Origin of the sequence: Methylobacillus caricis (genome assembly GCF_020532705.1) — a bacterium.
GTDB classification, from domain to species: domain Bacteria; phylum Pseudomonadota; class Gammaproteobacteria; order Burkholderiales; family Methylophilaceae; genus Methylobacillus; species Methylobacillus caricis.
Genome location: NZ_JAJAVD010000001.1, coordinates 975,129 through 1,032,799, shown reverse-complemented (window position 1 = coordinate 1,032,799; position 57,671 = coordinate 975,129). Strand labels below are relative to the sequence as shown.

Below are 57,671 nucleotides of genomic sequence, written 5' to 3'. Positions count from 1 at the left end.
CGACGCGGATGCTATATTGCGTGCCCTGCACGTTCACCTCGGCTTCAAACATTTCCCACTCCGCAGGGATGCAAGGCGTCAACAGCAGCATGTTGCCTGCCCGTTTGATGCCTAAAATCCCTTCTATCCCTGCCCTGTACATCCATCCCGCAGAGCCTGTGTACCAGGTCCAGCCACCACGTCCGACATGGGGCGACACTGAATATACGTCAGCCGCGATCACGTAGGGCTCTACCTTGTAGCGCTCGACTTCTGCCAGGCTGCGCGCATGGTTGATCGGGTTGAGCAGCGCGAAGAGCTCGGCCGCTTTAGCGCCCTCGCCCAGTTTGGCGAAGGCAAGAATCGTCCACATCGCGGCATGGCTGTATTGCCCGCCGTTTTCCCGCAAGCCGGGGGGATAGCCCTTGATGTAGCCGGGATCATGATGCGTCTGGTCAAAAGGCGGTGCAAACAACAAGGCCAGCCCGTCGCTCTTCCGGATCAGGTGTTGCTCCAGCGACGCCATGGCCACTGCGGCACGTCCGGGCTCAGCCGCACCTGACAGCACCGCCCATGATTGCGCAATCGAGTCAATCTGGCACTCCCTGCTCTCGCTCGACCCCAGCCATGCCCCATCATCAAACGTGGCGCGGCGATACCACTTGCCGTCCCAGGCTTTCCGCTCGATCGCCTGCCTGACGGATTCGGCATGCGCCTGCCAGCGCTTGGCGCGCTCATTATCAAGCGGTGTTTGACGTGCCAATGCAATGGGCGCAAATAACGCGATGGTGCGTATCAGCAACCAGCCAAGCCACACGCTCTCCCCACGACCGGCTTCGCCCACCCGGTTCATGCCGTCGTTCCAGTCGCCGGTGCCCATCAGTGGCAAGCCATGCTCCCCTGTCAGCCGCATGCTGTGCTCCAGGCCTCTCACGCAGTGCTCATAGAGAGAGGCGCTCTCGTCCGCGAGCATCGGCTGGAAAAAGCTGTCGTGCTCGCCTTCATGCAAGGCAGGGCCTTCGAGGAAAGGCACATTTTCGTCCAGCACCGCTGTATCCCCCGCACAAGCCACATAGTGCGCGGTGGCATAAGCCAGCCAGACGCAGTCATCGGAAATGCGGGTGCGCACCCCTTGCCCGGATTGAGGCTGCCACCAGTGCTGCATATCGCCCTTGGCAAATTGCCGTCCAGCAGCGCGTAACAAATGCGTACGGCTGGTTTCCGGCGAGGCAAACACCAACGCCATGCAGTCCTGCAGTTGATCGCGGAAGCCATAAGCGCCGCTGGCTTGATAAAACGCCGATCTCGCCCGGATACGGCAAGCCATGGTTTGATAGAGCAGCCAGCCATTGAGCATGATGTCCATCGCACGATCTGGTGTTTTCACCTGGATGCTGCCCAGCAAGCCCTGCCAGTAATCGCTGACCTGGTTGAATACGGCATCCAGGTCCAGTTCACGATATCGTGTTATGAGTGCCCTGCTGCCTTCTACAGAAGTGCATTGGCCGATCAGGGAGACGATCTCGATGGATTCGCCCGCCTCCAGCTGCACCGTGCGTTGCAGCGCGGCGCAAGGGTCCATGCCCGCGCCGGCCTTGCCGGACAACGGCAGGTCGGCAGTCAGGGCTTCAGGCACGGAAAGGTCGCCACAGCGCCCGATAAACTCCGTGCGGTCAGCCGTCCAATGCGTTTGCTTGCCGGCAAGGTCGGCAAACGCAATACGGTTGGCGTAAGAAAGGCTCCAGGGATTTTTCGCCAGCATGGCCCCCGTGACGGCATCAAGCTCGGTCATGACAAAGGGAGCGGAGGCGCCGCGGGAGGTGCCTAGCACCCATTCCGTGTACGCGGTCACCGACAAGCTGCGAGCGCGCCCGGAAAGATTGCGGATCACCAGGCGCGAAATCTTGACCGGGTCATCCAGCGGCACATATTGCAGCAATGCCAGTTCAAGCTCATTCGCGCTATGTTCAAACTGGCTGTAGCCATAGCCGTGCCGCGCAATATAGGTGCCCTCGTCGCGCAGGGGCTGCGCGGTTGGGCTGCATAGCTCGCCGGTGGCGTCATCGCGCACATAGAACACCTCCCCGGCAGGATCCATGACGGCATCATTCGACCATGAGGTGAGCTGGTTCTCCCGGCTGTTGTCGGCCCAGGTATAGCCGCTGCCTGAAGCCGACACCTGGAAACCGAAATAGGGGTTTGCAACGACGTTGATCCAGGGAGCCGGGGTTGTTACACCGGCTTGCAAAACGGTGACATATTCCCTGCCGTCCTTGGCGAAGCCGCCCAGGCCATTGAAAAACTCAAGATCGGGAATGGCGGCCAAGTGTGGCGGCGATACTTTTCCAGTATTGGCTGTTCTGGTCATCGGTGTTGTGACTGCTAACTGCGCCAGGCGCGCCAATTGCTCGGCAATCAAGCCATGCCTGGCCAGGAAGGAAACCCGTGCAACCGCATGCAGCAAAGCCCGGGACTCGGTGCTCATCAAATCGGCCCGCAATGTATACACAATGCCTTTTGCCAGGTCCTCGCCCGCCCGCCGCCTTGCCTGGCAAGTACGCACGGCGGTTTCTATGGCGATTTGCAGATCCTGGACATAGGAGGATGCGCGCTCATTGATGATTACCAGGTCGACAAACAACTGTTTCATGCGCCAATACTGGTGGGCACGCAGCAACTCGTGCACCTGGGGCATATCTTCGACTTCATCGATACGCAACACGACGATAGGCAGGTCGCCGGAAATGGATTGCGACCACAGCGCAGACTGGGGGCCTGCGCCGCGAACGATCGCGTCGGCATGCGACCTGAAACGCTGGTCTGCATACAGAACAGGGGCTGCCAGCCGCTGGAAATCCGCGGCCTCTTCCGGTGCCACGTCAAGATACCTCAGTTGCACCTGCGCCTGGGTCCAGGCCAGCGTCCGCGCACGATCAAATGCGCTGCGGTCATGGTGCTTGTCTATGATGTCGAGCAGCGCTTCCCGCGAGGAGGCGACCACGGTCCAGTAGGCCACCCGCGCCACTTTCCCCGGGGCAAGCATCAGGCGGCTTCGCAACGAGAATATGGGGTCCAGCACCGTACCCACGGTATTGGAGAGGTTTTCTCCATCGACGATTACCGCCGCTGATTTCAGCGTGTTTTCACGCCCGATGAAGCGCGACCTGTCTGACTCATATTGCGGTTGCGCTGTCGTTTCGCCCTCAACCACGGCAAAGTGCGCAGCCCATACCTGCGGTTCGTTGGCTGAACGCAGACGGCGCGTGGCCAGCAGCGCCCCAAATTCGGCAAGGTACTCGGTGACGACAAACATCTTGGCAAACGCGGGGTGGGCCTTGTCGCTCGCCGGCGTGGTCAACACCAACTCCGCATACGAAGTCAGTTCCAGCTCATACGGACGACGGCTGTTATTGGTGAGTGAAACCCGGCGCACCTCCGCATCATCCTCCCCGGACACCACCACATCCATATGCGTGATCAGATTGTTGCCATGCTGGATGAACTCTGCGTGATCCTCGCTGAAAACGATGTCGCTGGTTTTCGGTCGCTGATGCGCGGTTGTATGGATATCCTGCCCAGCCGCTGTCCATATATCCCCGCTGCCTATATCCTTGATGAAGATGAAGTAGCCGTCATTTTCACGCGTCGCATCTTCATTCCATCGCGTTACAGCGATATCGTGCCAACGGCTATAGCCCGCGCCTGTGGCGGTGAGCATGACGGAGTAGGCGCCATTGGAAAGCAGGTGGGTAATCGGATGTTCCGAGGGCTTGGCAGTCAACCGGCGCACAATGGGGATGCTGTCCCTGGCCTCCGCAGCCGCAGCATTCACCTCTTCGGCGCGCGGACGGGAAATCGCAATATCCCTGGGCATGCGCTCCTGCAGCAAAAGCTCGCAACCCTGAATCATCGGTTCACGATGAAACCGGTTCCGCATCTCGCCATCATGCAGGCTATTGGCAATCGCAACGATGGTCATGCCCTGATGGTGCGCCATATAGTTGTGCACGATGGCAACCTTTTGATCCTCGCGCAGCCTGGACCGAGTGAAATCCAGTGCCTCGTAAAAACCATAGCGCCCCGCCGCGCCTATGCTGGCAAGGTAAGCAAAGTTTGCCTGCGCACCCTTGGGATCCACCATGGCGGCCAGACCGGTAGCATAAGGGGCAATCACCAGGTTTTCAGACAGCCCGCGCTTCAGGCCCAGGCCGGGCACGCCAAAGTTGGAATATTGGTAAGTGAACTCGATGTCACGGGCGTTATACGCGGATTCGGAGACTCCCCAAGGGATCCCCAGCGACCGGCCATAATCCTGTTGCCTGGCGACAATCAGCTTGTTGGTCTGTTCCAGCAAACTGCCTACCGGTGCCCGCATGACCAATGATGGCATCAGGTACTCGAACATGGAGCCCGACCACGAGATCAGCGCCGATCCATTGCCGAGAGGCGTCGCGGTGCGGCCAAGACGGAACCAGTGCTTGGTGGAGACATCTCCCTTGGCAATGGCGAACAGGCTTGCCAGGCGGGCCTCGGACGCCAGCAAGTCATAGCAACTCTGGTCCAGGCTGTTATCGACCAGGCTATACCCTATGGATAATAGCTTGCGCTCCGGTTCGATCAGGAAGGCAAAATCCATTGCCACTGCCATTTCACGCGCAGCGGCGGCAATGGCCCGCAGCCTGTCATTGATAGCACCAGGGGATTGTTGAATCAGTATTTGATCATGGTAGTGCGCTGCCACTGACTGCGCCAGGGCATCGACCCAGAAGATCACATCGGGCGGATTATCATAATCACCGACAGGAATCACCCCGCGAATGACCACCGCCACCTTGTCAGTCAAACGCTTCAATGCCGGCAGCATGCTCATCAGTTGAGCATCGTCCAAATGGACAGCGATTTCCTCAAGCCGGGACAAAAGCAGCTTTCCCGTTTCATCATTGGCAATCGGAGAGACAATGAGTGCTTCCCGTGCCAGCGTCAAATGGTCCAGCATGCCGGACCTGGCATGGGCGACTTTGGATGTATCTGTCCACTCCTCGCAGGCATTGGCCAGTGCAATCAGGTGGCCAGCGAGGTTGCCGCTATCGACAGACGAGACATAAGGCGGCTCGAGCACCCTGAGGTCGAGCGTGCCGTACCAATTGAACAAATGGCCCCTGTGCTTCGGCAATTGGCGCATCACGGCCAGCGTCGCTTCCAGGCGCTCTATCGCTTCCATGGTGCCGGACCAGCCAAAATCCCTTGCCGCGACAGTAGAGAGAAGATAAAGGCCGATATTGGTGGGCGAAGTCCTGTGTGCAATCGCCGGGGCAGGCTCTTCCTGAAAATTGTCAGGAGGCAGCATATTGTCCAATGGCGTGACAAACCGCTCGAAAAAACGCCAGGTACGCCGCGCAGTCAGCCTTAACGCCTCCGCGGTTGTATCGGGGATATCCTCGGTATTTTCAGCAACGGGTGGATAACTCGCGCAAAAACCCAGCAATGGCGCCATGGCCCATAGCATGGCAAACGGCAATACCAACGGCCATGAAGCGGGTGAGAATGCCAGTGTGCCGGCGCAAAGCATCATCGCAAATGCCGTACTGCCCGCCATTTCACGGTAAAAGCCGCCCAGGGTTAAGCGGGGGTTGCTTTTGGACTGGGCTGCGGTGGTCCACTCCAGCAAATACTTGCGGGTAATGAACAACCTCCCCAGCGTTCGGATAATAGCGTCGCCCATCCTCCAGGCTTGGTCCACCAGCAATGCAATGGACAGAAAATGATAGGACGCCGCTTGCCCCAGGTCATTACCCAGGTTGCTGACATGCTTGCGCAGGTGAATGTCCCGGCGGCGCGGCAACACGGATAACAGGATAGGCAGGTAACTCGGCAGCGCATACAGGACCAGGACGATGGCAATCGCCTTTATACCCAAGGCGAAAGGCAGCCACCAGCATAAAACCAAGACAGCCAGGAAACTCGGGGCCACCAATGAGCGCCGCAGGTTGTCCAGCATTTTCCAGCGGCCGATGATCGGCACCGCGCCCGCATGCGCCAAACCTGATATCCACGGCAATAATTGCCAGTCCCCCCTGGTCCAGCGGTGGTGGCGCTTTGAGGCCACGTCATAGCGGCTGGGCGACTCCTCGACAACCTCGATATCCGAGGCCAGGCCGGCACGGGCAAATATTCCCTCGAACAGGTCATGGCTCAGCATGGCGTTCTCCGGCACGCGACCGGCCAAAGCCGCCTCGAACGCATCGATATCGTAAATGCCCTTGCCGGTATAGGAGCCTTCGCCGAACATATCCTGATAGATATCGGAACTGGCGGCCGCATAAGGGTCCATGCCGCCAGGCGCTGAAAATACGCGCTGGTAAAACGAGCCTTCATGATCCAACGGCAATGATGGCGTGACGCGCGGCTGGAGGATGGCGTAGCCCCTGACAACGCGTTGCTCCATCTCGCTGAAGATGGCCTGGTTAAGCGGATGCGCCATCTTGCCCACCAGCTTGCCTACCGTGTCGCGCGGCAACCGGGTGTCAGCATCCAGCGTGATGACATAGCGCGCGCCTTGAGGCACCTGGGGCCAATCGCCATCCGTCGTGACGAATGTTGTATCAGTAGCGCCGCGCAACAAGCGGTTCAACTCATGCAGCTTGCCCCGCTTACGCTCCCAGCCCATCCATTTGCCTTCGGCGCCATTGAATACCCTGCGGCGATGCAGGAATAAAAAACGCGGCGTATCCTGGATGATCCCGCCATCCCCTTCATACTTCTGGTTCAGCTTTTCGATGGATATCCTGGCCTGTGCCAGTAAGGCGCTATCCGAGATCAAATCCTCCTGATCCGCATCGACACCGTCAGACAGCAAGGCAAAATAAATATCGCCGCCAAGCCCTGACAGATAATGCACTTCCAGCCGCTCTATATGCTTGAGCAGCTCGGCTTCATCGGTAAGCAGGATGGGAACGGCCACCACGGTGCGCAGCGAAGATGGAATCCCCGACTTCAATTCCAGTCCCGGCAAAGGCATGGCGGAGACGCTCCACACAACAAAGCGGTTGACCAGGCTGGTCGCGGCTTCACTTGCCGGGATAAAGCCGACCAGTGCAATAGCCAGGAATATCCCAGGCTCCAGGCCGGGCATGTCCATCCAATCCAATGCCAGCAGCAATAATGCAATGGTGGCCAATACAATCGCGCTGATATAACCGCCAATGCCCATGCGCAGATTAAACCGGCTAATCAACAACCTGGCGGCAGGGCGGAAACGGATGGCTTTTTCGAGCGTACCCCTGCCTTCCGCAATCAGATAATAGCCAGGCTCGCCAGTCCGTGCCGCATCGGCTGCATCCCCGTCTAATCGCGCCTGATTGCATAACCGGAGCGTCGCTTCTGCAATCTCAAGTTCTGAACAGGATGAACCACGTGCCAATTGCTCAATCGCACTTCTGTACAGATTGCGAGTGGGGAAGTCCATGGCGGAAAAACCGCTTGCATGGTTCAAACGGGCATCCACCAGGCTCACGCTTTCAAATAATGCTGCCCAGTCGATATCGGAAATCAGCCGCATGCTGGTGATCACATTGCGCACGCTGACATTGGAGGCGCCCTCGCGCTGCTGGGTTTTTTGCACCAGCTCATCGACGGAAAGCCCCTGCCTCATGGACAATTCTTCCAGCCAGGCCATGGCAGGCATGGTACGGGGATCCTGGTCGCGCAAGCGCTTGGACAAATGGACAATGAACGTGTCAGGCAAAGATTCTGCAGAACGTGAGGCAATATCCTTGTCCAGTTCTATCCGCGTCCGGCCGGGCTGCAGCAATGTTTCTGCCAACTCTTCAGCATCAGCGCGCGCCACACGCCCTGCATTGATCTGTTCTGCAAGGCGCCGTAAATTTTCAATCAGGACAATACGCAGGGTGATCGCAATTGCCCATAGCTCACCTATCGTGAGCGGCTGTATGCGTTGATAGGCCTGGATAAACCGACGTAATGTCTCAGGATCAAAATGACTGTCATTGTGAGCAACGAACGCCCATGCAAGCCCCAATACCCTGGGATAACCTGCAAAAGGGCCGTCTGATAGCTTGGGTAACTGGCGATAATACCCCGGTGGCAAATCCTCGCGGATTTCGCGAACCTGGGCTTCGACGATATGGTAATTATCCAGCAGCCATTCCGCTGCATGCGCTACGCTATGGCCGCTTTCCAGTTCAGCCGCAATGGTGTGATAGGCATCAAGCAGGACTGCAGCGTTGCTATTCAGGCGTTTTTGTAACGATACAACAGAGATTGGTGTTGTGGTGATCAGTTGTGCTGCAGCCAAACTTTCAGCATGCTGTTCCAACCGTTCGATCCCGAAAAGTTCCTCACGAATTGGAGCGAGGTCACTCCAGGGAGAAACTTTGCAATAACTCCTAGTCACATAGCGGAGTAGCAAGTTCATAATGCCTTTAAGGCTGAAGCAGCCAAAATTAAAGCCTAATGCTTGAGAAATGCAGAGTGGATAATCACATGATCCAAGCAATTAAGCTAAGAGATTCAGTCTAGGCTTATTTCATGTGAACTGCTATGTATTAATTAATGGTTATTTCAGTGACAGCAATGCCGCTAGCAGCATTTCTGTATTTCGGATAGAGACTGTACAAATTTCGTTTCAGGAGAATCTAAGCAATTAGATCTGGTGAGAGTTTTTGGTAATCAGAACTACTGAATTTGTATGTTGCAGCCACAAATTCGCAAGTGAAACCTAGAGGTCTAGCATAACTTGGGACTTCTTAGATACTGGCGGAAGCGGTGAGATTCGAACTCACGAACCCTTTCGGGTCGCCAGTTTTCAAGACTGGTGCCTTCAACCACTCGGCCACACTTCCGTTCAGACTTTCGGCTTCAGATCACCGAAAGGACGGTATTCTAGCATAAGAAATTAGTCATCTTCCACTACCATGCCAGGAAATAATACATCCGTGAAACCAAATTGGGCCAAGTCGCGTATGCGCATGGGATAAAGTATGCCATCCAGGTGATCACATTCGTGCTGTACAACTCTTGCATGGAAGCCGCTGACTAATCTATCGATCGGCTGGCCGTATTGGTCAAACCCCGTATAGTGCAGCCGCTCATATCGTGGCACTACTCCCCGCATGCCTGGCACGGATAGGCAACCCTCCCAGCCATCCTCCAGGTTTTCGCCTACAGGGGTAAGAGTAGGATTGATCAATACGGTATAAGGCACCTGCTCTGCGTCTGGATAACGCGGATTTTTGCCTACGCCAAAGATGACTACTCTCTGGCTGACACCAATTTGCGGTGCAGCAATGCCTGCACCGTTCATATGAGCCATGGTGTCTTCCATGTCCTTGATCAGTGCATGCAACTCAGGGCTATCAAATTGCGTTACGGGCTCTGCCTTTTGCAGCAATACAGGATCACCCATTTTTAGAACCGGTTTAACAGGCATGTCCCACCACCACCCTTTCTATCAGGTTGCGTACGCGTTGCATGGTTTCATTGAGCACTTCCCCCATCTCTTCATAGCGTATGCCATGCAGGCTGGAGCCACGCCCGGCAGCATGGTTGGCAACCGGGCAAAGGGCTGCATAGCTCAGGTCCAGCTCCCTTGCCAGTGCGGCTTCCGGCATGCCGGTCATTCCCACTATCGTGGCACCGTCACGCTCCAAGCGGTTGATCTCAGCGGCTGTTTCCAGCCTGGGACCCTGTACACAGGCATATACGCCGCCATCAAACAATTGATCGCCGGTCTGCTTTCCCGCATCAAGACATAAAGAACGTAATTTGGCGCTATACGGTTCAGTGAAATCTACATGTTTGACCGGCAAGTCGCCACCATCGTAAAAAGTATTTTTTCTAGCCTGTGTGTAATCAATGATTTGATCCGGGACTACGATGGTTCCTGGACCAAGATCAGCATGGATACCCCCCACAGTGGCCACTGACACAATGTCTCGTACGCCTTCAGAGTGTAAGGCCCAGATATTGGCACGATAGTTCACCACATGCGGAGGAATGGTATGTCCGTTACCATGCCTTGGCAGAAAAATGATTTCATGCCCGCAAATATCACCAAATATGAGCGGGCCCGAAGGCTCGCCATAAGGAGTGCGGATAATCTGCCTGCGCTTGATCTTGAGATTGGCCAGCTTGGTCAGTCCTGTACCACCGATAATGCCTAGCATGAAAACTCCATTATTTCTAACCGCCACATTGTAGCGCAACAATCTTCACTTGCCACAAAGCACGGCTACAAGCATTTTATGGCATACTTTAGGCCGCCTATGACTACTTCAAATTCCCAAGCCGCCATTGATGCAAGTATGGCCCTGGCCAAATCGCATTATGAAAACTTTCCGGTGGCCTCCATTTTGCTACCCAAGCACCTGCGTGAGCCTATCGGGCTGATTTACGCATTTGCCCGCCAGGCAGATGACTTTGCTGATGAAGGTGACTTTAGCCCAGAACAGCGGCTTGAAATGTTGCAAGAGTTTCGTCTGCAACTGGACAAGATTAAGAGTGGGCAATCCCCTGATACTGAGCTTTTCAAGGCCTTGCAGGCCATGATAAAAAAGCGCCAGCTACCCTTGGAGCCATTTTATGACCTGCTTTCCGCCTTCAGTCAGGATGTAGTCAAAGCGCGTTACGCCGACTTTGGCGAGGTGATCGACTACTGCCGGCGTTCTGCAAACCCGGTGGGTAGGCTCCTTTTACATCTATACAAGGCAGCCACTCCCAGAAACCTAGGCCTGTCTGATGCGATTTGCACATCATTGCAACTCATTAACTTTTTGCAGGATGTGGAAATAGACTATCGCAAAGACAGGATTTATTTCCCGCAAGATGAAATGCTGAAATACAAAATCACTGAAGAACAAATAGCGCGGCAGGTTGCAGAGAAGAAGAGTAATGGCACCTGGAGCCTATTCATGGAATTCCAAATCAATCGCACCCGGCGACTACTACAATCAGGCGCCCCTCTCGGCTTGGCCCTGCCTGGCCGCATCGGGCTGGAAATGCGCTCCATTATTGCCGGAGGCGAACGCATCCTGCATAAACTTCACCGTCAGCATGGTGATGTATTCAATCAGCGCCCTGTGCTCACTCCAAGAGACTGGGCCTATATGCTTTATCGGGCAGTGAGCAAAAAATGACTCCACAAGAATATTGCCAGAAAAAAGCCGCTGCGAGCGGCTCAAGCTTTTATTATAGTTTCCTGTTTCTTCCCAAGCCCAAACGTGAGGCGATTACTGCACTGTATGCTTTTTGCCGTGAGGTGGATGATATTGCAGATGAAGTACAAGACTTCAATGTAGCTCGTACAAAACTGGAGTGGTGGCGCACCGAAATTGCAAAACTCTATGCTGGGCAACCACAACATCCTGTCAGCAAGGCCTTGCAAGAACCCATCAAGCAATATGCGCTGCAACAGCAACATTTGCTCGAAATTATTGACGGCATGCAGATGGATCTGGAGCAAAATCGCTACCGGGATTTTGCTGAACTTGAACTCTACTGCTACCGTGTGGCCAGTGTGGTAGGCCTGCTGTCTGCCTCAATATTTGGTTACAGCAACCCCCAGACACTACAGTATGCGCTTGACCTGGGCATGGCTTTCCAATTGACCAACATTACCCGTGATGTGGGAGAGGATGCCAGGCGTGGACGTATTTACTTACCCATAGAGGAGCTGGAAAAATTTGGCGTCACGGAAGATGACATCCTGCAGGGCCGTGAATCCGACAACATGCGACAATTGCTTGAGTTTCAGGCCAGCCGTGCTGAACGCTACTATGACAAGGCATTGGCCGAGCTGCCCAATGAAGATCGCAGGCCACAACGCACCGGGCTCATCATGTCCGCAATTTACCGTACCCTGCTCAAGGAAATCAGGGCGGATAACATACAAGTCGTACTGAATGCGCGCGTATCATTGACCCCTTTGCGCAAGCTTTGGCTCGCCTGGATAACATGGGTACGCAATTAGCTGCTGATGTCGCCATTATAGGCGGAGGATGTGCCGGGCTGGCAGCGGGAGTTGCACTCAGCAAAGCCGGCATCAGGGTCAACCTGTTCGAATCCAGTCATCAACTCGGCGGACGGGCTCGTGCTATACAATGGCAAAGCCAAACACTGGATAATGGGCAGCACATCCTGCTTGGCGCATACAGCGCCACGCTTCAGCTACTTGAGACCAGTGGTGTAAACCTTGATCATGCCCTGCTGCGATTGCCGCTGGAACTGGTCATGCAGGATGAGTTTTCTTTATACGCCAGCCCACACCTGCCTGCCCCACTGCATATCCTCGCGGGATTATTGCAAGCACAAGGCCTGAGCTTTCCAGAGAGGCTAGCAGCGGTAAAACTGATGGTGAGGCTACGCCTGCGTAACTTCGCCCTTGAACAGGATATGCCGCTCCAGGTTTTGCTGGCAGGCCAGCCACAACGGCTAATATCCATGCTATGGGAACCGCTTTGCCTGGCTGCCCTTAATACTCCGCTAGCGACTGCCAGCGCGCAGGTTTTCCTGAACGTGTTACGAGATAGCTTTGCGCGTGCAAAATCAGATAGCGACATGCTGCTGCCCAGGCAAGACCTGAGCGTCCTGCTGGCAGATCCGGCTGCAAACTATATTCAGGCACGTGGCGGCAATGTCAGCCTGAACACCGCCGTAGAACGGATCAGCCAGGCCGGTGACAAGCTGTATATCCATACCCAGGCGACCAGCCAGCAATACAGCCACATCATAGTGGCTACATCTCCCTTCCGGGTGGCGCCGTTGCTGGCTGAAGTTCCCGATGCTGCTGACAGTATTGAAAGATGCCATTCACTACAATACCAGCCTATCTACACCGTCTATCTGCAATACCCTACCAGCACCAGACTGGATAGACCCATGAAAGGACTCAGCAACCGGCTTGGGCAGTGGATATTTGACCGTGGCCTGCTTTACGGACAGCATGGATTAATGGCCGTCGTCATCAGCGCAGAAGGACGCCATCAGGGATTAACACAGGAACAGTTGGCAACCGGAGTCGCCCAGGAAATAGAACAGCTCTATCCACAACTGCAAAATCCTTTGTGGCACAAGGTGATCGCCGAGAAGCGCGCAACGTTTGCCTGTACTGCAAAGCTGCAACGACCAGAGCAATTAACTGCCATCCGGGGGCTGTTATTAGCAGGTGATTATGTCAGCAGCGGGAGTACGTTGCAGGACTACCCTGCCACCATAGAAGGTGCTGTACGCAGTGGATTCTCAGCTGCGGAAAATATTATCAACTCACTTTAGATATAATGGATATATCCATGATTTCAGGCGATATTTATGATTTCTTTTTACACTGGGCCATCATGAGTCTTTCACTCTGGCTCACCAGCCTGTTATTCAGCGGCATTAAATTTTCATCGCGCCTCTCGCTATTGATTTCCGCCCTGGTACTAGGTTTTGTGAATGCCATCATCAGGCCATTGCTGCTGATACTTACCTTCCCGTTAACATTGGTGACATTCGGATTTTTTGCGTTAGTCATCAATGCCTTGATGATTATGCTCGTCGCCAAGCTGATCAGGGGGTTTGAACTTTCCGGTTTCTGGACGGCATTTTTTGCCAGCATATTGATTGCTGTCATTGGCTTCCTAATTGAATGGATGTTGCCAAGCCAGGGCATAGCGCTTCAATTTTTGCCGCTCAATAGCAATCCCAATACCATTTCCATCTAGCCACGAAAATACTGTACGGTCAGGACGCCCATCCAGGTCAATAGCAATGAGCCAAGCAGGTGCGTCAGGATATGAGTAGCTGCCCACCCGTACTCACCACGGAACAATAAATCTGTGGCTTCGGCCGAGAATGTCGAGAAAGTGGTCAAGCCACCAAGAAATCCTGTCACCATGAAAAGCCGGGCTTCTGGCGATAGCACTGTGCCGGTCAACACTACGCCCATCACCAAGCCGATCAGGTAACCGCCCACCAGGTTGGCCAGCAAGGTGCCCAATGGTAGCAATGGAAACGCCGCATTCATGAGGATGCCCAACCCCCAGCGCACCCAAGCACCTATTGCCGCCCCCAGTCCTACTGCAAGAAATCCGCCCAGCGCCATGTCATACTCCGTATCACCGTTATTTGATATGCTTGAATGCTGTGAGTATGATTTAGTAGCGAAGCAGAGGCAAATTTTGGCGGCTGTTTGGATGGCATGCGATTTGCAGAGCCTTGAACTGAGATCAATACTCGATTGACTAATACTAACGAATAAAGACCGCCAACCTTGCGTATCCTTTTTGTCAGCTCTGAAGCTTACCCTTTGATCAAGACCGGCGGCCTGGCCGATGTCAGCGGCTCCTTGCCCGCTGCACTGCGCGACCTGGGCGTGGACATTCGCATCCTGCTACCCGGTTATCCGTCTGTATTGCAGAAACTGCAGGAAAAACGCTTTCTCACCACCTTGCAATATCTGCCAGAAGTGGGCACGGCAAACCTCATTCTAGGCATCATGCCTGATACGGGTGTAGAAGTAATCGCCATAGAGTGCCCACAACTGTATGACCGTCAAGGTGGTCCATACAGCAATAGCAGTGGCCAGGAATGGGAAGACAATCCCCTTCGCTTCGGCATACTCTCGAAGATAGGCGCCATACTCGGCTGTACCTACAGTCCCCTTCAGGACTGGATACCAGATGTGGTGCACTGTAATGATTGGCAAAGCGGGCTCACGCCAGCGTTTCTGCACCATTCTGACGCAGCTTATGCCAAATCCATGATCAGTATCCATAATCTTGCTTTCCAAGGTAGCTATCCTACGGGATGGGTCAAGCGTCTTGGTTTGCCAGAAGAAAGCTACCAGATCAATGGAATCGAATACTACGGGCAAATGTCCTTTCTTAAAGGCGGCATTTATTACGCTGACAGCATTACTACCGTTAGCCCTACCTATGCGCAGGAAATCCAGACCGAGGAATTCGGCTTCGGCATGCAAGGCCTGTTGGCAAGCCGCAGCCATGAGATACACGGGATATTAAATGGAATAGAAATGCAGGAATGGAATCCGGCTACAGACCCTTACCTGGCAAAAACCTACAACATTGAGCACTTGGCAGACAAGAAGATAGTCAAAAAGGCGTTGCAGGTACAATTAGGATTAGAAGCCGCTGCGCATAAGCCGCTATTAGGGATTGTCAGCAGGCTGACACACCAGAAAGGTCTGGACATCTTCCTGGAAATTGCCGGGAAACTGCTGGCACAGAACTGCCAGATTGTTGTATTGGGCAATGGAGAAGCGCAGATGGAGCAGGGTTTTCGCATGTTAGCATCACGTCATCCACGACAGGTGAGCGTTACCATAGGCTACAAAGAACCCCTCTCGCACCAGATCATGGCGGGGTCGGACATGTTCATCATGCCCTCCCGGTTTGAACCATGCGGACTCAACCAGATGTATGGCTTGCGCTACGGCACCCCGCCAATTGTGACAAGCACTGGCGGACTCGCGGACTCGGTCAATGATAGTAATGCCAGGAGTATGAAAAACAACACGGCTACAGGTTTTGTGCTCAAGTCAGCGAATCCGCAACAACTATTGCAGGCTGTGGAACGGGCCTTGATGTATTACCATGATCCCAGGGCATGGAGAAAAATCCAGCGTAATGGCATGCAGCGCGACCTGAGCTGGAATACGAGCGCCCAAGCCTATCTTGACCTATATCAACAACTCATCGCCTAATACTCCCGGCAGCCAAATCTGGATGCGGCTACCTTAAGCCTCGGCAATTTCTTTTATTAATGCAAACTGTTACATCTTTTTAACAGTTTGCTAACCATTTTCCAAGCCACAGCAATAATTCAGTAACACTTGATGCCTATTATGATACCTAACGTAATGTGAATGGCATGAATAGTGCTTCTTTCATAATGCGAGCTTTCTCCAAAGCTATACTTCTCCTCCCTTATGGGTGCGTTTAACGCACCCGTTTTTTTGCCTGTCGATCTTACTACGAAACAGTAGCCGAGCGATAAAATGCCAACCCATGCTTATTCCATGCGGAGGAAATGCTCGCGATAATACTTGAGTTCATCGATTGATTCGTAAATATCTGCCAGCGCCTCGTGCTTGCTGCTCTTTTTGAAACCTGCAATCAAAGCAGGCCGCCAGCGACGAGCCAGCTCCTTGAATACGCTGACATCCAGGTTGCGGTAATGAAAGTAGGATTCAAGCTCAGGCATGTATCGCGCCATAAAGCGCCTGTCCTGACAAATGGAATTACCACACATGGGGGACTTGCCTGTAGGTACAAATTCCTTGAGGAACCCTATCATTTGTGCGGCAGCAGCAGCCTCATCCAATGTAGAAGCCTTCACCTTTTCAATAAGGCCGGAACGACCATGAGTTCCCTTATTCCAAGCGTCCATGCCATCCAGCACCGCATCCGATTGATGCACCACCAGCACGGGTGACTCTGCCAGAACATTGAGTTGTGCATCAGTGACAACCGCGGCCAGCTCCAAAATGCGGTCGCTATCTGGTAGCAAACCGCTCATTTCCATATCCAGCCATATGAGATTGTCGTTGTGTTGTGACATAATGATTTCCATTAAAATGTGATTGCATGCAAAGTTAGGTGAACCTTCCACCGCTTTAGTGCTTCAAAATAAACACAACATTCTAACTTAAAACAACCAAAATGATGGCTACCGACCTGACTATCCTCTTTGCATCACTGCTTGTGCTGACTACAGCCATTCGTATCTGGCTGGGCCGCCGCCATGTCAGTTATATTCAATCTCACCGCAACCAGGTGCCTGCAGCATTCAGCTCGACAATCAGCCTGGATGCCCACCAGAAAGCAGCTGACTACTCTGCGGCCAAGACCCGCACTGCCTTGCTGGAAACTGCGGTGCAAGCCTTGCTGTTGGCTGCACTGACCATAGGGGGGGGGCTGCAGCTGATTGACGATGTCTGGAGGGGTGTATTGCCACAGCACGACATCATACGAGGAGCACTAGTCATACTCAGCGCGCTTCTGGTCAGCAGCCTGATAGACCTGCCATTTGATTACTATCGTACTTTTGTTGTAGACCAGCACTTTGGCTTCAACAAGATGACACCAGCCATGTATTTCATCGACATGATCAAACACAGCATTGTGGGCTTACTGCTTGGTGCCCCCCTGTTGTTCGCAGCACTCTGGCTCATGCAAGGTGCCGGCGATTACTGGTGGCTTTACCTCTGGATAGTGTGGAGTGCCTTCAACCTGTTGATGCTGGCAATCTATCCGACTTTCATCGCGCCTTTATTCAATAAGTTTTCCCCCCTGACTGATGAGTCATTGAAAGTGCGCATAGAAGCATTGCTCACCAAGTGCGGCTTCAAGTCCCAGGGACTTTTCGTCATGGACGGCTCTACCCGCAGCAGCCATGGCAATGCTTACTTCACTGGTTTTGGTGCCAGCAAGCGTGTCGTATTCTTCGATACGCTCCTGGAACGCCTGGATACAGATGAAATTGAGGCTGTGCTTGCACACGAGCTTGGCCATTTCAAACACAAGCACGTCATCAAGCGCATCGCCCTCATGTTCTTCGTCAGCTTTATCGGACTGGCAGTGTTGGGCTGGTTGACGCAGCAGGAATGGTTCTATGCTGGACTGGGCGTTGCCCAAGCCAGTGACTACATGGCCTTGCTGCTGTTTCTTCTGGTCAGCCCGGTATTCCTGTTCCTGCTACGCCCATTGCTGGCTGGCTATTCTCGAAAAAATGAGTTCGAGGCTGATGAGTATGCGGCCCAGAACGCGGATGCACGTTACCTGGTTGAAGCATTGGTCAAGCTATACCGCGACAATGCGTCAACTTTGACGCCAGACCCTCTGCATTCGGCATTTTATGATTCACACCCACCAGCCAGCATACGCATTGCCAGGCTGGCTGCATTCACCGCCCGCTGATTTTGTCTGCCCAATTATCAAGTGGCCTCGTAGTCGCCTCATATGGCAAGCGCTACGGGGTGGAGCTGGATGATGGTAGGCAGATTAGCTGTGTAACACGCGGCAAGAAAACCGATCTTGCCTGCGGGGATCGTGTCGGAATCAAGCTCACTGATAGCAATGAAGGGGTGGTGGAAAAACTTGAGCCCAGACACAGCCTGCTTTATCGCAGCAATAGCTTCCGCAGCAAAATGCTGGCCTCGAACGTCACGCAAGTGGTCATTGTGCTCGCCACCACGCCTAGCTTTTATGAAGAACTGCTCAATCGCTGCCTGATTGCTGCAGAAGCAGCGGGCATCCGTGCCGTGATCGTGCTGAACAAATGCGATATAGGCGACAACAGTGACGCGCTAGAGCGTCTTCAGGACTATGCCAAACTTGGCTACATTATCCAGCCTTTATCAGCCAAACAGGATATTTCACCGCTTCGCCCCTGGCTGCAAGAGCAAACAAGTGTATTGGTTGGACAATCCGGCATGGGCAAATCCACTATTGTGAATGCCCTGCTTCCTGGACAACAAGTGCGCACACAAGAGGTGTCTACAGTGCTTGATAGCGGCAAGCATACCACCACGGCCGCCCATCTTTATCACCTCGATGCCCATAGTCAACTGATAGATTCGCCAGGGCTACAAGAATTTGGCTTGCATCACCTGAGCGCAGATCAACTGGAACATGCATTTATCGAATTCCGGCCTTTCCTGGGGAAATGCCGCTTCAATAATTGCCGACATCTCAAAGAACCTGATTGTGCCTTGCAGCAAGCCGTCATCGACAGTCACATTCCGGCACGGCGTTTGGGTTACTATCAGCAATTAAGGCAAGAAATGCAGTGAAAACTGCCCTGATATCCCATCCTGATACTCTGCTTCACGTGATGGATGGGAAACACCCGGAGTCGCCAGCCAGAATTACCGCCATCATGGATGCGCTGGCGCATAAGCAAATCCTAACCAGGCTACAGCGCCATGAAGCACCACTGGCTACAGACGAACATCTGTTGCGAGTGCATAGCGCATCCTATGTAAAATATATTCGCGAACTTTCCCCTCTGGCAGGTACTGTACGACTTGATCCTGACACCGCCATGGGCCCCATGTCGCTCCAAGCCTGCTTGCATGCGACGGGTGCCGCGATTCTTGCCACTGACTTGGTCCTGGGGGAAAAAGCGGGCAACGCTTTCTGCTGTGTGCGCCCTCCAGGCCATCATGCTGGCAAGGCAAGGGCGGCAGGCTTTTGTATTTTCAATCATGTGGCCGCAGGAGTAGCCCATGCACTGTCAGCACACCAGTTGAAACGGGTCGCCATTATTGATTTTGATGTGCATCACGGTGATGGCACTGAAGATATATTCAAGGATGATGAGAGAGTCATGCTGTGTTCTACTTTTCAGCACCCTTTTTACCCCCATCGGGGAGCAGATACGCGCACTGACCGCATGATCAATGTTCCATTGGCCGCCAATAGCGATGGGGAAGAGTTCCGCCAGGCGGTGATGGATAATTTTGCGCCGGCACTGAAGCATTTCAGGCCCGAAATGATCTTTGTTTCCGCGGGTTTTGATGCACATCAGGACGACCCTCTGGCAAGGCTTGGCCTGACGGCAGAAGACTATACCTGGATGACGGGATTCATTATGGACACTGCAGCGCGCTATTCAAAACATCGAATAGTGTCATTGCTGGAAGGCGGCTATCACCTACCCGCACTCGCAGAAAGCGCCAGCATGCATGTAAGCACCCTAGCAGGCATTTAATCGGAAACCAGCAAGCCTCATAAGCATCCAGGCTTTACTGCTATAATCGCGCCATGCAAATCACCACCCGTCTTGAATTCGATGCAGGCCATCGCATTCCCAGTCACAAGAGCCAGTGCCGGAATCTGCACGGCCACCGATATGCCATGGAAATTACCTTGTCCGGCGACATTATCCAACAGGAAGGTTCTTCAGATAATGGCATGGTCATGGACTTCTCCGATGTGAAAGCCATTGCCAAGCGGGCAGTAGTGGAGGTATGGGATCATGCATTCCTGGTTTACCAAGGCGATGCACAGGTGTTGCAATTCCTGCAAAGCCTGCCTGACCACAAAACTGTAGTGTTCAACACTGTACCTACTGCAGAAAACATGGCCGCAGAGGCATTCCGCATACTCAAGGCAGAATACCATGATACCTATGGCACCCATCTCAAGCTGGAACGTGTACGGCTCTACGAAACTCCCAATAGCTGGGCAGATGCATTAGGCTAATAGGCAATTACCCTGCTCAACCAAGGATTATTTATTGGGTCCAGACACAAGCACCTCCTTTGGCAAGGGCTTGCAGGTATTGCTCATGCTCACCCTGCTCCGCTTCATTAGCAGCCAGGACTACCAGTGGCTTGTTACGCTTCAAAACAACCTCACCATGCGCATCTGAACCCGTCCCCTCCAGCATATCGATCATCAGACTTTCCTGGCCTCGCGTCATGGCCATATAGACATCAGCCAGCAGCTCCGCATCCAGCAAGGCGCCATGCAAGGTGCGGGTGGAATTGTCTACACCAAAGTGACGGCACAGGGCATCCAGGTTATTTCTCTGTCCGGGACGCATCTCCTTGGCCATCTTCAGTGTATCAATGATTTCATTAACGCTATGCTCTATGTTCCGCTGCTCAATCCTGCCTAGTTCGGCATTCAGAAAGCCGATATCAAATGGCGCATTATGGATGATGAGGTCAGCTCCCGCGACAAAACTCAGGAATTCCCCTGCAATATCCTGGAAGCGTGGCTTATCCTGCAGGAACTCCAATGTAATGCCATGAACTTCCTGTGCCGCAGCATCTATCTCCCGGTCAGGATTGAGGTAGACATGAAAGTGATTATTCGTCAGGCGGCGATTAACCAGCTCTACCCCGGCAATTTCAATGATTCGATGACCCTGGGCGTGGTACAGCCCGGTGGTTTCAGTATCGAGGAAAATTTGTCTCATCTGCTTCCTTAGGCAACGACTTTGCCAAGCACTTGATCTACGCCTTTATTGGCAAGTTCATCCGCACGTTCATTGCCTACATTTCCGGCATGGCCCTTGACCCATTTCCACTCGATCTTGTGCTGCTGCACCAGCGCATCCAATTGTTGCCACAAATCAACATTCTTTACCGGTTTTTTATCGCTGGTTCGCCAACCCCGTGCTTTCCACCCATGCACCCACTCGGTGATTCCTTTCTGAACATAGACGGAGTCAGTAAAGATTTTCACATCGCATTCACGTTTGAGAGCTTCCAGCGCACGAATCACTGCCGTCAGCTCCATGCGGTTATTGGTGGTCAATAACTCACCACCCCACAATTCCTTTTCATGCCCCTCAAATGCCAGCCAGGCACCCCAGCCCCCGGGGCCAGGATTCCCCTTGCATGCCCCATCGGCATAAATCTCGATATAACTATTGCTCATGCTTTTTTTGTGTATCCGTTCTTTGTGTAGGTGCTGGCAGCAAATTGGCATTAAGCCTGGGTTTTTTCCAGGCCGGCTTGATCAGGCGCATGCCCAGCACGCGTTTTTTGGCAACGACGAAGTATACTCCTCCCATCATAGGCCACAATCTTGCGCCCAGCCGCTCCACCATGCTATAGCGACCCAGCCAGGAAGCGCTTTTGAATGGTGGCATATGGCAGGTCATCCTGGAGTCCACTATCTCGAAATCCAGCAATGCCAGCCAGTCCTTGATCCGCATCAGGCTTAAGAAATTGGCATCCCATGGGTAAGTACCATTTTCACTCGCCAAGCGCCTGATCCCCCAAGTGCTTAGTGGGTTGAACCCACTGATCACAATATGCCCCTCAGGTACCATGACACGGGCAGCCTCGCGCAAGGTTTGGTGAGGGTGCTCGCTAAAATCCAGGGTATGGGGCATGACGACCAGGTCCAAGGTATTTTCCGGCAATGGAAGCTTGTGGGACTCGCACTGTACAGCTCCCGAGGAAACACTGGCATGGAACTTGTAGGGGATACGGGAATTTTGCAACAGATTCAGTTCCAACATGCCAAATTGCATGGCGTTGAAACCGAAAATATCATGCACGGCCTCATCGAACAACAGCTGTTCTTGTTCCTGCAGATATTTCCCCAGCGGAGTTGCCAGCCATTGCTCTAGGTTGTCTATTGACATTCAGGCCTCAAAAACAAATGATTATTCGGATGAACAAACAAAACGCGCCACGGATGCTGCCATGCTAGAAATTATCCCGATTCCTGCATTTCAGGACAACTATCTCTGGCTGCTGCATAGAAAAAACCATGCTGTCGTCGTTGATCCTGGGGATGCTGCCCCTGTGATCGCGGCTCTGTCAGCTGCATCCCTCACGCTAGATACCATCATTATCACCCATCACCATGCTGATCATATTGGCGGCGTTGAGACATTGATGCAATATGCGCCCCAGGTTGCAGTCTACGCACCCGCCAAGGAACAATACAAATTTAACCATTATCCGGTGCAAGCCGGCGATATAGTAGTCCTGCCCACACTTGAATTACAGCTTGAAGTGATAGAAGTCCCAGGACACACCCTAGGACATGTAGCTTATTACGGGCAACAAATGCTGTTTTGCGGTGATACCCTGTTTGGTGCAGGCTGTGGCCGATTGTTCGAAGGCACCCCGGAACAGATGTATGAATCTTTACAGAAACTGGCTGGATTGCCAGCTGGCACCAAAGTCTATTGCGCCCATGAATATACAGAACACAACCTAAAATTTGCCATGACCCTCGAGCCGGGTAATCCGGATTTGGTAAAACGACAGCATGAAGTATCCCTAAGCAGAGCACGACAGATGCCGACATTGCCATCAACCCTGGCATTAGAGCTTGCCACCAATCCATTTCTGCGTTGTAATCAGCCGCAAATCCAACAGGCGTCAGGCAGCAAAAACCAGGATCCAGCTCAAGTATTCAGTGCAATTCGTCAAATGAGAAACCATTTTTAATCATTTATATACTTACTATATTTCAAGTAGCATCTTTATTTAGGTCATGGACTTGACGCTCTATTCATTGATTCGATACTATCCTAGCACTCTAAAGCCATCCGAGAAGTACGAATGACTGTAAAGTCCCTGCTGAAGCTGGTATTGCTGGCCTCCCCTGTTTTTGCCACTCCCGCAGTGCTTGCCGACACCAATGTGGCAGGCGATGAAATCGTCATCCTCGGAGATTATCCTGGCGATGCCCTTTCCCATTACCTGCCTGATAGCGGCGTGATCGGCAATAGGTCAGTCGACGATCCTGAACTGGTTGCCTTCGACCTGTGGCATCGCATCAAGGATGGATATGGCATGCAGGAATTGCAGTCTCCATATACCAGCAGCCACGAGGCTTGGTATTCTTCACGCCCGGACTATGTCAAGCGGATGGTCGATCGCAGTCAACGCTACCTCTACCATATCGTAGAGGAAGTGCAGAAACGCGGCATGCCAACCGAGATTGCGCTGCTGCCCATGATAGAGAGTGCATTCAACCCGCAGGCCTTATCACGAAGCAGTGCTTCCGGTATCTGGCAGTTCATTCCCTCTACTGGCAAGAACTTCGGCTTGAAACAGGATTGGTGGGCAGATAATCGCCGTGATGTAAGAGCTGCTACCAACGCTGCCTTGAACTACCTGCAAAAACTATATGTCATGTTTGGTACCTGGGATTTGGCGCTGGCTGCCTATAACGCCGGTGAAGGCACAGTCAGCCGGGCCATTGAACGCAACCGTAGCCGGGGCTTGCCAACTGACTACCAAAGCCTGGAACTCTCCGATGAAACACGGAATTATGTTCCCAAGCTGCAGGCAGTGAAAAACATTATGACCAATCCACAGCACTATGGCCTGAATATTCAAACCATCCCCAACCGGCCCTATTTCACAAAAGTCACTGCGCCCCAACAAATAGATGCACGAGTAGCAGCGGAACTTGCAGAAATTTCATATGAAGAATTCACCTCGCTCAACCCAGAATACAACAGGCCTGTTCTGACGGCTTCAGGCAATGTGCATGAAATACTGTTACCGATTTCTGCCGCTGAAACCTTTAATAGTAACTTGTCAGCCTATGACAAACCTTTGGTCAGCTGGCAAACCTATCATGCCAAACGAGGCGAGCGCATGGACCAAATCGCCCGCAAATTCGGCATAGATCAAACCAAGCTCATTGACGTAAATGGGCTTGTGTCCAGCAAACAAATCATCAAGAGCAACATGCCCATTCTGGTGCCGGTCAAGATGGATACTGACACCGATGCCGTAATTGCCGTGGCTGACCATAGACAGATTGATTTACCCGGCACATCAACCTCTGCAACCAAGAGTTTCAAGCATACGGTCAAGAGCGGCGAAAACATTTATCTCATTGCCAAGCGATACGGCCTGACCTCCCAGCAGCTCATATCTGCCAACGGATTGAAATCCAGCACCTTGAAAGCTGGCCAAACCCTGGACATCAATACCACTTCCGCTTCCAAAGTTGCACTGAGTGCTGCCAGTGGCAAAAAAGTAGTAAAAAGCCATTATGTAGTCAAACGTGGTGATACCCTGGACAGCATTGCCCGTAAATTTGATGTGCAAAGCAAGGATCTCAAACGCTGGAATAAACTGACTGGATCGCATATCACCCCCGGCAACAAACTGACAGTGTCACCTCCCGACGAGGCTTAATACCTCTCACCTATGCACTCTATCAAACACACTCTTTTACCTACACTGTTGCTTGCCTGCGTCATGCTGACCTCATGCGGCAAGACACCCATTGGCAATACGGTAGATTTCAGTGTTGAATATCCGCCCGAAGATGGCGGTACCATGATAGATGCCACTCGCGGAGAGCCGGGCGGACTGATTACCATGATTGCAGGAGAAGCCGCAGCTTCGGCAGTGGCCCAGAACATATTCAGCAGTTTGCTGCGCTACGACAAAAACCTGGAATTCGAGGGTGAGCTGGCAGAGTCATGGCAAGTGTCGCCTGACCAGAAAACCATTACTTTCAAGCTCAAGCCCGACCTCAAATGGGCTGATGGCAAGCCGCTGACCAGCGCAGACATCTTGTTCACTTGGAAGCTGGTCACTGATGACAAGACACGCACCCCTTACGGTTCAGACTACAAATTGGTAGTACGCGCAGAAACTCCCGACGCACGTACATTCAGGGTCACTTATGCGGAGCCTTATGCCCCGGCCGTCAATTCCTGGGCAGGTCTACAGATACTGCCCAAGCATTTGCTGCAGGGCCAAGACATCAATAACACACCGTTCGCAAGAAACCCGGTCGGCAGTCATTACTACAAGTTGGAAAAATGGCGTAGCGGTGAACAGATATCGCTGGTGCGCAATCCACTTTCAACCCAAGGACCAGCCAGAATAGAACGTTTGGTGAGCCGATTTATCCCGGACGAAGCTTCGCAATTCCTGGAGCTCATGGCCAATAACATAGACACCATGATCCTCAATCCGGTGCAATATGCCCGGATCTTCCCTGCCCGCCCAGAGCTGGAACAAAAATTCGGCCTCTATAAGGAACTGGGCAACAGTTATACCTACTTGGGATTCAATCTCAAGCACAAACCTTTTGATGATGTGCGCGTGCGCAAAGCCATCAATTATGCAATTAACAAACAAGAGTTGATAGACGGGGTGCTACTCGGCCTGGGAGAGCCAGTGTCATCCCCTTACAAGCCCGGAACACGCTGGACTAATCCCAACCTTGCCCCATATTCGTACGACCCCGAAAAAGCCAGGGAGCTGTTACGCCAGGCTGGTTTTAAAGACAGTAATGGAGACGGCATACTTGAGCGTAATGGTAAACCCTTGTCTTTTGAGATACTGACCAATCAGAACAAGCAACGTGAAATGAGCGCGGTCTTGATCCAGCGGCGCCTGAAGGAAGTCGGCATCGATGTCAGGATCAGGGTGTTGGAATGGGCCAGCTTCATTGGCCGCTTCATCAAGACTGGTGATTTCGATATGGTGGTATTGGGCTGGAGTCTGGCGATAGATCCTGATCAATACAATATTTGGCATTCATCCCAACAGGCGCCGGGACAATTCAACTTTATCGGCTACAACAACTCGCGTGTTGACCGTTTGCTGGAAAAAGGCCGCATGGAACTGGACCCTGACAAGCGCATGAAAATCTATCACGAGTTCGCACAGATTCTCCAGGAAGAAAGCCCGATTGTTTACCTGTTTGCAGGCTACGGCCTGCCGGCCATACATAAACGCATCAAGGGTATAGATAATCCTGCTCCACCTGCTGGTATTGGACATAACTCGCAGGAATGGTATATCCCAAAACCATTACGCCGCACAGAGATCAGTCAGTAAACGATATGCTTAAATACCTGCTACAGCGCCTGTTCTGGATGGTCCCGCTGCTGATAGGCATCAGCCTGGTGTCATTTCTCATCATCCATCTGGCACCTGGAGACATCACTACCACTGAATCTGGTTTTGACCCCAAGGCAAGTGAAGAGTCCCGGCAAAAATTGCGTGAAATCTACAATCTGGACAAGCCCGTGATTGTCCAGTATGGGTTATGGCTGCAACGCATGGTCAAGATGGATTTTGGTACTTCTTTTGCATCACACCAACGCCCTGTCTTCTGGCAAACCAAGGACAAAGAGGGCAATGTCACACCAGGCATGATTCAAGAGGCCCTGCCCATTACCTTGTTAATCAACGTACTCAGCCTGGCCCTCATTCTCGTGATTGCGCTGCCGCTCGGTGTGGTATCCGCATTGACACAGAATCGAGCGCCAGACCGGGCAATTACCCTGTTTGTCTTTGTTGGATTTGCCATACCCGGATTCTGGCTAGCCCTGCTCATGATGTACTGGACTGGCGTAGTGCATGACTGGCTCCCGATTTCCGGCTTGCATAGCCAGGGAGCTGAATCAATGAATTGGTTTGCACGCGCCCTGGATACCCTGAAGCACCTAGCCTTGCCTGTCTTCATTTCGGCGCTCAGCGGCCTGGCGGGGATTTCGCTCTTTGTACGTAACGGTATGCTGGATGTGCTGCATCAGGACTATATCACCACGGCCCGGGCCAAGGGTCTTCCAGAAAATACCATCGTCTATGGCCATGCGCTGCGCAATGCACTCCTGCCATTGATCACCATTCTCGGCCTTTCCATCCCAGGACTCATTGGCGGCTCTGTCATTGCCGAATCTATTTTTGCCATCCCTGGCATGGGCAAGCTGTTTTACGATGCTGTGCTGATGCGTGACTTCCCCGTGATCATGGGCATCCTTACCATAGGATCCGCATTAACCCTGCTTGGTAATCTGCTGGCAGATATCGCCTATGCCTGGGCTGATCCTCGTGTGCGTCGTGGAGTCATGCAATGAAACGTGCCTTGTCCAATCCTCTGGCACTGTCAGGATTCATCATCATCAGTATGATTTTTCTGCTGGCCTTGTTTGCGCCTCTGATTGCGCCTTTTGATCCTGATGCCATTGATGTGAAAGCCATTTTGCTCGAGCCTTCATCCTCCCACCTCATGGGCACGGACGGCCTCGGTCGCGATGTCTTTTCTCGCATGCTCTATGGCGCACGCATTTCCTTGCTGGTAGGGCTTGTCGCGGTGGGCATTGCAACCTTCATCGGCATCATACTCGGCGCTATCTCGGGTTATTACCGTGGCTGGGTAGATGTCGTTATTATGCGTACCGTAGATGTCATGCTATCTATCCCCACATTTTTCCTGATCCTGGCAGTGATCGCATTCCTCACACCTTCTATCTGGAACATCATGATCGTGATTGGCCTCACCTCATGGATGGGCGTAACGCGACTGGTACGCGCAGAATTCCTGAGCTTGCGTAGCCGCGAATTCGTCATGGCGTCGGAAACGCTGGGAGCAACTGACAAAAGACTGATTTTCAAGCACTTGCTGCCAAACAGCCTGACCCCGGTGATTGTCAGTTCAGTACTGGGGGTGGCCAGTGCAGTATTGATCGAGTCAGGGCTCAGCTTTCTGGGATTGGGAGTACAGGCACCACAGGCATCCTGGGGCAATATTCTGACAGACGGCAAGGAATATATTCAATTTGCCTGGTGGTTATCACTCTTCCCCGGCCTGGCCATACTGATTACCGTGCTGGGTTACAATCTGTTCGGTGAGGGTTTGAGGGATGTATTTGATCCCCGCTCATCCAGAAATAGATAAATCTCCAGGTTTTTAGCTCTATTCAATCCTCAAAATGTCCATTTCTTCGATGTGAAAGAAACCATATGGGATTTCTAGCAGGAAAACGTGCACTGATTGTCGGACTATTAAGCGATCGCTCCATTGCCTACGGCATTGCCGCTGCCATGAAGCGTGAGGGAGCTGAGATTGCCTTCACTTACCAGAAAGAGAAATTCCAGGACAGGGTCCGTAGCCTGGCTGCCGAACTAGGCTCCAATATAGTGTTGCCTTGCGATGTAGGCAGTGACGAACAGATTGAAGCGCTATTCACTGCCCTGCGCCAGCATTGGGACAAGCTCGACATTCTGGTGCACTCTGTTGCATTTGTACCAAAAGCCGCCTTGGATGGAGATTATCTGGATAGCGTCACCCGCGAAAACTTCCAGATTGCGCACGATATCAGCTCCTATAGCTTTACCGCGTTGGCCAAGGCTGCAATGCCAATGATAGCCGGCCAAAATGCCAGCCTGCTCACCGTCAGCTATCTAGGCGCAGAACGCACACTGCCCAATTACAATGTAATGGGGGTTGCCAAGGCAAGCCTGGAAGCCAACGTGCGCTATATGTCGCAAAGCCTTGGCCCCAAGGGTATCCGTGTCAATGCAGTCTCTGCAGGCCCGATACGCACATTGGCAGCTTCGGGAATTACCGGTTTCGATGATCTGGTCAGATTCAATGAAAAACATGCGGCATTGCGCAGAAGTGTCACCATCGAAGAAGTAGGAAATGCAGCTGCCTTTCTTTGCAGTGACTTGGCATCAGGAATTACTGGCGAGATCACTTATGTGGACGCAGGCATGAATATCACTGCAGTAGGGACGATAGATTAGCAACAGACCGATAAAGTTTTCATCGAAGTAACCGCAATAAAATAAAAAGGCAGCTGGAATTTCCAGCTGCCTTTTTTACAGTACTCAATCTTGATAATGGATGGTAAGGTAACTATTCCAAAATCAAGGATTAGCTTGGTCCGCAGTCAACAACTGATTATTGATCTTGATTTTGCTCTTCTGCTTGAGCGATTTGATATACGCACTTCTGTACTCAGCTGCCAATGCTTGCTGGATATCAGCCTTGGCTCCAGCCTTGGCCTCATCACTTTCTGCCACATCATTAACGGCAGTGACTTTGACCACCAGATATCCACTCTTGTCCGCTACACCAGCGTAGGCAGGTAACTTGCCGACATTAGCCTTGAATGCAGTAGAGACTGAAATATCTGTCAGGCTTTGCGGGTTCTGGCGATCCACAGTCACAGGCGCAGTCCAGTCCAGATTAACCATTTTTCCTTCGCGCAAACCAGCAAGTGCAGCCTCACCCTTTTCACGTGCCAGCTTGGCAGCTTTTTCCTGTTTCAGAAAGTCTTCAATCGCTGCCTTTACTTCATCAAAGGTACGTGCAGCCGCAGGTTTGTAATCTACAACACGTGCTGACAACAAGTTATTAGGCGAAACCTCAATAGCTTCAGTATTGCGCTTGTCTTTCAAAACCTCATCGCTGAACACCATGTCCATCAATTTATCGTTTTTAAAGAATTTGGCGCCATCAGCACGGCTCAACCAATCGCTGGTTTGAACCTGCATGCCAAATGCCTTGGCTGCAGGCTCCAGACTATCAGCCTGTTCATACACCATATTGCTGAAGTTTTCAGCTTGCTCGGAAAACTTTGCCAGCGCTTTTTGATAAAGCAGTTCTGCACGAATCTGGCCTTTAACCTCATCAAAAGACTGCCCGCTCCCTTTTATCTCTGTCAACTTGATAATATGGTAGCCAAAGTCAGATTCCACCAGATCACTGACTGTTCCAGGCTTCATAGAAAAAACGGCATCTTCAAACGGTTTGACCATAGCGCCTGGGCTGAACAGGCCAAGATCACCCCCCTTATCTTTAGAGCCAGGATCTTGTGAATATTGCTTGGCCAATGCCTCAAACTGTTCTGGATTTTTCTTTACCAATGCCAGCACTTCAGCAGCCTTGGTTTTTGCCTGCTGCTTGGCTTCTGGCGTGGGGCTAACGCCAAATCCAATCAGTATATGACTGGCTCGCCGCTGTTCATCACCCTGGAATTGGGCAGCATTTTGTGCATAATAATCTCTGGCTTCATCATCAGAAACCTGTTGGCCGGATATCAATGCATTTGCAGAAAGCAATACAAAATCCAATTTGACCTGTGCAGGTACCTTGAATTTTTCCTGATGTTCAGTGTAATAGGCCTTAACATCTTCTGGCGTCACCCTGGCCTGGGCAATAAAGTCTGCGGTTTTGATCTCGGACACACTGACTTCGCGCGATTGATGCTCAACTTGAATTGCATGATTTGCCACTGCCGAAGGCAAGAATGCCAGCGCAGACAATCCCTCACGAGCCTGCAGGGTCAACAGATCTCCCTTGATATCACTCTCGAACTGGGATGGCGTACGGCGACGCTCCGCTAGAAACTGATCGTAAAGTTGCTGGGAGAATTTACCATCCTGCTGAAACTCAGCTTCGCTGGTAATGGTATGGACAAGTTGCTCATCGCTCACCACAAAATTGGCGCGCTTGATCTCAGCTGCCAATAATCTGCTTGCAACTAGTTGATCTACGACTGCCTGCTTGATTTCAGGACCATCAATCACAGACGCATCTACTTTACCTTGGCTTTGCAAACGGTTACGCAAATTTTGCAGGGCATTACTGTACTCCTGCACAGTAATTGAGTCGCCATTCACTTTTGCAACAGCAACGTTAGATCCTGCATCACGCAAATAACTGTCAACCCCTACCAGTGCAAATGGGATGGTGATGGCAGCCAGTATTACCTTTGCCAGCCACCCTTTTGAACGATCACGAATTGCTTCCAACATAACGGTACGCCTTATTTATTTTCAATATCGGGAAAAGCCATCAGTTACTCAAATACGAGTAAACCTAACCTTTGAATATACCATATTAAGTAATCGACGAGATACCAAGGAAGGCTATTGAAAACATGTATTAAGTGGAAACGGGAAGATTTCTGAGGGAGAAACAAAAAAGCGAGCCCTAAGGCTCGCTTTTTTCTTGGCGGAGTGGACGGGGCTCGAACCCGCGACCCCCGGCGTGACAGGCCGGTATTCTAACCAACTGAACTACCACTCCTAAACTTTGCGTTGCTTTCTCCAAAACTCAACGACTTTTCGCCGGAAATGGTGGGTGCTGACGGGGTCGAACCGCCGACATTCGCCTTGTAAGGGCGACGCTCTACCAACTGAGCTAAGCACCCTGCCTAACCAACGAAGACCGCTAGTTTACAGCATCCTTGAGCGCTTTACCAGCTCTAAATTTAGGAGAATTGGCAGCCTTGATCTTGATAGTGGCTCCAGTACGAGGATTACGACCATTACGTGCAGCACGCTTACCGACATAAAAGGTACCAAAGCCGATCAGGGTGACGAGATCACCCTTTTTCAAAGCCTTGGTGATTGAAGCAGTTGTTGCATCTAAAGAACGACCTGCAGCAGCTTTGGAAATACCCGCAGCTTTAGCAATTTGATCAATCAGTTCAGACTTGTTCACCTGTAATCCCCTTTCGACATTGTTTTAGAAACAGGGGCGAAAAGACCCTGTGCCCTGCTTTATATCAAGTGGGAAAAGCTCATGTCAAGCTTTTCCCTTCTAGCTTCAGCCACCTAGCTCAATGTTTTGTGACCGAGGAAGACTTGGGCGCTTTGCCCTTGGGTTCAACTTCCCCAACAACTGCCTCTCCATCATCCGCCTTCGGTATACGCTCCAGAGCCAATTCAAGAACCTCGTCTATCCACTTAACAGGATGAATATCAAGGTGATTCTTGATGTTGGCAGGAATATCCGTGAGGTCTTTTACATTTTGCTCAGGTATTAGCACGGTCTTGATTCCGCCGCGGTGTGCCGCCAACAGCTTCTCCTTGAGTCCACCGATAGGCAATACTTCACCGCGCAAGGTAATTTCACCTGTCATCGCCACATCAGCGCGAACCGGGATATTGCTCAGCACAGATACCAAGGCTGTTGAGATGGCAATACCCGCACTTGGGCCATCCTTGGGCGTAGCCCCTTCTGGCAAGTGAATGTGGATATCGTTCTTTTCATAGAAATCTTCCGCGATTCCTAAACGCTTGGCGCGATTGCGCACTACGCTCATGGCAGCCTGTATCGACTCCTGCATCACTTCGCCGAGCTTGCCAGTGGTAATCACCTTGCCTTTACCCGGCAATAATACAGATTCGATCGTCAACAGCTCACCACCCACCTCGGTCCAAGCCAGACCTGTGACCTGGCCTACTTGGTTATCCTTGGCAGCAACGCCATAGTCAAAGCGTTGTACACCCAGGTATTTTTCCAGATTCTTGGGAGTTACAGTGATCTTACGGGCTGAAGCACTTGCAGATTTCGCCTTGGTTGTCAGTATTTCCTTGACCACTTTACGGCAAATCTTGGATATCTCCCGGTCAAGACTGCGCACCCCTGCTTCACGCGTGTAATAGCGCACCACATCGCGAATGGTTGCTTCAGAAACGCTTATTTCAGTCTCTTTCAGCCCATGTGTCTTCAACTGCTTGGGCAGCAGATAACGCATGGCTATGTTTACCTTCTCATCTTCCGTATAGCCAGCCAGGCGAATCACTTCCATACGGTCCAGCAATGGTCCGGGAATATTCAAGGAATTGGCAGTAGCCACAAACATCACGTCAGACAAGTCATACTCGACCTCTACATAATGATCGACAAAGGTATGATTTTGCTCGGGATCCAGCACCTCAAGCAATGCTGAAGAAGGATCGCCACGGAAATCCTGTCCCATCTTGTCGACTTCATCAAGCAGGAATAATGGATTTCTGACGCCTACCTTGTTCATACTCTGCAGTATCTTGCCTGGCATGGAGCCAATGTAGGTACGGCGATGACCTCTGATTTCAGATTCATCACGCACCCCTCCCAAGGCCACGCGCACAAACTTGCGATTCACCGCCTTGGCAATACTCTGCCCCAGGGAAGTCTTACCAACACCGGGAGGACCAACCAGACAAAGGATCGGTGCTTTTAGCTTGTCTACACGTTGTTGCACGGCAAGATATTCAACGATACGCTCCTTGACCTTTTCCAGTCCGAAGTGGTCCGCATCCAGAATATCCTCAGCAATACCCAAGTCACGACTGATCTTGGTCTTTTTTCTCCAAGGCAGGCCAACCAACGTTTCAATATAATTACGCACCACTGTCGCTTCGGCCGACATCGGTGACATCATCTTGAGTTTTTTCAATTCTGAATTAGCCTTGGCCAGCGCATCCTTGGGCATACGGGCTTCACTGATACGCTTCTCGAGCTCTTCGATGTCTGCGTTTTCGTCCTGCTCTCCCAACTCCTTCTGGATCGCCTTGACCTGCTCGTTGAGGTAATACTCACGCTGGCTTTTCTCCATCTGGCGCTTGACCCTGCCACGGATACGTTTTTCCACCTGCAGAATGTCAATTTCTGCTTCCAGCAAGCTCAAGAGATGTTCCAGGCGTTCGGAAACACTGAACATCTCAAGAATCTTCTGCTTCTCTTCCAGCTTCAATGTCAAGTGCGCCGTAATAGTGTCGGCCAAGCGACCAGCATCATCTATAGTAGCCAAAGAGGTCAAAATTTCTGGTGGAATCTTCTTGTTCAGTTTGACGTACTGATCAAACTGGGTAAATACAGTGCGCATCAAGGCCTGAGTTTGGCTGTCATCTCCCGCAGGACTCTCGATTTTTTCTGCCTTGGCAGCAAAGCACTCCTCGGTTTCAACAAACTCGAGCACTTTGGCGCGATGCAAGCCTTCAACCAGCACTTTGACCGTACCATCAGGCAATTTAAGCATCTGCAGGACTGTCGCCACAGTACCTACATCGTACAAGTCTTCGGCATCTGGTTCATCCTTGTTGGGAGATTTCTGTGCCACCAGCAAGATTTGCTTATCCTGCTCGGATGCAAGCTCCAGAGCTTTAACTGATTTTTCACGACCGACAAACAAAGGAATGACGAGATGGGGATAAACCACCACATCTCGCAAGGGCAATAATGGTAACAAGCCAGATTCCTGGGAGAAAACCGGTAGGGATTGTTCTGTCATGGAGAAACCTTAAGGTTGGCAGCAGCTGGCAACATGCCAGGCGCTTTGTACATCTATGGGGACTACCCATTGGTGCTTCAAGTACCAATGGGTAAATTCTCACATAAAAAAGGCTGCAAAGCAGCCCTTTTTAACTTGATTCAGCTTGCAGTTTCGAGCCTTGGCTCATCTGCATAAATCAATAATGGAGGAGCATCGCCGCGGATAACTCCCTCATCAACCACCACCTTGCTCAGGTTGGGTAGCGAGGGCAGGTCATACATGATTTCCAGCAAGGAATGCTCCATGATGGAACGCAGGCCACGAGCACCGGTCTTGCGCTCCAGTGCTTTTTTCGCAATCAGATTTAATGCAGCTTCCCGGAATTCAAGGTCGACACCCTCCATCTTGAACAATTTGGTATATTGCTTGGTCAGTGCATTCTTGGGCTCAACCAGAATTGTCACCAAGGCCGCCTCATCCAATGACTCCAGTGTAGCAATCGCAGGCAATCGACCAACAAATTCCGGAATCAGGCCGAACTTGATCAAGTCTTCCGGCTCAACATCCCGCAGAACCTCGCCAATTGCCCTAGCATCATCCTTGCTCTTGACCTCAGCACCAAAACCAATCCCGCCTTTTTCGGAGCGACGTCGGATGACTCTGTCCAAACCATCAAATGCACCGCCACAAATAAAGAGGATATTTGTCGTATCCAACTGGACAAACTCTTGGTTGGGGTGCTTGCGGCCACCTTGAGGCGGCACGGAAGCGACAGTACCCTCAATTAGCTTGAGCAAGGCCTGTTGCACACCTTCACCAGACACATCCCGCGTAATGGAAGGGTTATCAGACTTGCGGGATATCTTGTCGATCTCGTCGATATAGACAATACCACGCTGTGCTTTTTCTACATCATAGTCGCACTTTTGCAGCAACTTTTGCATGATGTTTTCAACATCCTCGCCGACATAACCAGCCTCGGTCAGAGTGGTCGCATCAGCCATCACAAAAGGCACGTCCAACAACCTGGCCAGGGTCTGGGCCAAGAGGGTTTTGCCAGAGCCAGTCGGACCAATCACCAGAATGTTACTCTTGGCGATCTCAACATCGTCTTTTTGTGTGCTTTGATCCAGGCGTTTATAGTGGTTATAAACCGCTACCGCAAGGTTTTTCTTGGCTTGGGTCTGACCAATGACATATTGATCAAGAATAGCGCAAATTTCCTTGGGAGTCGGCAACTTACCACTCTTGGGTTTGAGGCCGTTTTCATCCTGAATTTCTTCACGAATGATGTCATTGCACAAGTCGACGCACTCATCACAAATAAAAACGGATGGGCCAGCAATCAGTTTCCTGACTTCATGCTGACTTTTGCCGCAAAACGAGCAATAAAGTAATTTTTCGCCCTCGGCTTTTGTAGTCATCAAGCTATCCTAAATTAACTAAGTGTCTGCGCACTATCTTATGCGGCATCCGCACGGCTGGCAATAAGCTTATCCACCAAGCCATAAGCTACTGACTGCTCGGCACTCATAAAGTTGTCACGGTCTGTATCCAGCGCAATTTTATCTACCGGCTGACCAGTATGGGTAGCCAGAATATTGTTGAGCTTCTCACGCAAATAGAGAATTTCCTTGGCATGGATTTCAATATCAGAAGCCTGACCCTGGAAACCACCAAGCGGCTGGTGAATCATAACCCTGGAGTTGGGCAGGCAGAAACGCTTGCCCTTCGCACCGGCGGTCAGCAGCAAGGCGCCCATGCTGGCAGCCTGACCTATGCACAAAGTACTGACATCCGGCTTGATAAACTGCATGGTGTCATAAATTGCCATACCGGCAGTGACCGACCCACCAGGAGAGTTGATGTAAAAAGAAATATCCTTATCTGGATTTTCCGCCTCGAGAAACAATAACTGCGCCACCACCAAGTTGGCAGTCGTGTCATTCACTGGGCCTACCAGAAAAATGATGCGCTCCTTGAGGAGCCGTGAGTAAATGTCATAGGAGCGCTCACCACGACCACTCTGCTCGACGACCATGGGAATATATCCAAGTCCCTGGGGTTCGAACTGGCTTTGTACAGTAGCATGGTTATTAATGATCATTAGACATTTCCCATGAGGTCGTCGAATTTGACTTTTTTGTCTGCCACTTTGGCGGACTTCAGTACCCATTCAACGATATTTTCTTCGGTCGCCAGGGCTGCTGGCTCATCAAGCCGCTTCACGTCAGCGTAATACCATGCCACCACATCGGCCGGGCGCTCGAAGCTTTGAGCAAACACGTCAACCATGGCACGAACCTGGTCTGCGTTGGCCTGCAGGCCATTGGCATTCACCAGTTCAGACAAGATCAGGCGCAACCTAGCATTACGCTGAGCCTGTTCTTCAAACATTGCAGGTTCCAGATTAACATTGGAGAGATCCACACCACGCTGCTTGAGGTTGTTTTCTGTAGCTTGGATCAGGCGGCCGATTTCAGCGTTGACAAACGCCTTAGGCACCTCAAGGGTGCTATTGTCCAACAATGCCTGGAATGACTGCTCCTTCAACTTGGTGCGAACACGCTTATCAACCTCCTGTTTGAGGCTAGCGGTGATTTCCTCTCGCATTTTCTCAACATCACCATCTTCAACACCGAGGCTACGCGCAAAATCAGCATCAAACTCTGGCAGCTTCGCCTGTTCAACGCTATTGAAAGTCACATCATAGCTTACTGTTTTTCCAGCAAGCTGTTCTGGCTTGTGATCTTCAGGATAAGCTACTTCGAACACCTTGTTGCTGCCAACCTTGCTACCCGCCAATTCGCTTTCGAATGCAGGGAAACGGCCACCCTCACCAATCACCAAATCCAGGCCATTGGCATCAGTGCGCTCAACTTCCGCGCTATCAATCGATGCAATCAGACTGATATTGATTTTGTCACCCTTTTTGGAAGCACGCTTGACTGGCTCGAATGTCGCGCGTTGGCGCAACAATACATCAATGGTTTTTTTGACGTCAGCCTCACCGATTTCAAGTACCGGGCGCTCAATCTTCACCTTGCTGAGATCAGCAACACTGACTTCAGGGAATACTTCAAATGTTGCAATGTATTCAATCTTGCCATCCGATTCAGCATATGGCTTATGCTCAATATTGGGATAACCTGCCACGCGCAGTTTATTTTGCTCTACAGCATCATTGAAGCTACGCTCAACCGCATCAGACAACACTTCATTGCGCACTTGCGCACCATATTGCTGGCGCACGAGCCCCAAAGGCACTTTACCTGGACGGAAACCAGGCAGCTTGACTGTGCGTGCCATGCGATTAATGCGCTGAGCCACTTCTTCTTCCAGTGGTTGCACTGGTACTGAAACCGTCATACGGCGCTCAAGATTGCTGATGGTTTCAACGGTTGCTTGCATCTGCTGTATTCCTTAAATCGAGAATATTGATGGGGATCCAGCGATTCCAGCTATAGAAAGCATGGAACATCCCAACATCAAGTTGTTTAAAATTAATAGGTTATGGGAATAAAACCAGCCTTCCCGCCATCATTCGATCCAATCCTTCACTTAAAGGTTCAGATTGTCACTTGAATATTAGAGGATGATTTTATCATAGCTGATGTAAAAAATAATCGGCAAAACAAGCCCCATGATGAACTACGTATGGCTTGAAAATGAAAATATGAAGGCGGCAGCCTTCGGTTTGAAGAGAAGGGAACGAAAACATCCCAAATTGAAAGATTCAACAGTGGGTTTTTAAAGATAGATTGAACCGGCGAACACAGACATTCCCCGGTAAATCTGAAAGTCGGCTTAAGCCTTTTGTATATTTGAAGCCTGCTTACCTTTTGCGGTAGTAGTGATTTCAAAGTTTACGCGGTCGTTTTCTTTCAAACTTTTATATCCATCTGCCTTGATCTCTGAAAAATGCGCAAACAAATCATCTCCCCCGTCATCTGGCGATATGAACCCAAACCCCTTTGAGTCATTAAACCATTTTACTGTGCCTAAAGCCATTTCCACTCTCCTGATCAAAATAATTTAGCGTAGCTGCATCGTGACAAATGCGATTACATGCTATATCAGCCAATCAAAGCTAGAATATAAGCGGGGTGCTGATTTCCTTGTCAGAATTTTCTGTCATGCATCACTGCCTGCGACCAACCCAAACCTGAGGCTGCGCCGCAAGCATGTGAATGGACTCACTTCTGTTTAACGTCTGTTCCCCCTTCAGAGGGATCTTGTTTAAAGCGTTCACTTTTTTGGGTGTTGGAAGGTGTGGTTCCCACATCCTTTCCCTGGTTTTTATCATGTTTGGAATCAGCACCCTTTTCCTGTGGATCCAGATAATCACCATGGGAAGTAGAATCGGGAACTTGCATCTTCTGCTTATGCGCAGGTGGTGGATCAGCAACTGGCGCTGCAAGAACGCAGGTTGAAATACTTGCAAGCAATGCACCAGTGAATACCAAGGCTAACTTGCCCATGACCTTCTCCTTTTCAAATATTGAAATGCGAACCTGCAGACTATGTGATTTTTTCATGGGTTGATGTAGGCAATTGTTTTAAAGCAATGTAAGCATTAGCTTGAAAACAATGTAGGAAATTACTTCGCCACCTGATTGACCTGCATATCAATGCCTCCCTGTCAGCGCCTTCTGACATCAACTATCTACTGCCACTGATAGAAGCTCTACCATTACCGAACTACATTGCTACTCACAGCCAACAGCAAAGCACTCACGATATGAATCACATATTGAAAGAAGGCAGGCCATACCCCAGGGGAGCATATTTTGACGGCAAGGGAACCAACTTTGCCCTGTTTTCCGACCATGCCTCCAGCGTCACCCTGTGCCTATTTAATCGGAATGGAACATCGGAAACAGATCGAATCCAGTTGCAAGAATGCACTAATGGCGTCTGGCATGGGTATCTGGATGATGTAAAGCCGGGACAACTTTATGGCTACCGCATTGATGGGCCGTGGTCTCCTGAAGAGGGACAGCGGTTTAATGCCAATAAATTGCTGCTAGACCCATACGCCAGAAATCTGTCAGGGCCCATCAACTGGAACGACGCACTTTATGGCTACACCATCAGCGATTCGCCGGATGCCGATCTTCATATGGATGATCGCGACAGCGCAAGCTTCATGCCCAAAGCCATTGTGACGAGCCCAGAACCTCTGACAAGAGTTGCAAAGCCGGATATCCGCTGGCCCAAAACCATTATTTACGAAGCCCATGTAAAAGGCCTGACCATGCAGCATCCCCTGATTCCCAACGATATACGGGGAACGTTTGCCGCGCTAAGTGACTCGGCTCTGGTTAGCCATCTGCAGAAAATAGGCGTTACTGCAATAGAACTTATGCCAATTCATGCTTTTTCCCAGGACAGGCATTTATTAGAAAACAACCTATCCAACTACTGGGGTTACAACACCCTTTCCTATTTCGCTCCTGAGCCATCTTATCTATGCTCTGGGGAGTTGGAGGAAATTGCAAAAACTGTAGACACGCTGCATGCAGCGGGAATTGAGGTAATTCTCGATGTGGTCTATAACCACACATGCGAAGGCAACCATCTTGGCCCTACCATTTGCTGGAGAGGGATAGATAATCTCAGTTATTACAAGGAACTCCCGGGAAATCCGCGCTATTACGACAACCTGACAGGCTGTGGAAATGCACTCAATACATCTCATCCCAAAGTGTTGCAGATGATTATGGATAGCCTGCGCTTATGGGCCTCCATATATGGTATTGATGGCTTCCGCTTTGACCTTGCCTTAACGCTAGGCAGAAACGAGCATGGTTTCAACCGAGACCATGCACTCTTCCATGCAATGCTACAAGATCCCATACTCACCCGGTGTAAATTGATCGCTGAACCGTGGGATGTGGGCCCGGGAGGATTCCAGCTCGGATCATTTCCGCCTGGCTTTTCGGAATGGAATGGAGACTATCGTGATGTCACGCGTGAGTTTTGGGCTGGCAAAGATGGCATGTTATCAAGGTTTGCCAGCCGATTTGCCGCATCAAGTGACCTATTCAACGAACAACATCGCCGCCCGTGGTCAAGCGTCAACTTCATCACCGCGCATGACGGTTTCACTTTGCATGATCTCGTTTCATTTAATGAAAAACATAACGAAGCTAACGGTGAAAATGGGCAGGACGGTGCCAATGACAACCGAAGCTGGAATTGCGGACATGAGGGCGAAACCGATAATGAGGAAATTATTGCTTTAAGAAGCCAGCAAAAACGGAATTTCCTTGCCACATTATTTTTATCCCAAGGTATTCCTATGCTCCTAGCAGGTGATGAGCTGAACAATACCCAACAAGGCAATAACAACACCTATTGCCAGGATAATCCTCTTGGCTGGGTCAATTGGGATAATACTGATGATTCATTGATTGATTTTGTCGGCATGCTGGCAGATCTGCGCAAAAAGCATAGCGCCATATCACGTGCAGAATTTCTCACAGGAAAACTGAACGAGCACGGAAACTCGGATGTTGCCTGGTTCAATGTGAATGGTGAAAAAATGACCAATGAGCAATGGAACGATCCCCACAACAAAGCCATGGCAGTGAAATTTGTTCCTCCAAACAAGAATGAGTCCGCGGTATTGGTATTTCTCAACGCTTCGCACGTAACAGTGGATGCAAAAATGCCTTACTGCGACACACATGCCTGGAAGCTATTAGTCAATACTCCATTAATTCCCCTACCTAATGTAGAACAGGACCGCATCAAGCTTGAGCCTAGATCCATCTATGTTTATGAGGGAAGCCTCATCAAAACAAAAGACAAAGTGCTGTAATAGGCATAGCACGGAGAAAACATGCAAAAAATTATAGAAATCCTGCAAAGGATTGATAATGGTGAAACAACTTTTCAGCCAAAGAATATTAAAGTAGACATGGTGAAATTCCAGGTAGAGGTTATCTGCTTGCAACAAGCACACAAACAGGGTCTCATCAGCCAGCCATGGTTCATGACAAGCACATCAAGCAACTATCCATCACAAATTGAAAAAGTTTCCATGCTCAGGCTGACAGACCTAGGGAAAAAATTGCTTGCCTCACAAATTTCTCCTGAACAACCCTCTCCTCAACCGCCTCTGGACTAACAAGATTTTATCCACTCAAGAGGAAATATGATCCAGGGGAGCGACTTGATGGCTGGACATTTTAAGGGAACCCCCATCCTTTTGGATACATGCCCTATACCTGCTCATTGGCCATTTACCAAAAGTTTCGCAAATAGGCTTTTCGCCGGTACAAGGAGTGAGCTATAATGCGCACCTTTCCTGAACAGCAACTGTTTGGGCAGCTCTCGCCAGAGAGCGGTCAAAGCGAAAGTGGCGGAATTGGTAGACGCACTGGATTTAGGTTCCAGCGCCGCAAGGCGTGAGAGTTCGAGTCTCTCCTTTCGCACCAACTACTAGATTAAGTACTTGGTGCCTTTATCAGCAATCATAAATCGCTATGGGCATTTGACATGGTCATGGAACATAGCCAATATGCATTACGTATCCCAAGCCTAATTAAGAAAGTCATTATGCAAAGCACCATCAATCAGGACGAAATCAATATGTTGCGCTCCGAAGTGGAAATTCTGATGCGGGAACGTTATGCGCTGTTGAAAGTCACTGGCGCGGCCGCAGGCCTGATTGCAGAACTTGACAGTCATGACTTGCCAGCAGGCACTGAGCAGGCAGCAGAGTTGCTGGCCGGCAGCATTAATGCATTAACAGAAGAAACTTTGCAAGATGCCTTGATCTCGGTGCAAGCCGTGATCGCCAACTAAGCATCATTCAACACATACAGATTTCCAGCAATCTGTAAGTCTGGTAAAGATTAAGCAACCTACCCCTGGATACGGCATAGACACATTAAATGCTTTTTCGCCAGCACTCCCCCACCTGATAGCAACCTGCCATATTGCAATAATCCTTGAACCAACCATCTGATCATTGAAGGATGATTGCTGACAAGCATGGCTTGGCGGTACTATCGCGCATGGAGTGAATTATGGCGGCGGAATGAAAACAAAAAAATCAACGCCCAGACTGTGGACAAGTCTCGCTTTATTAAGCGCCTTGGCTACAGGGTGCGGCTATCAAAATTACCATCCACAGCCATTGGCGGCTCAAGAAGGGCTTGTCAATTTCAGGACGCATGACCCGGAAAGCGAGGGCTTTCTTGAATATATGCATGCTCAGGGTTATGAGCATTCTGTAGAAAGCTGGGGGTTGCGTGAGTTAACTTTGAGCGCCCTTTACTTTCATCCCGACCTGGATATTGCCAGGGCTCAACTGGGCCAGGCCATGGCCGACATCACAACGGCAGGACAACGCCCCAACCCCAGTGCTGCAGGTAGCCTGGGCCGCAGTGAAGATCCAGAAGGCCGCAATGTTTATAGCTTCAGCGTGAGCATCCCGATTGAAACTGCAGGAAAGCGGCAAGCAAGGCTGGATCAAGCAGTCAACCTGTCAGAGGCCGCCCGAGCCAGCATAGGCCAATCAATCTGGACTATACGTTCCCGTTTATTATTAAGCTGGATTGACTATAACGCAGCATTACAGAACCTCTCTACGCTTGAGGAGGAAGTATTGCTGCGTGATGCCATTGTATCCATGCTCAAGCAGCGTCTAGATGCTGGCATGATCTCCAACGTAGAACTCAGCAATGCAAGATTGCAATGGCAAAAATCCCGGCAGACCCTGGCCACTGAACAAGGGCGTATTCAGGAACTGAAATCCGCTCTTGCCAGCAATGCTGGCTTGCCGCTGGTCAAATTTGAGCAACTACCCCTGAATGTTTCACATCGCCAAGAGGTACTGGAAGCCTCTCATCCGATCAATATTGCCAACATACGTAGCACCGCCACCCAAGATGCAGCCCTGCTCAATCGGCTCGACATCCTTGCCTCATTGGCACGTTATGCTGCAAGTGAGGCACGTTTACGGCTGGAAATAGCCAAGCAATACCCCGATATCAATCTGATCCCCTCTTATAGTTATGAAGAGGGATTTCATATCTGGTCACTGGGCATTTCTTCCATTCTGAACCTCATGCACAAAAACCAGGGACAGATTGCTCAAGCAAAAGCACTACGAGAAACCGAAGCTGCCCAGTTCGAAGCGTTACAGGCCAGAATAATCGCCAATATGGATACTGCCAGGACGCGCTATGAAACCTCCGTTCATGTATTGGAGCAAGCGCAGCGGCTTTACCAGGCACAAATTAATCAATCAGAACAGGCCAGCAGGCGCTTTGATAATGGCTTTGCCGATCGGCTAGAGTTTTCGGTCAGCCAACTGGAGAGGGTGCTGGCCCTGCAAAATCTGCTTTCATCAGAATACCAGGTACAAAGAGCAGCTGCCGCGCTGGAGGACAGTATGCAGTTACCACTGGAAAATCTGGACAGCATGCCTGCCGATTTAGAGCGGGCAGCCAGAAAATATGCATCAGGGGAAGAAAAACTGCAATGAACAAGAAAACCACGGCTGTCATTATTATTCAGGCTTGCATCATCGTCGTGTTGCTCTGGTTATTGGTACTGTTCAGCAAGGACGAATTTGAGGAGTTGAACCGCGAAGAGGAAATCGAAAGCCCAATGCGCGTGCATACGGGAAATGGTGTCACCACCGTTACCTTGACTGCGGAAACACAGCAACAAAGTGATATACAAACCACGGTACTTAGCCAGACCAAGCACACGCAAACATTCAAAGCCCTTGGCACCGTCATTAGCATAGACAGCCTCATTGAGTTGCGCACACGTTACATGGCAGCACTGGGTGATGTGGCTATAGCGCAGGCAGCATTCGTCAACAGCCAAAGCGATTATCAACGCTTGGCGCAATTGAATAAGGATGACCGCAATATTTCTGACCGCATGGTGATTGCGGCTGAAGCTGTCTATAAAGCCGATCAAGCCAAGCTGGCAGCTGCAGAAACCAATGTCAGCAATCTCAAATACACCATGCGCCAACAATGGGGTGAGGTACTGAGTCAACAAGCGACTGAACGCACGCCCTCCGAACAGATGAAGCAACTGCTTGACTACAAGCATGTACTGTTGCGCGTCACCATGCCCTTTGAGCGCCCGGAACCTAGACCCGGCGAACAATTGCATGTTTCCCCGATCGGCAGTGGATTGACACCTATCACGGCTTACTTCGTGGCGATTTCCCCTCAGGCAGACCCCACGCTACAAGGAAAAACCTATTTTTACAGCGCCAACTCCACTAACCTGAGAGCTGGTATGCGTTTAAGCACGCAAAGCCTGGAAACATCCAGTACGGCAAGTGGTGTAGTCGTGCCGCAAAACGCGATTGTCTGGTATGGCGGCAAGGGATGGGTATACCGTAAAGCAGATGCTGAACACTTTATACGTGAGCCTGTCAGCACCGAAATTGAGAGTGGAAATGGCTGGTTCAACCAGAAGGGCCCTGCAGCGGGCAGCGCCATCGTCACAAATGGCGCACAACTTCTGCTGTCCGAGGAGTTCAAGTACCAGATCAAGAATGAAAACGATGATTAGGGTCCGGAGCACGAGATCATGATGTCAGCCCTGATTCGTTTTTCAGTACGCTTTAGCGGCGTAATTGTTGCGCTGGCGTGTATTGTCGTGATTTATGGGCTTTATAAGGTCAAGCACAGCCACCTGGACGTATTCCCGGAATTTGCCCCGACACAGCTAGTAATCCAAACCGAGTCCCCGGGTATGTCGGCAGAACTGGTGGAATCGCTGGTTACCCAGCCCATAGAAAACAGCATTGCCGGAACGATAGGCATAGACACCATCCGCTCCCAATCCATCCCCGGCCTGTCCGTGATTACTGTGGTGTTTGATGAGGCAAGTGATGTATACCGTAATCGGCAGGTGGTAGCCGAACGCCTCACCACGCTGGGTAGCCAACTCCCCACCGGCATTGTGCCCAATATCACTCCACTGACATCTTCTGCGAGCACGGTACTGGGCATTGGACTGACCTCTGATGTTAGAACCTTGCAAGAGCTGCGTACCCTGGTTGACTGGTCAGTCAAGCCACATCTCATGGCAGTGCAAGGCGTAGCTGATGTCAATGTCTTTGGTGGCGAGGTCCGCCAGTTCCAGGTTCAGGTAGACCCAGTCATGCTGGTGAGATTTAATCTTTCCCTGCAACAGGTAGTGGATGCTGTCAGCCGCGATACCGGCATTCGTGGCAGTGGTTTTATCGAGAACAACAACCAGCGCATCATTATCAATACAGAGGGACAGTCACTGACCCCAGCCCAGCTCGAGCGCACCACCCTACTGCATTCACAGGGCCAGACCCTGCGCCTGTCAGATATAGGCCGAGTGGTAGAAGGTGCCGCCCCCTCCATCAGCGCTGCTGCCATTGATGGCAAGACGGGCATTTATCTGTCAGTACAATCCCAGCTAGGTGCCAATACTGACGGTGTCACCCAGGCAGTCGAGGCAGCACTCAAAGAGCTGGGGCCAATACTGGATGCCAAGGAAATCACGCTGCACTCCAAGCTTTTCCGCCCGTCCAACTTTATCGAAACCGCCATCAATGGCGTGCAGACCGATATTCTGATTGGTTCGGTACTGGTGATTGCCGTGTTATTCCTGTTCCTGTTCAATGCAAGAGCCGCATTAATTTCTGTCACGGCTATCCCGCTGTCGCTGCTTTCCGCCATCCTGGTCATGCAATATTTTGGCATCGGCCTCAATATCATGGTGCTGGGTGGGCTTGCGATTGCACTAGGGGAAGTAGTGGATGACGCCATTATTGACTCGGAAAACATCTTCAGACGTATCAGGGAAAATCGTGCATCGGCCTTGCCAAAACCGTTGCATCAAGTAGTGATCGATGCCTCACTGGAAGTACGCAGCTCCGTAGTGTATGCAACATTCATTGTTGCACTGGTGTTCCTGCCACTGCTCAGCATCAGCGGTGTCGCTGGCAAACTGTTTGCCCCGCTCGGCATTGCCTATATCAGCGCGATCATGGCCTCACTTGTAGTAGCGCTCACTGTGACTCCTGCACTCTGCCATCTGTTGCTGGGCTCATCCAACAGTCTCAAAACTGCTGACTCTCCCCTGATTCGTTTTGTCAGGCATCACTACATACGCTGTCTTCGCTCGATTGAATCTCATTTCAGGATCATCCTGGGCATCACCATGCTAATGATCGCTCTGGGGTTGACTACCATTCCGCTATTCAAGACACAATTCATCCCCAGCCTGTACGAAGGTCATTACATCATGCACATGACCGCAGTGCCAGGAACATCGGAGCAGGAGTCATTGCGTATCGGCAAGAAAGTGTCTGAAGTCATACGCAGCATAGATGGTGTGCGTTCTGTTGCGCAGTGGGTAGGCCGGGCACCCAATGGAGCTGACACATTTGGCACCCATTACAGCGAGTTTGAAATTGAGACCGGCACGCTCTCAGGTGCCGAGCAGCGACGCATCCTGGAAGACATCAGGGAAAAGCTGTCTGGCATGGATGATGACGGCCCAGGATATCCTGGATTCGTAGGGGTCAATTTTGCCATCAACACCTTTCTCACAGAACGAATAGAAGAAACAATTTCTGGTTATGCTGCATCCATGGTCGTCAACATTTATGGACGTGACATTGACGCATTGAACAAGGACGCACAGGCCATAGCCGCCGTCCTGGCAGGTACTCCTGGGGCCACGGATGTTACCGTACAATCCCCCCCTGGCTCGCCACAATTAGTGATCAGGCTACTGCCGGAAAAAATGCTGCAATTTGGCCTGCACCCCACCGATATACTGGATACCATACGCATCGCCTATGAAAGCACCCCTGTCACTCAGGTATATCATGGCAACCGGGTAATAGGCGTCAGCGTTGTACTCACCCCTGAAGCCCGCAACAACATTACCCAGACTGGCAAGCTACCAATCAAGAATGCTGAAGGCAAGATGTTGCAACTCAAGGATGTTGCCGATATTCGCCAGGAAAATGGCCAGTCCAAGATACTGCATCTGGGCACAAAACGGATACAAACCGTGACTGCCAATGCCAGGGACCGTGATATCCAGGGGTTTTATGCAGAAGCAAGGCAACGTATTGAATCGGAAGTCACCTTGTCCTCGGGCAATTACCTGGCATTCAGTGGTGAAGCCGAAGCTGAAAAAAGCACTCGCCAAGACCTGATTGTGCATTCACTGATTGCCCTTGCCGGCATCTTCATCATGCTTTATATCGCATTGGGAAGACTGCGTAACCTCTTATTGACCTTTTTCAACCTCCCGTTTGCATTAGTAGGCGGCGTGATTGCCGTCGTATTGAGCGGTGGCTGGATATCCATAGGTTCCATGGTCGGCTTTGTCACCCTCTTCGGCATTACATTACGTAATTCGATCATGCTGGTTTCCCACTACCAGCACCTGATAGATCATGAAGGCATGAGCTGGAATCTGGAAACTGCCATTCGCGGCGCCAGCGAACGCCTGCCATCCATCCTCATGACAGCACTCGTCACAGGCCTCGGCCTGTTGCCACTGGCACTGGGAAGTGGCGAACCCGGCCGGGAAATCGAAGGGCCAATGGCAATGATTATTGTCGGTGGATTAATCACCTCCACTATTCTCAACCTATTGATCATGCCTGCCGTCATGTTGCATATGGGTCACTTTGAAAAAAGCAGGCATTGATATCCAATTGCTCGCCTGATACACAGAACACGCTGGCATTGAGGACTGGATTACCCTTACAATTCCGGCATGAAACGTACCCTATTCCTGTGCTTGATCACCAGCTTGCTGACCGCCATGAGTGCATTCTCCGCGCCAGCAAAATGGTATCTCTGGCAGAGCAAGCTTGATGGCAGGCTGGTGTGCTTGCAGGCATCACCAGGTCCGGGCTGGACCAAGATCAACGGCCCATTCAACAACAGCGACTGCACACGCCAGGTGCCCCCTGCCAATGGTTCCTAGCAAGACTTGCTGGATATATTAAGGAAACACATGTCCTGGTTTACATTATTGATTGCTGGCCTGCTTGAGGTTGTGTGGGCTATAGGTTTGAAGTACACCGAAGGTTTCACCAAGATATGGCCTAGCGTGGGCACGATTACCGCCATGGTGCTGAGTGTGGTATTGCTGAGCATTGCCATGCGCTCCCTGCCTATAGGAACCGCCTACGCAGTCTGGGTTGGCATAGGTGCGGTCGGCACCGTCATCCTGGGCATATTTTTATTCAACGAACCCATGGGCACCCTCAGATTGCTCAGCCTGATTCTTATCATCACTGGCATCATTGGCCTCAAACTTGCCTAGCATTAAGGAAAAATGTCAACGCAGCAATGACTGCGAATTGCCAGCATGCACTTCATCAAGTATCACGGTAATGCCTGCAGTATTAATCCCGAGCAGCTTGAGCAAAGGATCAAGTACAGTGGTAGTGACAGTGGTCAACAAAGGCAAGACTATCCCCTTGACCACTGTGCCGAGGATACCCCCTAAATCCAGACCTAATAGCTTGGTGCTCACATTACCTTCAGTGGCAAATCCGGAGAGACTTGGCCCCACTCCGCTATAACTGTTCATCAAGCTGGGCAGGTGAGATGACACGGGGTGGTCAACATTGAACATCATATTACTAGGCGCAGGCTGTGTAATAGGCGCGTTGAGGCCAATGTCTGCCAGAGGAATCAGGCCAAGAAGCAACGTTATCCTGGCTGGGCCGTTTCCTGCACTGTTGGTTAGCCTCAATGCAGCCAATCCTGGATAAGCATCGACACCAACCTGGGTTTTGCCATTCGTCAATGTCCTGATTTCCCTTAACTCCGCTCGCCCTGGCGCCACTTCAAACCTCAGCACTAAATCTACTTTGGCCAGGCCAAGCACATTGGCTTGAACACTGGACTCTGTCCGCACCTGTGCTGTCCTGGCCATAGTACATGCCGTTCCAGCTGCCACGGAGGGGGGGCCAATCACCATTTTTGGTAACTCAGTCACTTGAATATTAGTCGAAATATTAGCTATGCCAAGTAAAGAGATGCCCAGCGGCAACTGGATAAAGTTATTGCCATTGGCCAGCATTACCGCGGTATTAATCAGCGAAAGTAGATTAACGCTGCTTGCAGCAACAGAGTTCGGGTCTGGATTGCTCACGTCGATGATATCCCCGATATTGATCTTGGTCTGGTTGACGGCTGCCGTGGCCAGAGTTGTCAAAGTAGCCAGTACCTGTGGATTGGCAGCACTCCCTTGCTGGGTAACAGCCAGCTTGACCAGGTTAATGAACTGATTAATCCCGAGCGATGTATTCAATAGCTCTGAGACAGAACCAATTGTTGGATCCGCTTTAACAAGATCCAATAATCCAATATTGCTACTGGCAAGCCCTTGGTAAGACACAAGGCTAAGATTAATATTGGAGCCCAATACACGCCCCAGCAACGAATTGAGCAAAGCCGAGTCAGCGGTATTAAGGTTCACCAGTGTGGTCCCCACATGAAGAGATGCCCAGGGATTACGTATTGCGCCCACAGCTTCTGCCCGTAATACTGTTTGCTGGTTGAAAATACCGCCTGCAAAAAGACTGGATGGCACTTGCTGGGTTGCTACCACGCGCACGGCACGCCTCTCGTTACTGGCAGTAAATGTCCTGACGCCATCGGTACCGGTATTGGCGCGTCCAAGCTCCACGGCATTGGGCGCTTGGGCAAGATTACCCTGGTAACCATTGGCCGCTGCAGCATACTGTGCCGCAGCTACCATCAGTTGCCGCATATAGGTTTCATTGCCGGACGTGCAGCCGCCAATCTGGTTACCCGCTGCAATTGCTGCCATGTCGGCAATATTCTGCAATTGCCGCTTGAGCATCCATAAGCGGCCACCATCCACTACTAGCGCGGAAAATAGAACCGCCAGCATGAGCGTGATCACCCCGAACAAACCAATCGCACCTTGCTGGTACTTTTTTGCTGCCAGATGCATTGTATTTATTGCCTGTTATTGAACTGTCCTGGATCAAAACGCTCAGGAATCGGGCGTGTAAAACTGTCCAGGTAGCGTTTGTGTATATTGTCCATGACCGGGCCCGACAGAGCTTGCTTGTCAAGGGAGGCCTGCCCACCTTCGCGCTGCAATGCAAGCCAGGCCTCGGTTTGCGTCAACTCTGCCCCTTGCTGTTGGGGAGCTGACTGCTCCGCAGCCATTGATGGTGAAGCAGCCATCATTGCCAGGCAATAAACGCTGACGATATAGAAAGGTTTTTTACTCATTGGACGATCTCCAGCCTGGGACTCAAAATACCGGTACAAATCTGGGTGTTGCCATAGCATCCACCCAGTGAGAATTGCTGTCGCTGGCTATCCTTGAATTCTGGCATGCCACTTTCATCACGAATTTTCTGCACGCTGGCATCGCTGACATTGAAGTCCTGCGCCAGTTGGGCAGCCTTCTCGATTTGCCCCATTTTGTACATAAGCATGATCAGGTTATGAATAGCCAGGCGGTTATTGCCATCCAGCTCAATGGCTGTCAGCAGCTCACTCAGGGCAGACTGGGTGTCGCCATGCCTCATGAGCGCATAGCCATAATCTCCGCGAACACGACTATCCACTGGCAACAACTGGCTGGCAGCCTGCAGGTAATTGGTAGCCGACTCATGCTGATCAAGCATCTCGGACAGCAAGCCCAATCCCTGATATGCCAATCCGCTCATGCAACTGGCAGTTAACTGATGATAAAGCTCACTGGCAGGCTGGAATTGACCTGTCTGCCTCAAGGCATGAGCCCGATAAAGCCTGGCTGGCGGCGACTTAAGTTTAGAAGCATCAAGAAAAGCCAGCGCCGCATATGCCTTCCCCTCACCTAATACGCGGCCTATCATTTCAAGTTGTGTCTTGTCTTCCTGGCTGGCGGGAGTGCAGATTTGCTGGTCACCCTTTGCCTGTTTAGGCTCTGCCAGCGCGTTACATGCTGGCAATAGCAGGCTGATACACAATAACCATCCGGCTTTATCCATCGTCTATCCCTGTGCACTCAATGCCTTGCCCAGGCCTATGAACCCGGGGCCGGCGATAAAAATCATCAATGCCGGAAACATGAACAGCATCATCACTATCGTCATTTTTGCCGATAGCTTGCTGACATATTCACGCAACTCTGAGAATTGCCGCTCTTCCAGCAGCGCGGCATATCGCATGATGGACTCACGCACGTTTCCGCCCTGTTGCGCCACCTGCCGCAACATGGCAACTGCTTCGGTCAACTCAGCAATATCCAGCATCTGCGTCATGCTCAACAAGGCCTCTCCACGGTCCTGGCCGGTGCTGATTCTCGCCAGCACACGGTGCAGCTCCTGTGCCAGCTCAGGCATGATGTCTTCAGCCTGCTCTACCATGATGCGCAGGGAATGCTCCATTGACAGGCCGGAATCAAATAGCATGACCAACAGGTGCAGAAAGGTCGTTATTTCCTTACGAATCAGTTTGCGCCTGCGTGCAGCCAGCCAGCGCAACACATGGCGGATACCGACATAAAACAAGGCAAAGCCGAACAAGCCCATTGACAGGCACCGGAACATATCCTGGCCTTGTATGAGGGCCACCAGCACTACCAAACCCGCTGTTGTGATGGGCCCCATTCTGACCATGGAATTGAATATCACTCTGGATTTGCCTTTGAATCCAGCCTGCACCAGGAGTTTGAGGATTTCCTGATCCTTATTTGAAGGCATGACGGACAAGCGCTCAATCAGGCGTTCAATCCCACGTTTGGGAGAAGGCAGGTGAAGCCGCTTTTTGCGCCCGAATATTTCCTCGAATCGCGCCTGTGCGTCATGCTTGCCCAGTTGTGCAAGCTCGGCAAACATCAGCAGCAATCCTCCTGCAAGCAAACCAATTACGCTGACGAGTATCCAGAGATTCATGGTTATATGCTTTTCATCATGCGCCAGAAAATAATGACGCCCAGCGCCTGCATTAGCAGTGCCACCTTGAACACCAGCGCGCCGGTTGCATCACTCAGCATCATGTCGATATAGCCAGGATTGCTGACATACATATAAACCACTATCAGCAACGGAACCAACGACAATACCCAGGCCGTGATCTTGGTCTCGCCGGTCATGGCAGCCAACTCGCGCTCTGCCTGCTCGCGCTGGCGTATCATATGCACCACGTTTTTCAACAAGGCCTGTGGCGAACTTCCATAATTACTGCTGATACGGACTGCCAGTGCAATCAGTCCAAGCTCCTTGATGCCATGCAATTCAGCTGATTTCTGTATCGCCTCGGCAAAGCTCACGCCAAGATCTGTCGCACGAATCACCCGGTCCAGCAAACCACGCAGCGGCATCTCCATGTCTTCGGCAACACTACGCACTGCGCCTTCTATACTTTTGCCGGCAGACAATGCACGGGAAACCTGGTCAATAAATAAGGGAAGCTGCGATACGATGGCACGCCGGCGCCGACGCAAACGGATGTAAGGCACCACCACCAGCAGGATCAGGCCGATAAGCAAGGTCAGTGGAACTGCTTGCCAAATCTCAAGATACAGGCTGGCCAGCATAAAGGTCAGCAGCATCACACCGGCAAAAGCGGCCATATGCCACGGCACAAGCTCAAAACCGAGCATGACGGAAAAATTCAGTTGCAGCCTCGTCATCCAGGTCTCACGTTGAGCGGACAGTAACTTATCCATCCCGCCCAGATATGGCAGTGCCCGTTCAAAGTTCAGTTGCACCTTGTCACGAACCAGTTTCTGCCTGCTGGCAGACCACAAGAGCAATGCTGGCACCAAGAGCATGATGCAGAATGAAAGAATGAGCCATCTATTCATTTTTGCCTCCTAGCTGCATGCCAGTGCATCACGTAGCTTGGGATTGCTTGGGGTGACAGGCAAGCTGGAGAACTTGTCCATCTCGGGGTTGTAATTGAAGAGCTCATTGGTCACAAACCGATCATCCCGTATACCGACCACCTCCACAACGGAAGTGACCCGGCGCTTGCCGTCAGGCATACGCGTGACCTGGATGATCAATTCTATGGCTGCGGCGATCATCTTGCGCATGGTTGCTTCCGCGCCTTGGAAACCAGCAAGGCCCGCCAGAGTTTCAAGACGAAGCAAGGCATCGGTCGGGTTATTGGCATGAACAGTGCTCATACAGCCTTCATGACCGGTATTCATCGCCTGCAGCATGTCCATCACCTCCCTGCTGCGAACCTCGCCAAGGATAATGCGGTCAGGGCGCATACGCAGGGCATTACGCACCAGGTCGTGGGCAGAGACTTCCCCCATGCCATCCAGATTTTGCGGCCGTGTCTCCAGGCGCACCACGTGGTTATGCGCCAGCCTCAATTCGGCTGCGTCCTCAATGGTGACAATACGCTCGCCAGCAGGTATGGAACGGCTCATGAAATTCAGCATGGTAGTCTTGCCTGCGCCCGTGCCACCGCTAATAATGGTATTGACGCGCCGCTCGGTAGCATTTGTCAGAAAACTCAGCATCTGCGAGTTCAGCGTACCGTATGCCAGCAGGTCGCTCCCCAAAATCGGTGTCTTGCGGAATTTCCGTATCGACATGCAAGGACCATTGAGCGCCAGCGGCGGAATGATGACATTAAGCCGGCTTCCATCCGGCAGCCGGGCATCCACCGTGGGGCTGGACTCATCCACCCGGCGCCCCAGCGGAGATAAAATACGGCGTATCACACGCAGGACATGCTCGTTATCAATAAAACGCAGCTGGGTCTTCTCCAACTTGCCCTTGCGCTCGATAAAAATATCCCTGGCGCCATTCACCAGAATGTCATTGATACTATCGTCCTTGATCAAGCCCTCCAGCGGGCCAAAACCCGCCAGCTCGTCAACCATCTCTTCAGTAAGCAGCTTGAGGTCATGGGCACTGACCACCAGCTGTTTTTCGGCCACATAGCGATAAACCTTGCTGTTGATATAGGTAAACATCTGCTGTTTGGACATGCCCAGCAAGTCGGTCCGGTCCTGCTCAATCTCGGCAATCAGATATCCATGGAGCAATAGCTTGGTGTCCTGCGACTGGTCTGCAGCCTTGAGATCGTAGCGATATTCGGAAATTCTCATGGTTGCCTGCTAAGACCTGACAAAGCTCAACTCAGCAATCAGGCGCTGGACCCTGGCAACCAGGCTTGGCTTGGGGGATTGTTCCCGGCTTTCCATCAGCCTCATCGCCAGTTCACGTACTTTGGTGGCGTACAGGCTCTTTGGATTTTGCTCAAAGATGCTGTCTCCGGTATTCACTGATGCAAGCCGTACCATGCCGGCAGGTGGCAACAAGCAAAGCACCGGCAAGCCAAAAGAGGCTGCGATATTGTCAGCATCCGGCATCATCCGGCCCAGGTAATGATCCAGTACCAGCCCAGCATTCTGCATTTCCAGCTTTTGCGCACGCAGGGCCTTCAACAACTCATAATTACGTTTGCAACTTGGCACGCTCTGCTCAGCAACCACGATCAGCCGGTCTACAGACGACAATATAAGTTGCAGGAAATCCACCCGCGTCACGCCGCCCAGATTAATCACAACCTGTGAGAAACTCTTGCGCAAGGTGCGTAGCACGGTATAGATATCGGCAGGCGATATCTGGAAATCATCTTCAGGGTCTTCAGGCATGGACAATACCGTCAAACCTGACTTGTGCTTGGCAAAGCCGGTATCAATCAGGGTGTCATCAATCCGGCCCAGGTTACGCATCACATCCACGAAACTGTACTTCGCCGTCATGCCCATGAATATTAGGCTATCGGCATGTGGCATCCCTAGATCCACCAATAATGTGGGTTCTTTTTCCTGCATGGCCTGTGCCAGGTGGATCGCCAACATGACAGAGTCCTGCCCGGGGCGGGCATTGATGATGGCAGTTATCTTGCCTGTTATTGGCTGCGGCACAGCCTGTTCACGCCTGAGCAGGCTGTAGCGCCCCAATATCGCCAACAACTCGCCATCCTTGCTGCCAATGGGTATAAAATCGCGCGCCCCGGCACGCATGATGGTTAGCAATAGCTGCTCATCCACCGTAGACGCCACTGCCAGCACTGGCAAATCCGGCCTGGTGGCACTGATTTCCTCGATAAATGCCACCTCCTGCTGAAATGCAGGCGATAACGCAACCTCCTGGCGAAAATCCTGCGAGCGCATGTGCAGTAAGACAGCATTAATATTCACAGCATCCAGCAGCTGGAACAGCTTGGAAGTATCACGCTCCTCAACAAAAATGAACTTGGTTGAGTAGTCGGAGACCGCCTTGAGCCAGCGTATGCAGTCATCGCCATTACTGATTACGATGTAATTTCGGCTATCTGGCATTATCGTGACATCCCCGTCGTGCTCGGTTTCGGATAGGCTGCGCGCGAACGGAAGAACTCGCCGAACGATGGCTTGTAGTCCTTTACTTCCTTGCCGGGCAATTCGGGCAAGGCAGCACTGCTGGCGATTGGCCGCACCAGGCGAGGTGTAACCACCATTAGCAACTCCTTGTCTTCGCGGTCAAAACGCTTGGAGCTGAAAAATGCGCCCAGAATAGGAATGCTGCCGAGCCATGGCACCCTATCAATATTGTTTACCGTATTACGGCTCACCATGCCGCTGATCACAAAACTCTCGCCATTGCCGAGGGATACGCTGGTTTCCGTACGACGCACCTTGAGGCCAGGCACTGAAACGCCACCGGTTTGCACTGCATTGGCAAAATCCAGCTCACTGACTTCAGGCGCCACTTTCAGGAAAATGCGTTCACCACTCAGTATGGTAGGAGTGAGCATCAGCCTGACGCCGTATTCTTTATAGCGTATGGTGATTGCGCTGTCTGAGCCGCCGCCCGTACGGATAGGGACAGGAAACTCTCCACCTGCCAGGAAAGTGGCCGTCTGGCCTGAAATCGCTGAAAGAGACGGCTCCGCCAGAGTATAGGCAAACCCATTGGTTTCCAGGATGCTGAGCGTGCCCAACAAGCCTGAACCATGGTTTCCCAGTACCAGATTGAATGCATTCAATACAGGCAGGAATCCTGAGCCGCTTGCAAAATTAAACCTGCCTCCATCACTTTCCACTCCTGACAAGGTACCCGGTGGAGACACCACGCCAAAACCTTCATGGGTGCTACCGTTACGACCCATTAGGAAACCGAAACGCATGGCATTCTGCCGGCTGACTTCCACCACCTTGATGTCAATCTGGACGTGGCTTTCAAACTCGCTGCTGGATACATCGAGTGCGCCCTTGCGGTCTTTCTGCAAGGACTCTACAGCCCGCGCATGTTCTTCCAGAGATTGCGCCTCGCCTATCAGAGCAAGCCCATTGCCCGCCGGTTCCACATGCAGGTCACCTGTCCGTACTGCATTCAGCCCCTGGGTTTCAAGTATGGATGACGGCATCACATTCACACGCAGAACACGCCCGGGCTGCGTAGTTTTTCCATCCCATAAGCTGATCTCGGTAGAACCTGCTGCCTTGGGAATGATCATCATGGTCCTAGGGCTAGTCATCGTTACAGCCAACACCTCCGGATTGGCGATTGCCACCCGCTGTAAGGCCACAGGATGCTCATAGAGATTTTGCTGCCCAATGCTCACATTGATATCTTCGGCCCATGCTCCCTGCCCTAGCATCACAGCACCTACCACTACCAGCCAGGAAAAAATCTTCCTGGTACGCTCCCGCAAGTTAAACGCTGCCATTTATTGTCCTTTGAAATTGACAGTTTCAGTCTTGTCACCGACGTGCATAACCACGCTGGTGATTGGTATTCTGGCCGCCCCAGCCAATTGACGAACAGGTTTGGCCAAGGCTGGCGTGACCGCCTTTTGTTTGGTACCTGCAATATCGGATAAACGCACAAAATCACTAGCGCTGGAAGATTGCTCCAGCACAGCGCCGCGCAAGGATAGGCGCAATGTCCCGCCACTGGCAGCCAGCATGAGACGTGCAACATCCTCTTCCTTTACGGCGAGTACAGCAGAGTGACCGCTCATCGCCTGTGCCTTGCCCTGGCTGCTGGAACCAGAAGCCAGGGCATTAGCTGCCGGGGGAGCATTTGAGGAGGCTGGATCACTCTGCTGCAAGGTCTCACCGTAACTGATGACCCGGACATCCCGGAGAATGGATTGGGCCGAGCTTTCCGTGGATAAGCCATTGCTCGTATTGAGATAGACAAGTACATCGACATGATCGCCTGGCTGGATAAATCCACCAACGCCGATGACCTCATCCACCTTGACAGCTACGCCGCGCTCGCCAGACTTGAGCAACTGGGCAGCTGCCCCCCTTTGAGGAAAATGACCATGCAGCAGCAAGCTGCCCTTGCTGACCCCAGCTTCTACCATGCGCCCGATCAACTCTGCTGTTGAGTGATAGGCCAGGTGATTTTGGGTTTCGCTTTCTTCGAGTGCCAAGTCTTCCAGCTT

The 57,671-nt window shown here is 51.5% G+C and carries 48 protein-coding genes and 4 tRNA genes (2 of these 52 cut by a window edge); 24 read left to right on the top strand and 28 right to left on the bottom strand.

The window, feature by feature from the left end; all coding sequences use genetic code 11:
• The 4 genes from LG200_RS04895 to LG200_RS04880 all read right to left on the bottom strand — a co-directional run.
• A protein-coding gene (locus LG200_RS04895; RefSeq protein WP_226756462.1) for a GH36-type glycosyl hydrolase domain-containing protein crosses the window boundary here: on the bottom strand, positions 1-8,413 show its 5' portion. It extends 128 nt beyond the left edge of the window; only the first 8,413 of its 8,541 coding nucleotides appear in the window; its start codon is at positions 8,411-8,413; the stop codon falls past the left edge of the window.
• A 339-nt stretch (positions 8,414-8,752) separates the two neighbouring features.
• Positions 8,753-8,840, bottom strand: a tRNA-Ser gene (locus LG200_RS04890).
• Between the two features lie 53 nt (positions 8,841-8,893).
• Positions 8,894-9,427, bottom strand: a complete 534-nt coding sequence (gene def, locus LG200_RS04885) for a peptide deformylase (RefSeq protein WP_226756461.1) — start codon at positions 9,425-9,427, stop codon at positions 8,894-8,896.
• On the bottom strand, positions 9,417-10,163 hold the full coding sequence (locus LG200_RS04880; RefSeq protein ID WP_226756460.1) for an S-methyl-5'-thioinosine phosphorylase: 747 nt from the start codon (positions 10,161-10,163) through the stop codon (positions 9,417-9,419). Before LG200_RS04880 ends, def begins: the two co-directional genes overlap by 11 nt.
• A 99-nt stretch (positions 10,164-10,262) precedes the next feature.
• Here LG200_RS04880 and hpnC point away from each other — a divergent pair, with 99 nt between their 5' ends.
• The 4 genes from hpnC to LG200_RS04860 are packed head-to-tail and all read left to right on the top strand — an operon-like array spanning position 10,263 to position 13,697.
• Positions 10,263-11,132: a squalene synthase HpnC gene (gene hpnC, locus LG200_RS04875; protein ID WP_226756459.1), complete on the top strand. Its 870-nt coding sequence runs from the start codon at positions 10,263-10,265 to the stop codon at positions 11,130-11,132.
• A complete protein-coding gene (gene hpnD / locus LG200_RS04870) occupies positions 11,129-11,965 on the top strand; it encodes a presqualene diphosphate synthase HpnD (RefSeq protein WP_226756458.1) in 837 nt (278 codons plus the stop codon). Before hpnC ends, hpnD begins: the two co-directional genes overlap by 4 nt.
• Positions 11,950-13,266, top strand: coding sequence for a hydroxysqualene dehydroxylase HpnE (hpnE, locus tag LG200_RS04865; RefSeq protein ID WP_226756457.1), 1,317 nt, complete (start codon positions 11,950-11,952; stop codon positions 13,264-13,266). Before hpnD ends, hpnE begins: the two co-directional genes overlap by 16 nt.
• A gap of 17 nt (positions 13,267-13,283) precedes the next feature.
• Positions 13,284-13,697 carry a phage holin family protein gene (locus LG200_RS04860; protein ID WP_226756456.1) on the top strand — a complete coding sequence of 138 codons (414 nt, stop codon included), beginning with the start codon at positions 13,284-13,286 and terminating at the stop codon, positions 13,695-13,697.
• On the opposite strand, the gene crcB is transcribed toward LG200_RS04860, so the two are convergent.
• The gene (gene crcB / locus LG200_RS04855) at positions 13,694-14,077 is read right to left on the bottom strand and encodes a fluoride efflux transporter CrcB (RefSeq protein ID WP_226756455.1); all 384 of its coding nucleotides are present in this window, start codon (positions 14,075-14,077) and stop codon (positions 13,694-13,696) included. The two genes, LG200_RS04860 and crcB, sit on opposite strands and share 4 nt — an antisense overlap.
• A gap of 168 nt (positions 14,078-14,245) precedes the next feature.
• Between crcB and glgA the strand changes: the two genes are divergently transcribed.
• A complete protein-coding gene (gene glgA, locus LG200_RS04850) occupies positions 14,246-15,697 on the top strand; it encodes a glycogen synthase GlgA (RefSeq protein WP_226756454.1) in 1,452 nt (483 codons plus the stop codon).
• A gap of 308 nt (positions 15,698-16,005) precedes the next feature.
• Here the strand turns inward: glgA and orn are convergent, their stop codons facing one another.
• Positions 16,006-16,554, bottom strand: coding sequence for an oligoribonuclease (gene orn, locus LG200_RS04845; RefSeq protein ID WP_226756453.1), 549 nt, complete (start codon positions 16,552-16,554; stop codon positions 16,006-16,008).
• 104 nt (positions 16,555-16,658) lie between these two features.
• Here orn and LG200_RS04840 point away from each other — a divergent pair, with 104 nt between their 5' ends.
• Genes LG200_RS04840 through queD form a run of 4 tightly spaced genes read left to right on the top strand, consistent with a single transcriptional unit; the run spans position 16,659 to position 20,201 of the window.
• A complete protein-coding gene (locus tag LG200_RS04840) occupies positions 16,659-17,912 on the top strand; it encodes a M48 family metallopeptidase (protein ID WP_226757305.1) in 1,254 nt (417 codons plus the stop codon).
• A 2-nt stretch (positions 17,913-17,914) separates the two neighbouring features.
• A complete protein-coding gene (gene rsgA, locus LG200_RS04835) occupies positions 17,915-18,787 on the top strand; it encodes a ribosome small subunit-dependent GTPase A (RefSeq protein WP_264193805.1) in 873 nt (290 codons plus the stop codon).
• Complete coding sequence (locus tag LG200_RS04830; protein WP_226756452.1) at positions 18,784-19,707, top strand: histone deacetylase family protein; 924 nt, start codon at positions 18,784-18,786, stop codon at positions 19,705-19,707. Before rsgA ends, LG200_RS04830 begins: the two co-directional genes overlap by 4 nt.
• 53 nt (positions 19,708-19,760) lie before the next feature.
• Positions 19,761-20,201 carry a 6-carboxytetrahydropterin synthase QueD gene (queD, locus tag LG200_RS04825; RefSeq protein WP_226756451.1) on the top strand — a complete coding sequence of 147 codons (441 nt, stop codon included), beginning with the start codon at positions 19,761-19,763 and terminating at the stop codon, positions 20,199-20,201.
• A gap of 31 nt (positions 20,202-20,232) precedes the next feature.
• On the opposite strand, the gene dnaQ is transcribed toward queD, so the two are convergent.
• The 3 genes from dnaQ to LG200_RS04810 are packed head-to-tail and all read right to left on the bottom strand — an operon-like array spanning position 20,233 to position 22,101.
• On the bottom strand, positions 20,233-20,922 hold the full coding sequence (gene dnaQ / locus LG200_RS04820) for a DNA polymerase III subunit epsilon (RefSeq protein ID WP_226756450.1): 690 nt from the start codon (positions 20,920-20,922) through the stop codon (positions 20,233-20,235).
• A gap of 8 nt (positions 20,923-20,930) precedes the next feature.
• Positions 20,931-21,386: a ribonuclease HI gene (rnhA, locus tag LG200_RS04815; RefSeq protein ID WP_226756449.1), complete on the bottom strand. Its 456-nt coding sequence runs from the start codon at positions 21,384-21,386 to the stop codon at positions 20,931-20,933.
• On the bottom strand, positions 21,376-22,101 hold the full coding sequence (locus tag LG200_RS04810; RefSeq protein ID WP_226756448.1) for a class I SAM-dependent methyltransferase: 726 nt from the start codon (positions 22,099-22,101) through the stop codon (positions 21,376-21,378). The genes rnhA and LG200_RS04810 overlap by 11 nt, the downstream gene beginning before the upstream one ends.
• 61 nt (positions 22,102-22,162) lie before the next feature.
• Here LG200_RS04810 and gloB point away from each other — a divergent pair, with 61 nt between their 5' ends.
• The 6 genes from gloB (at position 22,163) to LG200_RS04780 (ending at position 28,987) form a co-directional block, all read left to right on the top strand.
• Positions 22,163-22,918: a hydroxyacylglutathione hydrolase gene (gene gloB, locus LG200_RS04805; protein ID WP_226756447.1), complete on the top strand. Its 756-nt coding sequence runs from the start codon at positions 22,163-22,165 to the stop codon at positions 22,916-22,918.
• A 114-nt stretch (positions 22,919-23,032) separates the two neighbouring features.
• Positions 23,033-24,628, top strand: a complete 1,596-nt coding sequence (locus LG200_RS04800) for a lytic transglycosylase (protein WP_226756446.1) — start codon at positions 23,033-23,035, stop codon at positions 24,626-24,628.
• A gap of 12 nt (positions 24,629-24,640) precedes the next feature.
• On the top strand, positions 24,641-26,290 hold the full coding sequence (locus LG200_RS04795) for a peptide-binding protein (protein WP_404809786.1): 1,650 nt from the start codon (positions 24,641-24,643) through the stop codon (positions 26,288-26,290).
• Between the two features lie 5 nt (positions 26,291-26,295).
• Positions 26,296-27,315: an ABC transporter permease gene (locus LG200_RS04790; protein WP_226756445.1), complete on the top strand. Its 1,020-nt coding sequence runs from the start codon at positions 26,296-26,298 to the stop codon at positions 27,313-27,315.
• Entirely contained in the window at positions 27,312-28,136 is an 825-nt protein-coding gene (locus tag LG200_RS04785; protein ID WP_226756444.1) for an ABC transporter permease, read from the top strand. Before LG200_RS04790 ends, LG200_RS04785 begins: the two co-directional genes overlap by 4 nt.
• 65 nt (positions 28,137-28,201) lie before the next feature.
• The gene (locus tag LG200_RS04780) at positions 28,202-28,987 is read left to right on the top strand and encodes an enoyl-ACP reductase FabI (RefSeq protein ID WP_226756443.1); all 786 of its coding nucleotides are present in this window, start codon (positions 28,202-28,204) and stop codon (positions 28,985-28,987) included.
• 123 nt (positions 28,988-29,110) lie between these two features.
• Here LG200_RS04780 and LG200_RS04775 read toward each other — a convergent pair whose 3' ends face one another.
• The 10 genes from LG200_RS04775 to LG200_RS04730 form a co-directional block, all read right to left on the bottom strand.
• Complete coding sequence (locus tag LG200_RS04775) at positions 29,111-31,003, bottom strand: SurA N-terminal domain-containing protein (RefSeq protein WP_226756442.1); 1,893 nt, start codon at positions 31,001-31,003, stop codon at positions 29,111-29,113.
• A 197-nt stretch (positions 31,004-31,200) separates the two neighbouring features.
• A tRNA-Asp gene (locus tag LG200_RS04770) sits at positions 31,201-31,277 on the bottom strand.
• A 48-nt stretch (positions 31,278-31,325) separates the two neighbouring features.
• Positions 31,326-31,401 (bottom strand) — tRNA-Val (locus LG200_RS04765).
• A gap of 20 nt (positions 31,402-31,421) precedes the next feature.
• The gene (locus LG200_RS04760) at positions 31,422-31,694 is read right to left on the bottom strand and encodes an HU family DNA-binding protein (RefSeq protein WP_226756441.1); all 273 of its coding nucleotides are present in this window, start codon (positions 31,692-31,694) and stop codon (positions 31,422-31,424) included.
• Between the two features lie 118 nt (positions 31,695-31,812).
• A complete protein-coding gene (gene lon / locus LG200_RS04755; RefSeq protein WP_226756440.1) occupies positions 31,813-34,251 on the bottom strand; it encodes an endopeptidase La in 2,439 nt (812 codons plus the stop codon).
• A 140-nt stretch (positions 34,252-34,391) separates the two neighbouring features.
• Positions 34,392-35,657: an ATP-dependent Clp protease ATP-binding subunit ClpX gene (gene clpX, locus LG200_RS04750; protein ID WP_226756439.1), complete on the bottom strand. Its 1,266-nt coding sequence runs from the start codon at positions 35,655-35,657 to the stop codon at positions 34,392-34,394.
• Positions 35,658-35,695: 38 nt separating this feature from the next.
• Positions 35,696-36,340: an ATP-dependent Clp endopeptidase proteolytic subunit ClpP gene (clpP, locus tag LG200_RS04745; RefSeq protein WP_226756438.1), complete on the bottom strand. Its 645-nt coding sequence runs from the start codon at positions 36,338-36,340 to the stop codon at positions 35,696-35,698.
• On the bottom strand, positions 36,340-37,644 hold the full coding sequence (gene tig / locus LG200_RS04740) for a trigger factor (protein WP_226756437.1): 1,305 nt from the start codon (positions 37,642-37,644) through the stop codon (positions 36,340-36,342). Before tig ends, clpP begins: the two co-directional genes overlap by 1 nt.
• A 396-nt stretch (positions 37,645-38,040) precedes the next feature.
• Positions 38,041-38,244, bottom strand: coding sequence for a cold-shock protein (locus LG200_RS04735; protein ID WP_226756436.1), 204 nt, complete (start codon positions 38,242-38,244; stop codon positions 38,041-38,043).
• Positions 38,245-38,429: 185 nt separating this feature from the next.
• Positions 38,430-38,714, bottom strand: a complete 285-nt coding sequence (locus tag LG200_RS04730; protein WP_226756435.1) for a hypothetical protein — start codon at positions 38,712-38,714, stop codon at positions 38,430-38,432.
• Between the two features lie 260 nt (positions 38,715-38,974).
• Here LG200_RS04730 and glgX point away from each other — a divergent pair, with 260 nt between their 5' ends.
• From glgX to sugE, 9 genes are all read left to right on the top strand, one after another.
• A complete protein-coding gene (gene glgX / locus LG200_RS04725) occupies positions 38,975-41,059 on the top strand; it encodes a glycogen debranching protein GlgX (protein WP_226756434.1) in 2,085 nt (694 codons plus the stop codon).
• A gap of 21 nt (positions 41,060-41,080) precedes the next feature.
• Entirely contained in the window at positions 41,081-41,368 is a 288-nt protein-coding gene (locus tag LG200_RS04720; RefSeq protein ID WP_226756433.1) for a hypothetical protein, read from the top strand.
• A 225-nt stretch (positions 41,369-41,593) separates the two neighbouring features.
• Positions 41,594-41,678 (top strand) — tRNA-Leu (locus tag LG200_RS04715).
• A gap of 121 nt (positions 41,679-41,799) precedes the next feature.
• Complete coding sequence (locus LG200_RS04710; RefSeq protein ID WP_226756432.1) at positions 41,800-42,048, top strand: hypothetical protein; 249 nt, start codon at positions 41,800-41,802, stop codon at positions 42,046-42,048.
• A 235-nt stretch (positions 42,049-42,283) separates the two neighbouring features.
• Entirely contained in the window at positions 42,284-43,735 is a 1,452-nt protein-coding gene (locus LG200_RS04705) for a TolC family protein (RefSeq protein ID WP_226756431.1), read from the top strand.
• Positions 43,732-44,790 (top strand): efflux RND transporter periplasmic adaptor subunit, encoded by a 1,059-nt coding sequence (locus LG200_RS04700; RefSeq protein WP_226756430.1) that lies wholly within the window; start codon positions 43,732-43,734, stop codon positions 44,788-44,790. The genes LG200_RS04705 and LG200_RS04700 overlap by 4 nt, the downstream gene beginning before the upstream one ends.
• An 18-nt stretch (positions 44,791-44,808) precedes the next feature.
• Positions 44,809-47,928, top strand: coding sequence for an efflux RND transporter permease subunit (locus tag LG200_RS04695; protein WP_226756429.1), 3,120 nt, complete (start codon positions 44,809-44,811; stop codon positions 47,926-47,928).
• A gap of 69 nt (positions 47,929-47,997) precedes the next feature.
• Positions 47,998-48,210: a hypothetical protein gene (locus LG200_RS04690; RefSeq protein ID WP_226756428.1), complete on the top strand. Its 213-nt coding sequence runs from the start codon at positions 47,998-48,000 to the stop codon at positions 48,208-48,210.
• A gap of 30 nt (positions 48,211-48,240) precedes the next feature.
• On the top strand, positions 48,241-48,552 hold the full coding sequence (gene sugE, locus LG200_RS04685; protein WP_226756427.1) for a quaternary ammonium compound efflux SMR transporter SugE: 312 nt from the start codon (positions 48,241-48,243) through the stop codon (positions 48,550-48,552).
• Positions 48,553-48,567: 15 nt separating this feature from the next.
• Here sugE and LG200_RS04680 read toward each other — a convergent pair whose 3' ends face one another.
• The 9 genes in view from LG200_RS04680 to cpaB are tightly spaced (at most 9 nt apart) and all read right to left on the bottom strand, a layout consistent with a single transcriptional unit that may run on beyond the window.
• Complete coding sequence (locus tag LG200_RS04680; protein WP_226756426.1) at positions 48,568-50,217, bottom strand: TadG family pilus assembly protein; 1,650 nt, start codon at positions 50,215-50,217, stop codon at positions 48,568-48,570.
• A 5-nt stretch (positions 50,218-50,222) separates the two neighbouring features.
• A complete protein-coding gene (locus LG200_RS04675) occupies positions 50,223-50,504 on the bottom strand; it encodes a DUF3613 domain-containing protein (protein ID WP_226756425.1) in 282 nt (93 codons plus the stop codon).
• Positions 50,501-51,250: a tetratricopeptide repeat protein gene (locus LG200_RS04670; protein WP_226756424.1), complete on the bottom strand. Its 750-nt coding sequence runs from the start codon at positions 51,248-51,250 to the stop codon at positions 50,501-50,503. Before LG200_RS04670 ends, LG200_RS04675 begins: the two co-directional genes overlap by 4 nt.
• 3 nt (positions 51,251-51,253) lie before the next feature.
• Complete coding sequence (locus LG200_RS04665; protein ID WP_226756423.1) at positions 51,254-52,156, bottom strand: type II secretion system F family protein; 903 nt, start codon at positions 52,154-52,156, stop codon at positions 51,254-51,256.
• Between the two features lie 2 nt (positions 52,157-52,158).
• Positions 52,159-53,070 carry a type II secretion system F family protein gene (locus tag LG200_RS04660; RefSeq protein WP_226756422.1) on the bottom strand — a complete coding sequence of 304 codons (912 nt, stop codon included), beginning with the start codon at positions 53,068-53,070 and terminating at the stop codon, positions 52,159-52,161.
• 9 nt (positions 53,071-53,079) lie between these two features.
• Positions 53,080-54,333 carry a CpaF family protein gene (locus LG200_RS04655; protein WP_226756421.1) on the bottom strand — a complete coding sequence of 418 codons (1,254 nt, stop codon included), beginning with the start codon at positions 54,331-54,333 and terminating at the stop codon, positions 53,080-53,082.
• A 9-nt stretch (positions 54,334-54,342) separates the two neighbouring features.
• A complete protein-coding gene (locus LG200_RS04650) occupies positions 54,343-55,575 on the bottom strand; it encodes an AAA family ATPase (RefSeq protein WP_226756420.1) in 1,233 nt (410 codons plus the stop codon).
• Entirely contained in the window at positions 55,575-56,945 is a 1,371-nt protein-coding gene (locus LG200_RS04645; protein ID WP_226756419.1) for a type II and III secretion system protein family protein, read from the bottom strand. Before LG200_RS04645 ends, LG200_RS04650 begins: the two co-directional genes overlap by 1 nt.
• Positions 56,946-57,671, bottom strand: the 3' portion of a protein-coding gene (gene cpaB / locus LG200_RS04640; RefSeq protein WP_226756418.1) for a Flp pilus assembly protein CpaB. Its footprint extends 177 nt past the window's final position; only the last 726 of its 903 coding nucleotides appear in the window; its start codon lies off the right edge, out of view — the gene reads right to left on this strand; the stop codon is at positions 56,946-56,948.

Bases quoted from the DNA above. Each gene is read 5' to 3' on its own strand.
- def (WP_226756461.1), bottom strand. From the start codon at position 9,427: ATGCCTGTTAAACCGGTTCTAAAAATGGGTGATCCTGTATTGCTGCAA.
- LG200_RS04880 (WP_226756460.1), bottom strand. From the start codon at position 10,163: ATGCTAGGCATTATCGGTGGTACAGGACTGACCAAGCTGGCCAATCTC.
- hpnC (WP_226756459.1), top strand. From the start codon at position 10,263: ATGACTACTTCAAATTCCCAAGCCGCCATTGATGCAAGTATGGCCCTG.
- hpnD (WP_226756458.1), top strand. From the start codon at position 11,129: ATGACTCCACAAGAATATTGCCAGAAAAAAGCCGCTGCGAGCGGCTCA.
- hpnE (WP_226756457.1), top strand. From the start codon at position 11,950: ATGGGTACGCAATTAGCTGCTGATGTCGCCATTATAGGCGGAGGATGT.
- LG200_RS04860 (WP_226756456.1), top strand. From the start codon at position 13,284: ATGATTTCAGGCGATATTTATGATTTCTTTTTACACTGGGCCATCATG.
- crcB (WP_226756455.1), bottom strand. From the start codon at position 14,077: ATGGCGCTGGGCGGATTTCTTGCAGTAGGACTGGGGGCGGCAATAGGT.
- orn (WP_226756453.1), bottom strand. From the start codon at position 16,554: ATGTCACAACACAACGACAATCTCATATGGCTGGATATGGAAATGAGC.
- LG200_RS04840 (WP_226757305.1), top strand. From the start codon at position 16,659: ATGGCTACCGACCTGACTATCCTCTTTGCATCACTGCTTGTGCTGACT.
- queD (WP_226756451.1), top strand. From the start codon at position 19,761: ATGCAAATCACCACCCGTCTTGAATTCGATGCAGGCCATCGCATTCCC.
- dnaQ (WP_226756450.1), bottom strand. From the start codon at position 20,922: ATGAGACAAATTTTCCTCGATACTGAAACCACCGGGCTGTACCACGCC.
- rnhA (WP_226756449.1), bottom strand. From the start codon at position 21,386: ATGAGCAATAGTTATATCGAGATTTATGCCGATGGGGCATGCAAGGGG.
- LG200_RS04810 (WP_226756448.1), bottom strand. From the start codon at position 22,101: ATGTCAATAGACAACCTAGAGCAATGGCTGGCAACTCCGCTGGGGAAA.
- gloB (WP_226756447.1), top strand. From the start codon at position 22,163: ATGCTAGAAATTATCCCGATTCCTGCATTTCAGGACAACTATCTCTGG.
- LG200_RS04800 (WP_226756446.1), top strand. From the start codon at position 23,033: ATGACTGTAAAGTCCCTGCTGAAGCTGGTATTGCTGGCCTCCCCTGTT.
- LG200_RS04795 (WP_404809786.1), top strand. From the start codon at position 24,641: ATGCACTCTATCAAACACACTCTTTTACCTACACTGTTGCTTGCCTGC.
- LG200_RS04790 (WP_226756445.1), top strand. From the start codon at position 26,296: ATGCTTAAATACCTGCTACAGCGCCTGTTCTGGATGGTCCCGCTGCTG.
- LG200_RS04785 (WP_226756444.1), top strand. From the start codon at position 27,312: ATGAAACGTGCCTTGTCCAATCCTCTGGCACTGTCAGGATTCATCATC.
- LG200_RS04780 (WP_226756443.1), top strand. From the start codon at position 28,202: ATGGGATTTCTAGCAGGAAAACGTGCACTGATTGTCGGACTATTAAGC.
- LG200_RS04775 (WP_226756442.1), bottom strand. From the start codon at position 31,003: ATGTTGGAAGCAATTCGTGATCGTTCAAAAGGGTGGCTGGCAAAGGTA.
- lon (WP_226756440.1), bottom strand. From the start codon at position 34,251: ATGACAGAACAATCCCTACCGGTTTTCTCCCAGGAATCTGGCTTGTTA.
- clpX (WP_226756439.1), bottom strand. From the start codon at position 35,657: ATGACTACAAAAGCCGAGGGCGAAAAATTACTTTATTGCTCGTTTTGC.
- clpP (WP_226756438.1), bottom strand. From the start codon at position 36,340: ATGATCATTAATAACCATGCTACTGTACAAAGCCAGTTCGAACCCCAG.
- tig (WP_226756437.1), bottom strand. From the start codon at position 37,644: ATGCAAGCAACCGTTGAAACCATCAGCAATCTTGAGCGCCGTATGACG.
- LG200_RS04735 (WP_226756436.1), bottom strand. From the start codon at position 38,244: ATGGCTTTAGGCACAGTAAAATGGTTTAATGACTCAAAGGGGTTTGGG.
- LG200_RS04730 (WP_226756435.1), bottom strand. From the start codon at position 38,714: ATGGGCAAGTTAGCCTTGGTATTCACTGGTGCATTGCTTGCAAGTATT.
- glgX (WP_226756434.1), top strand. From the start codon at position 38,975: ATGAATCACATATTGAAAGAAGGCAGGCCATACCCCAGGGGAGCATAT.
- LG200_RS04720 (WP_226756433.1), top strand. From the start codon at position 41,081: ATGCAAAAAATTATAGAAATCCTGCAAAGGATTGATAATGGTGAAACA.
- LG200_RS04710 (WP_226756432.1), top strand. From the start codon at position 41,800: ATGCAAAGCACCATCAATCAGGACGAAATCAATATGTTGCGCTCCGAA.
- LG200_RS04705 (WP_226756431.1), top strand. From the start codon at position 42,284: ATGAAAACAAAAAAATCAACGCCCAGACTGTGGACAAGTCTCGCTTTA.
- LG200_RS04700 (WP_226756430.1), top strand. From the start codon at position 43,732: ATGAACAAGAAAACCACGGCTGTCATTATTATTCAGGCTTGCATCATC.
- LG200_RS04695 (WP_226756429.1), top strand. From the start codon at position 44,809: ATGATGTCAGCCCTGATTCGTTTTTCAGTACGCTTTAGCGGCGTAATT.
- LG200_RS04690 (WP_226756428.1), top strand. From the start codon at position 47,998: ATGAAACGTACCCTATTCCTGTGCTTGATCACCAGCTTGCTGACCGCC.
- sugE (WP_226756427.1), top strand. From the start codon at position 48,241: ATGTCCTGGTTTACATTATTGATTGCTGGCCTGCTTGAGGTTGTGTGG.
- LG200_RS04680 (WP_226756426.1), bottom strand. From the start codon at position 50,217: ATGCATCTGGCAGCAAAAAAGTACCAGCAAGGTGCGATTGGTTTGTTC.
- LG200_RS04675 (WP_226756425.1), bottom strand. From the start codon at position 50,504: ATGAGTAAAAAACCTTTCTATATCGTCAGCGTTTATTGCCTGGCAATG.
- LG200_RS04670 (WP_226756424.1), bottom strand. From the start codon at position 51,250: ATGGATAAAGCCGGATGGTTATTGTGTATCAGCCTGCTATTGCCAGCA.
- LG200_RS04665 (WP_226756423.1), bottom strand. From the start codon at position 52,156: ATGAATCTCTGGATACTCGTCAGCGTAATTGGTTTGCTTGCAGGAGGA.
- LG200_RS04660 (WP_226756422.1), bottom strand. From the start codon at position 53,070: ATGAATAGATGGCTCATTCTTTCATTCTGCATCATGCTCTTGGTGCCA.
- LG200_RS04655 (WP_226756421.1), bottom strand. From the start codon at position 54,333: ATGAGAATTTCCGAATATCGCTACGATCTCAAGGCTGCAGACCAGTCG.
- LG200_RS04650 (WP_226756420.1), bottom strand. From the start codon at position 55,575: ATGCCAGATAGCCGAAATTACATCGTAATCAGTAATGGCGATGACTGC.
- LG200_RS04645 (WP_226756419.1), bottom strand. From the start codon at position 56,945: ATGGCAGCGTTTAACTTGCGGGAGCGTACCAGGAAGATTTTTTCCTGG.